Annotated in this window: 47 protein-coding genes (1 of these 47 cut by a window edge); 16 read left to right on the top strand and 31 right to left on the bottom strand. The window is 67.1% G+C overall.

What is annotated here, in order from left to right:
• Positions 1–361, bottom strand: a 361-nt coding sequence (secG, locus tag IQ458_RS01525) for a preprotein translocase subunit SecG (protein ID WP_203321688.1), incomplete at its 3' end; no start/stop codon positions are given.
• Positions 362–418: 57 nt separating this feature from the next.
• Positions 419–1177, bottom strand: a complete 759-nt coding sequence (gene tpiA, locus IQ458_RS01520) for a triose-phosphate isomerase (RefSeq protein ID WP_203321687.1) — start codon at positions 1175–1177, stop codon at positions 419–421.
• A gap of 119 nt (positions 1178–1296) precedes the next feature.
• Between tpiA and IQ458_RS01515 the strand changes: the two genes are divergently transcribed.
• On the top strand, positions 1297–2100 hold the full coding sequence (locus IQ458_RS01515; RefSeq protein WP_203321686.1) for an SDR family NAD(P)-dependent oxidoreductase: 804 nt from the start codon (positions 1297–1299) through the stop codon (positions 2098–2100).
• 169 nt (positions 2101–2269) lie between these two features.
• Here IQ458_RS01515 and IQ458_RS01510 read toward each other — a convergent pair whose 3' ends face one another.
• From IQ458_RS01510 to trpB, 6 genes are all read right to left on the bottom strand, one after another.
• Positions 2270–3208: an isopenicillin N synthase family dioxygenase gene (locus IQ458_RS01510; RefSeq protein WP_183642371.1), complete on the bottom strand. Its 939-nt coding sequence runs from the start codon at positions 3206–3208 to the stop codon at positions 2270–2272.
• 68 nt (positions 3209–3276) lie between these two features.
• Positions 3277–4620, bottom strand: coding sequence for a phosphoglucosamine mutase (gene glmM / locus IQ458_RS01505; RefSeq protein WP_203321685.1), 1344 nt, complete (start codon positions 4618–4620; stop codon positions 3277–3279).
• Positions 4621–4636: 16 nt separating this feature from the next.
• A complete protein-coding gene (accD, locus tag IQ458_RS01500; protein WP_141453307.1) occupies positions 4637–5527 on the bottom strand; it encodes an acetyl-CoA carboxylase, carboxyltransferase subunit beta in 891 nt (296 codons plus the stop codon).
• Between the two features lie 102 nt (positions 5528–5629).
• Complete coding sequence (gene trpA / locus IQ458_RS01495) at positions 5630–6436, bottom strand: tryptophan synthase subunit alpha (protein ID WP_203321684.1); 807 nt, start codon at positions 6434–6436, stop codon at positions 5630–5632.
• Positions 6433–6822, bottom strand: coding sequence for a DUF3144 domain-containing protein (locus IQ458_RS01490; RefSeq protein ID WP_183642379.1), 390 nt, complete (start codon positions 6820–6822; stop codon positions 6433–6435). Before IQ458_RS01490 ends, trpA begins: the two co-directional genes overlap by 4 nt.
• A gap of 9 nt (positions 6823–6831) precedes the next feature.
• Positions 6832–8049 (bottom strand): tryptophan synthase subunit beta, encoded by a 1218-nt coding sequence (gene trpB, locus IQ458_RS01485; protein WP_192197617.1) that lies wholly within the window; start codon positions 8047–8049, stop codon positions 6832–6834.
• 101 nt (positions 8050–8150) lie between these two features.
• Between trpB and IQ458_RS01480 the strand changes: the two genes are divergently transcribed.
• Positions 8151–9044, top strand: coding sequence for a LysR family transcriptional regulator (locus IQ458_RS01480; RefSeq protein WP_203321683.1), 894 nt, complete (start codon positions 8151–8153; stop codon positions 9042–9044).
• On the opposite strand, the gene IQ458_RS01475 is transcribed toward IQ458_RS01480, so the two are convergent.
• From IQ458_RS01475 to prmB, 8 genes are all read right to left on the bottom strand, one after another.
• On the bottom strand, positions 9041–9682 hold the full coding sequence (locus IQ458_RS01475; protein ID WP_203321696.1) for a phosphoribosylanthranilate isomerase: 642 nt from the start codon (positions 9680–9682) through the stop codon (positions 9041–9043). The two genes, IQ458_RS01480 and IQ458_RS01475, sit on opposite strands and share 4 nt — an antisense overlap.
• A complete protein-coding gene (locus IQ458_RS19510; protein ID WP_235996578.1) occupies positions 9652–10380 on the bottom strand; it encodes a hypothetical protein in 729 nt (242 codons plus the stop codon). The genes IQ458_RS01475 and IQ458_RS19510 overlap by 31 nt, the downstream gene beginning before the upstream one ends.
• Before the next feature lie 62 nt (positions 10381–10442).
• Positions 10443–11231: a tRNA pseudouridine(38-40) synthase TruA gene (gene truA / locus IQ458_RS01450; protein ID WP_203321682.1), complete on the bottom strand. Its 789-nt coding sequence runs from the start codon at positions 11229–11231 to the stop codon at positions 10443–10445.
• A 25-nt stretch (positions 11232–11256) separates the two neighbouring features.
• Positions 11257–12972 carry a type IV pilus assembly protein FimV gene (locus IQ458_RS01445; RefSeq protein ID WP_203321681.1) on the bottom strand — a complete coding sequence of 572 codons (1716 nt, stop codon included), beginning with the start codon at positions 12970–12972 and terminating at the stop codon, positions 11257–11259.
• A 41-nt stretch (positions 12973–13013) separates the two neighbouring features.
• Positions 13014–14039, bottom strand: coding sequence for an aspartate-semialdehyde dehydrogenase (locus IQ458_RS01440; protein WP_203321680.1), 1026 nt, complete (start codon positions 14037–14039; stop codon positions 13014–13016).
• Positions 14040–14139: 100 nt separating this feature from the next.
• Positions 14140–15174, bottom strand: a complete 1035-nt coding sequence (locus IQ458_RS01435; RefSeq protein WP_203321679.1) for a 2-hydroxyacid dehydrogenase — start codon at positions 15172–15174, stop codon at positions 14140–14142.
• A complete protein-coding gene (gene aroC, locus IQ458_RS01430) occupies positions 15167–16270 on the bottom strand; it encodes a chorismate synthase (RefSeq protein WP_203321678.1) in 1104 nt (367 codons plus the stop codon). Before aroC ends, IQ458_RS01435 begins: the two co-directional genes overlap by 8 nt.
• Positions 16271–16383: 113 nt before the next feature.
• A complete protein-coding gene (gene prmB / locus IQ458_RS01425; RefSeq protein WP_203321677.1) occupies positions 16384–17313 on the bottom strand; it encodes a 50S ribosomal protein L3 N(5)-glutamine methyltransferase in 930 nt (309 codons plus the stop codon).
• 126 nt (positions 17314–17439) lie between these two features.
• Here prmB and IQ458_RS01420 point away from each other — a divergent pair, with 126 nt between their 5' ends.
• Complete coding sequence (locus IQ458_RS01420) at positions 17440–18093, top strand: SCO family protein (protein ID WP_183642411.1); 654 nt, start codon at positions 17440–17442, stop codon at positions 18091–18093.
• Positions 18090–18932 (top strand): archaetidylserine decarboxylase, encoded by an 843-nt coding sequence (gene asd, locus IQ458_RS01415; protein WP_203321676.1) that lies wholly within the window; start codon positions 18090–18092, stop codon positions 18930–18932. Before IQ458_RS01420 ends, asd begins: the two co-directional genes overlap by 4 nt.
• Positions 18933–18989: 57 nt before the next feature.
• Here asd and IQ458_RS01410 read toward each other — a convergent pair whose 3' ends face one another.
• From IQ458_RS01410 to IQ458_RS01400, 3 genes are all read right to left on the bottom strand, one after another.
• Complete coding sequence (locus IQ458_RS01410) at positions 18990–20060, bottom strand: M50 family metallopeptidase (RefSeq protein WP_203321675.1); 1071 nt, start codon at positions 20058–20060, stop codon at positions 18990–18992.
• 112 nt (positions 20061–20172) lie between these two features.
• On the bottom strand, positions 20173–20817 hold the full coding sequence (locus IQ458_RS01405) for a lysoplasmalogenase (RefSeq protein ID WP_235996560.1): 645 nt from the start codon (positions 20815–20817) through the stop codon (positions 20173–20175).
• A 47-nt stretch (positions 20818–20864) separates the two neighbouring features.
• A complete protein-coding gene (locus IQ458_RS01400) occupies positions 20865–22436 on the bottom strand; it encodes a lytic transglycosylase (RefSeq protein WP_203321695.1) in 1572 nt (523 codons plus the stop codon).
• 133 nt (positions 22437–22569) lie between these two features.
• On the opposite strand from IQ458_RS01400, the gene IQ458_RS01395 reads away from it, so the two are divergent.
• From IQ458_RS01395 to greB, 3 genes are all read left to right on the top strand, one after another.
• Positions 22570–24072 (top strand): helicase HerA-like domain-containing protein, encoded by a 1503-nt coding sequence (locus IQ458_RS01395; protein ID WP_203321673.1) that lies wholly within the window; start codon positions 22570–22572, stop codon positions 24070–24072.
• An 18-nt stretch (positions 24073–24090) separates the two neighbouring features.
• Positions 24091–24582: a GNAT family N-acetyltransferase gene (locus IQ458_RS01390; RefSeq protein ID WP_203321672.1), complete on the top strand. Its 492-nt coding sequence runs from the start codon at positions 24091–24093 to the stop codon at positions 24580–24582.
• Between the two features lie 64 nt (positions 24583–24646).
• Entirely contained in the window at positions 24647–25150 is a 504-nt protein-coding gene (gene greB, locus IQ458_RS01385) for a transcription elongation factor GreB (RefSeq protein WP_203321671.1), read from the top strand.
• Here greB and IQ458_RS01380 read toward each other — a convergent pair whose 3' ends face one another.
• Positions 25151–25981, bottom strand: coding sequence for a DUF3025 domain-containing protein (locus tag IQ458_RS01380; RefSeq protein ID WP_203321670.1), 831 nt, complete (start codon positions 25979–25981; stop codon positions 25151–25153).
• Entirely contained in the window at positions 25978–27339 is a 1362-nt protein-coding gene (rimO, locus tag IQ458_RS01375) for a 30S ribosomal protein S12 methylthiotransferase RimO (protein WP_183642436.1), read from the bottom strand. Before rimO ends, IQ458_RS01380 begins: the two co-directional genes overlap by 4 nt.
• Before the next feature lie 162 nt (positions 27340–27501).
• On the opposite strand from rimO, the gene IQ458_RS01370 reads away from it, so the two are divergent.
• Both IQ458_RS01370 and IQ458_RS01365 read left to right on the top strand, forming a co-directional pair.
• A complete protein-coding gene (locus tag IQ458_RS01370) occupies positions 27502–28179 on the top strand; it encodes a dienelactone hydrolase family protein (protein ID WP_183642441.1) in 678 nt (225 codons plus the stop codon).
• Complete coding sequence (locus IQ458_RS01365) at positions 28176–28586, top strand: HIT family protein (protein WP_203321669.1); 411 nt, start codon at positions 28176–28178, stop codon at positions 28584–28586. Before IQ458_RS01370 ends, IQ458_RS01365 begins: the two co-directional genes overlap by 4 nt.
• A gap of 9 nt (positions 28587–28595) precedes the next feature.
• On the opposite strand, the gene IQ458_RS01360 is transcribed toward IQ458_RS01365, so the two are convergent.
• The 3 genes from IQ458_RS01360 to apbC all read right to left on the bottom strand — a co-directional run bounded on the left by IQ458_RS01360 (position 28596) and on the right by apbC (position 30666).
• Positions 28596–29144: an RDD family protein gene (locus IQ458_RS01360; protein ID WP_203321668.1), complete on the bottom strand. Its 549-nt coding sequence runs from the start codon at positions 29142–29144 to the stop codon at positions 28596–28598.
• A 15-nt stretch (positions 29145–29159) separates the two neighbouring features.
• The gene (gene dcd, locus IQ458_RS01355; protein ID WP_141453330.1) at positions 29160–29726 is read right to left on the bottom strand and encodes a dCTP deaminase; all 567 of its coding nucleotides are present in this window, start codon (positions 29724–29726) and stop codon (positions 29160–29162) included.
• Between the two features lie 91 nt (positions 29727–29817).
• Positions 29818–30666 carry an iron-sulfur cluster carrier protein ApbC gene (gene apbC, locus IQ458_RS01350; RefSeq protein ID WP_183642447.1) on the bottom strand — a complete coding sequence of 283 codons (849 nt, stop codon included), beginning with the start codon at positions 30664–30666 and terminating at the stop codon, positions 29818–29820.
• A 448-nt stretch (positions 30667–31114) separates the two neighbouring features.
• Between apbC and IQ458_RS01345 the strand changes: the two genes are divergently transcribed.
• From IQ458_RS01345 to rnfB, 6 genes are all read left to right on the top strand, one after another.
• Positions 31115–33952: a TonB-dependent receptor plug domain-containing protein gene (locus IQ458_RS01345; RefSeq protein WP_203321667.1), complete on the top strand. Its 2838-nt coding sequence runs from the start codon at positions 31115–31117 to the stop codon at positions 33950–33952.
• Between the two features lie 285 nt (positions 33953–34237).
• Positions 34238–36997: a TonB-dependent receptor plug domain-containing protein gene (locus IQ458_RS01340; protein ID WP_203321666.1), complete on the top strand. Its 2760-nt coding sequence runs from the start codon at positions 34238–34240 to the stop codon at positions 36995–36997.
• Between the two features lie 237 nt (positions 36998–37234).
• Entirely contained in the window at positions 37235–40087 is a 2853-nt protein-coding gene (locus tag IQ458_RS01335; RefSeq protein ID WP_203321665.1) for a TonB-dependent receptor plug domain-containing protein, read from the top strand.
• A 210-nt stretch (positions 40088–40297) separates the two neighbouring features.
• Entirely contained in the window at positions 40298–40741 is a 444-nt protein-coding gene (locus tag IQ458_RS01330) for a DUF2147 domain-containing protein (protein ID WP_141453335.1), read from the top strand.
• A gap of 95 nt (positions 40742–40836) precedes the next feature.
• Positions 40837–42903, top strand: a complete 2067-nt coding sequence (metG, locus tag IQ458_RS01325; RefSeq protein WP_203321664.1) for a methionine--tRNA ligase — start codon at positions 40837–40839, stop codon at positions 42901–42903.
• A 67-nt stretch (positions 42904–42970) separates the two neighbouring features.
• Complete coding sequence (rnfB, locus tag IQ458_RS01320) at positions 42971–43390, top strand: Rnf electron transport complex subunit RnfB (protein WP_203321663.1); 420 nt, start codon at positions 42971–42973, stop codon at positions 43388–43390.
• A gap of 54 nt (positions 43391–43444) precedes the next feature.
• On the opposite strand, the gene IQ458_RS01315 is transcribed toward rnfB, so the two are convergent.
• From IQ458_RS01315 to IQ458_RS01290, 6 genes are all read right to left on the bottom strand, one after another.
• Positions 43445–44371, bottom strand: a complete 927-nt coding sequence (locus tag IQ458_RS01315; protein ID WP_235996559.1) for a TraB/GumN family protein — start codon at positions 44369–44371, stop codon at positions 43445–43447.
• A gap of 23 nt (positions 44372–44394) precedes the next feature.
• A complete protein-coding gene (locus IQ458_RS01310; RefSeq protein ID WP_203321661.1) occupies positions 44395–45363 on the bottom strand; it encodes a DUF1684 domain-containing protein in 969 nt (322 codons plus the stop codon).
• Entirely contained in the window at positions 45363–47102 is a 1740-nt protein-coding gene (gene mutL / locus IQ458_RS01305; protein ID WP_203321660.1) for a DNA mismatch repair endonuclease MutL, read from the bottom strand. Before mutL ends, IQ458_RS01310 begins: the two co-directional genes overlap by 1 nt.
• A gap of 73 nt (positions 47103–47175) precedes the next feature.
• Positions 47176–48780, bottom strand: a complete 1605-nt coding sequence (locus tag IQ458_RS01300; protein ID WP_203321659.1) for an N-acetylmuramoyl-L-alanine amidase — start codon at positions 48778–48780, stop codon at positions 47176–47178.
• A gap of 75 nt (positions 48781–48855) precedes the next feature.
• A complete protein-coding gene (gene tsaE / locus IQ458_RS01295) occupies positions 48856–49347 on the bottom strand; it encodes a tRNA (adenosine(37)-N6)-threonylcarbamoyltransferase complex ATPase subunit type 1 TsaE (protein WP_203321658.1) in 492 nt (163 codons plus the stop codon).
• A 29-nt stretch (positions 49348–49376) separates the two neighbouring features.
• Complete coding sequence (locus IQ458_RS01290; protein WP_203321657.1) at positions 49377–50852, bottom strand: NAD(P)H-hydrate dehydratase; 1476 nt, start codon at positions 50850–50852, stop codon at positions 49377–49379.
• Positions 50853–50875: 23 nt separating this feature from the next.
• Here IQ458_RS01290 and queG point away from each other — a divergent pair, with 23 nt between their 5' ends.
• On the top strand, positions 50876–51952 hold the full coding sequence (queG, locus tag IQ458_RS01285; RefSeq protein WP_203321656.1) for a tRNA epoxyqueuosine(34) reductase QueG: 1077 nt from the start codon (positions 50876–50878) through the stop codon (positions 51950–51952).
• 99 nt (positions 51953–52051) lie between these two features.
• On the opposite strand, the gene pgi is transcribed toward queG, so the two are convergent.
• Positions 52052–52815, bottom strand: partial view of a glucose-6-phosphate isomerase gene (pgi, locus tag IQ458_RS01280; RefSeq protein ID WP_203321655.1) — the 3' portion only. Its footprint extends 754 nt past the window's final position; only the last 764 of its 1518 coding nucleotides appear in the window; the start codon falls outside the window, past its right edge; it ends in the stop codon at positions 52052–52054.

The following is a 52815-nucleotide window of genomic DNA, read 5'->3' as shown; positions in this document are numbered from 1 at the left end:
GGGTCGCGGGCGCCGCGGGCACCGTGGTCGGCTGCGCGGGGACGGACAGCTCGCCGGCCGCGGGCGCGCCGGCCGCCGGAGCCTGCTGCTGGGTCATCACGCCCAGGTTCTGCTGGGTGGTCGGGCGCGCGCTGTGCGAGGCGTGCCAGGCCATGAACAGGGTGATGCCGAAGAAGGCGATCGCCAGCCACTTGGTGCTCTTGGACAGGAAGTTGGAGGCGCCGCGTGCGCCGAACACCGTGCCGGAGGCACCGGCGCCGAAGCCGGACCCGGCCTGCGCGCCCGAACCGCGCTGCATCAGCACCAGCGCGATGATCGCGATGGCGATCAGCACGTAGACCACATTGAGGATCAGCATCATTTCGAATTCGTCCCGAAACAGGTTGGAAGGCCCGGCCACGGCCGGACCCGCGGGGGATCAGCCCCGCTCCGCCGCCGCTTTCGCGATGGCGAGAAAATCGCGCGCCACCAACGACGCACCACCCACCAGCCCTCCATCGACATCGGGCTGCGCGAACAGTTCCGCGGCGTTGTCGGGCTTGACGCTGCCGCCATACAGGATGGGCAGCGAATCGGCGATTCTAGCATCGCGTCCGGCCACTTCGCCACGGATGAATGCATGAACGGCCTGGGCCTGGGCCGGGCTGGCATTGCGGCCGGTACCGATGGCCCAGACCGGTTCATAGGCCACGATGGCCCGTTCGAACGCCTCCACCCCGGCGGCGTCCAGGACCGTCCGCAACTGCGCGCCAACCACGGCCTCGGTCTGCCCCGCGTCGCGCTGCGCCAGGCTTTCGCCCAGGCAAAGTACCGGCACCAGGCCGGCGTTGCGCGCGGCGATGAACTTGCGCGCGACCAGTTCGTTGTCCTCGTGGTGGTACTGGCGGCGTTCGGAATGGCCGACCAGGCCATGGGTGGCACCGACATCGACCAGCATCGAGGCGGAAACCTCGCCGGTATACGCGCCCTTCTCGTTGCTGCTCACGTCCTGCGAACCCAGCGCGAAGCCCTGCGGCGCGTAGTCCTCGACCAGCTCGCCCAGATACGGCAGCGGCGGGAGGATCAGCACGTCCACCCCGGCCAGCGGCAGGCCCATGGCAATCTCGTCCATCAGGGCATAGGCGAACTGGCGGTCGCCGTGGAGCTTCCAGTTTCCGGCCACGATCTTGCGGCGCATAAGACCAATTCCTGTCCAGTGGGCGCGCAAGGATAGCCGATGTGGGATTTCCGGCAAGCGCGGCCGCACGCATTACCATGCGGCGGAACCCGAGTCTTGGCATCGACAGGAGTCCTCGCATGTCCCCTACGCCTCCCGGCTACGCCCTGATCACCGGCGCCTCCAGCGGCATCGGCGCGGAAATCGCGCGTGAATATGCGCGCCGTGGCGTACCGCTGATCCTCACCGCGCGCCGGCGGGAGCGCCTGGAAGCATTGGCGGCGGAACTGCGCCCGCAGGTGCCGGTGGAAGTGATTGCCGCCGATCTCGCCGCCGCCGATGGCGTGGCCGGCCTGTGCGAGGCCATCCAGGCGCGCGGCCTGGCCGTGCGCGTGCTGGTCAACAACGCGGGCTTCGGCGTGCCCGGCCGCTACCAGAACCGCGAATGGCCGGACCATGCCGCGTTCCTGCAGGTGATGATCCATGCGGTGTGCGAACTGACCTGGCGGCTGCTGCCCTCGCTGCGTGTTTTCCCGGACGGTCGCATCCTCAACGTCGCCTCTTTCGCGGGGCTGATGCCGGGCTCCAACGGCCAGACCCTGTACGCCGCCGCCAAGGCCTTCCTGATCAAGTTCAGCGAGTCGCTGGCGCAGGAAAACGCGGATCGCGGCGTGAAGGTCTGCGCGCTCTGTCCCGGTTTCACCTGGTCGGAATTCCACGACGTCACCGGTACCCGCGTAATGATGGACAAGCTGCCGAAGAAGCTGTGGCTGCAGGCCGACGCGGTGGCGCGCGCCGGCATCGACGGACTGGAGCGCGGACGCGTGATCGTGGTGCCGGGCTGGCGCTACCGCCTGCTGCACGGAGTCACCCGGCACCTGTCGGATCACGCGCGGTTCCGGTTGATGAGCCGGAATTCCTCGCGGATCCGCAAGGCGGATTGAGCTTCGGGAAAATCTTGCGGCGGGCGGAAAATCCGTGGCCGGATAGAAAAAGCTCGCGGCCGGAGGCCGCTCCTACCATCTGTCGCATTCCGCGCGGCAGGAGCGCCGTCCCGGCGCGAGCTTCTTGCCTGAGGGCACCGGATGCCACAGGCGTGGCATCGACGCGTGCTTACTTGAGCTTGATCTCGCGCAGGCGCTCTTCGAGGTAGCCCTGCGCGGTGATCGCCTCGGGATAGCGCTTGGGATTGTCGGTGCTGATCGTCGAGGGCAACACGTCGATCAGGAAATCCGGATTCGGATGCAGGAAGAACGGCACCGAATAGCGCGGCTTGCGCGCCTCCTCGCCCGGCGGGTTCACCACCCGATGGGTGGTGGATGGATACACGTGGTTGGTCAGGCGCTGCAGCATGTCGCCGATGTTGACCACGATGGTGTCCGCGTCGGAGGTGAACGGCACCCACTCGCCCTGCTGGGACTTCACTTCCAGGCCGGCGGCGCTGGCGCCGACCAGCAGCGTGATCAGGTTGATGTCCTCGTGCGCGCCGGCCCGTACGTTGGGAATGTCGTCGGCGGTGATCGGCGGATAGTGGATCGGCCGCAGGATCGAATTGCCGGAGTTGGTCTTGTCGGCGAAATAGTCCTCCGCCAGCCCGATGTGCAGCGCCAGCGCCGACAGCACCCGCGCGCCCAGCTTGTCCAGCGCGTCGTAGAGGCCATAGCCGTGCTCGCGGAATCCGGGCACTTCGTCCGGCCACAGGTTCGGCGGCATCACCTCGCGATACTTCGAGTCATCGGGAATCTCGCGGCCGATGTGCCAGAACTCCTTCAGATCGAAATGCTTGGAGTCCTTCGCGGTCTCCACGCCGAACGGCGTGTAGCCACGCGCGCCGCCGCTGCCCGGCACGTGGTACTTGCGCTTGGTCTCTTCCGGCAGTGCGAAGAAGCGCTTGAACACGTCATAGGCGGCGTCGATGTCGGCCTGCGGGATGCCGTGGTTGCGGATGCCGGCAAATCCCCATTCGCGGTAGGCGGCGCCCAGTTCGGCGACGAAGGCCTCGCGGTCGGTGTCGAAACGGGTGATGTCCAGGGTGGGAATACGGGAACTCATTCACTTGCTCCAGGAAGGCGCGGCGGCGTCATTCCAGCCGACCGGCGCCAGGATTGCATTGATCGGCCTCAAGCGGCCGCGGCGCGCACGGCCTCGGCCAGCTTCTCCAGCGTGGCCTGCATCAGCGCGTCGTCGTCGGCCTCGACGGTCACCCGCACCACCGGCTCGGTGCCGGAGGGGCGCAGGAAGGCGCGGCCGCGGCCGGACACCGCCGCCTGCGCCTCGGCCAGCGCGGCCTGCACGCTCGCGGCCTCGGCCGGACGCCCGCCGTTGGCCAGCTTCACGTTGATGGTCTTCTGCGGCACCTTGGACAGGCCGGCCAGCGCCTGGCGCAGCGACTGCCCACCGCTCTTGAGCACTTCCAGCACCTGCAGCGCGCTGACGATGGCGTCGCCGGTGGTCGCGCGATCCAGGCACAGCAAGTGGCCCGAGGTTTCGCCGCCCAGCACGCCGCCCCCCTCGACCAGGCCCTGGTGGACATAGCGATCGCCGACCTTGACCCGCAGGAACGGCACCTGGCGCTCGGCCAGCGCGCGCTCCAAGCCGTAGTTGGTCATCAGCGTGCCGACCACCGCGCCCTTCAGCCGCCCGCTCCGCTGCCAGGCCGTGGCCAGGACGTACAGCAGATCATCGCCGTCGACCGGATTGCCCTGGTCGTCGGCCATCAGCACGCGATCGCCGTCGCCGTCGAAGGCGATGCCCAGATCCGCGCCGGTCTCGCGCACCTTGCGGGCGAGATTGTCGATATGCATCGAGCCGACGCCGTCGTTGATGTTCACGCCGTTCGGCTCGGCGCCGATGGCGACAACCTCCGCTCCCAGCTCGCCGAACAGCAGCGGCGCGATGTGATAGGTCGCGCCATGCGCGCAGTCCAGCACGATCTTCAGGCCCCGCAGATCGAAGCCGCGCGGCACGCTGGCCTTGCAGAACTCGATGTAGCGGCCGACCACGTCACGGCTGCGGATCGCCTTGCCCAGCTTTTCCGACTCGACGGTGACGAAATCGCCATCCAGCGCGGCCTCGATCGCCGCCTCGGTGGCGTCGTCCAGCTTCTCGCCTTCGGCCGAGAAGAACTTGATGCCGTTGTCGTAGTGCGGGTTGTGCGAAGCGCTGATGACGATGCCCGCGTCGGCGCCGAGGGTGCGCGACAGGAACGCCACCGCCGGGGTCGGCATCGGTCCCATCAGCTGCACGTCGGCGCCGGCGGCGACCAGCCCGGCTTCCAGCGCGGCTTCGAACATGTAGCCGGAAATGCGGGTGTCCTTACCGATCACCACGGTCGGGCGTCGCCCGGTGTTCTCGGACAGTACGCGACCCAGCGCGTTGCCCAGGCGCAGGACGAAATCGGCCGAGATCGGGCCCTGCCCGACCCGTCCGCGGATGCCGTCGGTACCAAAATACTTGCGACTCATCGGAGTGCCTCCTTGCTCAGGCGATGACTTCGGTTTCTTGCGGCCGCGGCTGGTTCAGCAGCAGCGCCAGCAGATCGCCCAGGCGATCGCGCATTTCCCGGCGATCGCAGATCTGGTCGATGGCGCCGTGCTCCAGCAGGAATTCGGCGCGCTGGAAACCTTCCGGCAGCGTTTCGCGCACGGTCTGCTCGATCACGCGCGGACCGGCGAAGCCGATCAACGCTTCCGGCTCGGCGATGTTGATGTCGCCCAGCATCGCGAACGAGGCCGAGGCGCCACCGAAGGTGGGATGGGTGCTGACCGAGATGTACGGGATGCCCTGCTCGCGCAGCCGCGCCAGCGCGGCCGAGGTCTTGGCCATCTGCATCAGCGAGAACAGGCTTTCCTGCATGCGCATGCCGCCGCTGGCGGCGAACGACACCAGCGGCACGCGGTCGGCCAGGGCGCGTTCGGCGGCACGGGCGAACTTCTCGCCGCTGACCGAACCCATCGAACCGCCCATGAAGGCGAAGTCCATGGCGCAGGCCACCAGCGGACGCTGCTTCAGGGTGCCTTTCATCGCCACCAGCGAGTCATGCTCGCCGGTCGCCTTCTGCGCCGCCTTGAAGCGGTCGGAATACTTCTTCTGGTCGCGGAACTTCAGCACGTCGACCGGCGCCAGCCCGGTGCTGATTTCCTCGATGCTGCCCGGGTCGAACAGCGCCTGCAGGCGCGCGCGGGCGCGGATGGACATGTGGAAGCCGCACTTGGGGCAGACCTCCAGGTTTTCTTCCAGTTCCGGGCGGTAGAGCACCGCGCCGCAGCGGTCGCACTTCTCCCACAGCCCTTCGGGCACACTGCGTTTGCTTTTGGCGCCACCGCCCTCGGTGCGGATGCCCGACGGCATCAGTTTGCTGAGCCAGCTCATGCGTTATCGACAATCCCGTTCAGGGGCCCATCCCGCGGATGGGCAGACGGGTCAGTTTAGCAGGCCGTCCAAGGCCGCCCCTCACCCCGGAGGGGTACGGGCTCAGGGCTGGTCCAGGGCGTGCCGGAGCGGCGCCAGGAAGGCGGCGGCGCGGGCCGGAGCGGTTTCGGCGGCATCGGTACGGGCCAGTTCGGTGACCAGCGCGCTGCCCACCACCACTCCGTCGGCGTCCACCGCCATGGCACGGGCGCTGGCGGCGTCCCGGATGCCGAAGCCGGCGGCGACCGGCGCCTTGGCCAGGGAACGGATGCGGCGCAGCCGGTCGCCCGCGGCGCGCGTATCCAGCCGCTCGGACGCCCCGGTGACGCCGGCGAAGCTGACGTAGTACAGGTAGCCCTGGGCTTCGTCGCAGAGCATGGCCATGCGCTCGTCGGAGGTTGTCGGCGAAGCGAGCATGATCAGGGCCAGACCGTGCCGGTTGAAGGCGGCGCGGGTTTCGTCGGCCTCTTCCGGCGGCAGGTCCACCAGCAGCACGCCGTCCACCCCGGCCTGCACGGCCGCTTCCGCGAACCGCGCCGTGCCGTGGATCTCGACCGGGTTCAGGTACCCCATCAGCACGATGGGAGTGGCCGTGTCCTGCTTGCGGAACGCCGCCACGGCATCGAGCACGTAGCGCAGGCCGGCGCCACGCGCGAGCGCGCGCTCGGAGCTGCGCTGGATGGTCGGGCCATCGGCCATGGGGTCGGAGAACGGGACGCCGAGTTCGATCACGTCGGCGCCCGCCTCCACCAGCGCGTGCATCACCGGCACGGTGTCCTCCAGCGAAGGATCCCCGGCGGTGATGAACGGAATGAGCGCCTTGCGGCCGGCGGCGCGCAATTCCGAAAAGCGCTGGTCGAATCGGCTCATTCCGGCTTGGTTTCCTGGTTGTCCGTCGAGCCGGCCTGTGCTTCGTTGAAGGCGGCGTATTCGGCGGCCAGTTCCGATTCGCCGACGTTCAGGCCGCGCTCGGCACCCAGCGCGTCCAGGTGCTCGTTGAGCATCCGCCGGTACATGTTGGTCATGTAGTCGAGGAAATCCTTGCGCGAAGCCGCGGCGTCACCTTCGAAGGACAGGTAGACGTGCGAGTTGAAACGCGCGGCGGCATACAGCGAGGCGACGCTGATGCGCTTGAGGCCCTGCTGCTTGGCCTGGCGGTTGGTCAGTTCCAGGTATTCGTTGACGCAGGTGAAGAAGGCCGGATCGAGCTGGTTCGGATTCTGGCTGGCCTGCGGATCGTTCTGCTGTTCGGTCATTGCACTGCCTTAGAAATGGAGGTTCTCGCGCGCGGCGATGGTATGCACATCCTTGTCGCCCCGTCCGGACAGGTTGCACAGGACCAGGGCGTCGCGCGGCAGATCCCGGGCGAGCTTGATGGCCTGGGCCACGGCGTGGCTGGACTCGAGCGCCGCAAGGATACCCTCGGTGCGGGCCAGTTGGTGGAAGGCGGCCAGCGCCTCTTCGTCGGTCACGCCGACATACTGCGCACGGCCGGTGTCGGCCAGGAAAGCGTGTTCCGGGCCGACGCCCGGGTAGTCGAGCCCGGCGGAAACCGAATGGGTCTCGATGATTTGGCCGTCGTCGTCGCACAGCACGTAGGTGCGGTTGCCGTGCAGCACGCCGGGCCGGCCAGCGGCAATCGAAGCGGCGTGACGGCCGCTGTCGATGCCGTCGCCGGCCGCCTCGGCACCGACGATCTTCACGTCCGCATCGTTGAGGAAGGCGTGGAACAGGCCGATGGCGTTGCTGCCGCCACCGACGCAGGCGGTGATCACGTCGGGCAGCCGGCCGTAGTCCTCCAGCATCTGCGCGCGTGCCTCGCGCCCGACCACGGCGTTGAAGTCGCGGACCATGCGCGGATACGGATCCGGGCCGGCCACGGTACCGATGATGTAGAAGGTGTCGTGCACGTTGGTCACCCAGTCGCGCATCGCTTCGTTCAAGGCATCCTTCAGGGTTGCCGAGCCGGACGTCACCGGCACCACGGTCGCGCCCAGCAGCTTCATCCGGTAGACGTTGATCTTCTGGCGTTCGATATCGGTGGCGCCCATGTAGACCACGCATTCCAGGCCCAGCCGGGCGGCCACGGTGGCACTGGCCACGCCGTGCTGGCCGGCGCCGGTCTCGGCGATGATGCGCGGCTTGCCCATCCGGCTGGCCAGCAGGGCCTGGCCGATGGTGTTGTTGATCTTGTGCGCGCCGGTGTGGTTCAGGTCCTCGCGCTTGAGCAGGATGCGCGCGCCGCCGACTTCGCGCGACAGCCGGGTGGCTTCATAGATCGGGCTGGGACGGCCGACGTAGTGCTTCAGGTCGTGATCGAAGGCGGCCAGGAACGCCGGATCCTGGCGGGCCTGGTCGTACGCCGCCGCCAGTTCCTGCAACGGGCCGATCAGGGTCTCGGCGACGAAGCGGCCGCCGAACCGGCCGAAATGGCCGCGGGCGTCGGGGAAGGCGTGGAAGTCGGCGGGGCGGGATTCGGACATGGACAGCGGCGGCGCGAATGGGCGGATGCCGAGCATAACGCACACATCCCCCAGCAAGAATCGATGATTTCTGCATGATTCGTGAGATAAACTCACATGTCATGACCGCCCGCCTGCCTTCGCTCAACGCCCTGCGCGCCTTCGAGGCCGCGGCCCGGCTGGGCGGCGTCAGCCAGGCCGCGCGGGAACTGCATGTCACCCATGGCGCTGTCAGCCGCCAGATCCGGTTGCTGGAAGCGGAGCTGGGACTGGTGCTGTTCTCCCGCGAAGGACGTGGGCTGCGGCTCACCCCGGCGGGCCGGCAGTTGCAGGAAGCCGCCGCGGCCGCCTTCGCCCGGTTGCAGGACGCCACCGCCCGGCTGCGCCGCGATACGCCGTCGGCGCTCGTGCTGGGCTGTCCTGGCAGCCTGCTAGCGCGCTGGATGATTCCGCGCATGGAACGGCTCGGCCGGGACCTGCCCGGCCTGACCCTGCACCTGGCCGCGCAGGAAGACGGCTTCGACACGGAACTGACCGGACTGGACGCCGCCCTGCTGCTGGCCGAGCCGCCATGGCCGTCCGGCTGGCAGGTCCGCGAGCTGGCGCCGGAGCGGATCGGCCCGGTGGTGAGCCCGCGTCATCCCGCCAGTCACGATCCCCGCCGCCTGCTGGAAGAGCCGCTGCTGCACACCACATCGCGCCCGCAGGCCTGGCCGGTCTGGGCCGCCCAGCACGGCATCGATCCCGACCGCCTGCGTTACGGCAGCGGATTCGAGCACCTCTACTACCTGCTGGAAGCCGCGCTTGCCGGGATGGGCGTGGCGATCGCCCCCGAGCCGCTGGTGGCCGCGGATCTGGCGGCCGGCCGCCTGCTCGCTCCCTGGGGATTCAGCGCGACCGGCGGTGCCTGGATTCTCGCCACCCGGCGTGGCCCGTTGGATCCGCGGGTGGAGCGGCTGGGCGACTGGCTCGAACGGGAACTCGGCGCCGACGCAATGGCTCCGGTCCCGAACTAGATCGGCTGCGCGCGCTGATCGGCGTAGCGGACCGCATCGACGAACTGGCGCATCTTCTCCGCATCCTTCACCCCGGGCGCGGATTCGATGCCGCTGGATACATCCACCCCCCAAGGGTGCGCGGTGCGGACCGCGACGGCCACGTTGTCCACGGACAGGCCGCCGGCCAGCAGATACGGCCGTTCGGTCGCCTGCGGCATTTGCTTCCAGTCGAAACGCTTGCCGCTGCCGCCCTGCTCGCCCGCGGCGTGGCCGTCGAACAGGAAGCCATGCGCGGAGGGATAACGCGCGATCGCGGTGAAGGCGCTCTCGCTGGCGCCGCCCATCGCGATGGCTTTCAGGAACGGCACGGCGAAGCCGGCGCAGAACGCATCCTCTTCGCCACCATGGAACTGCAGCAGATCCGGACGCACGTGCTCAATCACGCCTTCCACGTCATCGGCGCTGTTGTCCATCATCAACGCCACCACCGCGATTTCCTCGGGCACCAGTTCGCGCAGCATGCGCCCCTGCCCGATCAGCAATCGGCGCGGGCTGCGCGGCGCGAACACCAGGCCGACGTAGTCCACGCCCAGTTCCACCGCGGCGCGCACGTCCTCGGCTCGGGTCAGTCCACAGAATTTGATGCGGGTGGGCATGGGGAATCGGGAATCGGGAATCGGGAATCGGGAATCGGGAATCGGGAATCGGGAATCGGGAATCGGGAATCGGGAATCGGGAATCGGGAATCGGGAATCGGGAATCGGGAATCGGGAATCGGGAATCGGGAATCGGGAATCGGGAATCGGGAATCGGGAATCGGGAATCGGGAATCGGGAATCGGGAATCGGGAATCGGGAATCGGGAATCGGGAATCGGGAATCGGGAATCGGGAATCGGGAATCGGGAATCGGGAATCGGGAATCGGGAATCGGGAATCGGGAATCGGGAATCGGGAATCGGGAATCGGGAATCGGGAATCGGGAATCGGGAATCGGGAATCGGGAATCGGGAATCGGGAATCGGGAATCGGGAATCGGGAATCGGGAATCGGGAATCGGGAATCGGGAATCGGGAATCGGGAATCGGGAATCGGGAATCGGGAATCGGGAATCGGGAATCGGGAATCGGGAATCGGGAATCGGGAATCGGGAATCGGGAATCGGGAATCGGGAATCGGGAATCGGGAATCGGGAATCGGGAATCGGGAATCGGGAATCGGGAATCGGGAATCGGGAATCGGGAATCGGGAATCGGGAATCGGGAATCGGGAATCGGGAATCGGGAATCGGGAATCGGGAATCGGGAATCGGGAATCGGGAATCGGGAATCGGGAATCGGGAATCGGGAAGAGCATCCGCGCCACCCTACCCTCCACGCAAGCGCCGGCGCGTGACGGCCAGGTGCGTGGGCCGCGGGTCAATCCGGCAGGGTCACTTCGGGCGGCAATCGCCAATGCGACGGATACAGCGGACTGACGAACACCAGACCGTCGGGCGGCGCGGTCGGCCCGGCCACGGTGCGGTCGCGACCGGCGAGCAGCTCCGCGATCCAGCTTTCCGGTTTCTCGCCGCGCCCGACCACCAGCAGCGAACCGACGATGTTGCGCACCATGTGGTGCAGGAACGCGTTGGCCTGCACGTCGACCCGGACCTGTTCGCCTTCGCGCCGCACCGAAATCGCCTGCAGGTCGCGGAATGCGTGCGGCGACTGGCAATGCACGGTCCGGAACGCGTTGAAATCGTTCTCGCCGAGCAGCGCCTGCGCGGCGCGGTGCATCGCGTCCGCATCCAGCGGCATCCGCTCCCAGCTCAGCATGTGCCGTTCCAGCGCGGGGCGGACCATGCGGTTGACCAGGCGATAACGGTAGCGGCGCGCCCGCGCGGAAAAGCGCGCATTGAAGTCGTCCGGCATCGGCTGGCACCAGCGCACGCACACCGCGGGCGGAAGATTGGCGGTGGCACCCAGCACCCAGCTGCGGGGATCGCGCGGCGCATCGCTGTCGAAGTGGACGACCTGGCACTGCGCATGCACGCCCGCGTCGGTACGCCCCGCGCAGATCGTGTCGACCTGCGCGTTGGCCACCCGCGAGAGTGCGTTTTCCAGCACCGACTGCACGCTGGTCTCGTCCGGCGTACCGGACTTGCTCAGGCGCTGCCAGCCCTGGAAACCGCTGCCGTCGTATTCGACGCCCAGCGCGTACCGCATCAGCGACTCCTTGCCCGTGCCCGCATCAACCCAGATCGCGCAGCAGTTGCAGGGCTTCCTGACGCGCCGTTTCGTCGTTGCCTGCGGCCACTTCGTTCAGCAGATCGCGCGCGGTGACGGTGTCGCCCAGATCCAGGTACGCGACTGCCAGTTCCAGTCGTTCGCGGCCGGCCGGAGCCGGATTCAACGGCGCCACGCGGGCGACCGGATCCGCCGCCGGTTCGCCGCCGGAGTGCCAGGTCGGCGAATTCGGTTTGACCGGCGCGGCCGGCGTGACCGGGATCGCCGGTGCCACGGCCGGTGCGGGTTCGCGCGGCGCCTCGGGTGCCGGTGCTTCTTCCGCCTGCTCCGGGACCGCCGGCGCTGCCGTCGCCACCGGTGCTTCGAACAACGGTTTGCGCGAGGCGGGCTTCGGCGGCGAGGTGCGCTGGCGACGGCTGCTGATCAACCAGGCCAACGCGCCGACGACCAGCAGCGCCCAGCCAATCCACGCCCACAGAGGTGTTCCCTGCGATGCGCCCTGCGACGGGTCGTTGGACTGCGCCAGCCGTTGCTGGGCGGCGGCCAGATCGCTGTCCTTCATCGCGATCAGCTTGTCCTGCTGCTGCTTGAGCTTTTCCAGCTCGGCGACCTGCGCGCGCAGTTCCTGCACTTCGGATTCGCGGGCGGCCAGATCTTCCTTGCTCTGTTGCAGTTGTTCGTTCGCCAGCATGTCGCCCTCGCCACCGGCTTCAACGCCGGATTGTGTTCCCGCCCGTGCCGCCGCGCCCGCCAGCGGCGGCGCGATTTCCAGGCGGGCTTCCGCCGTGCGCGACGGCGCTTCGGCCGCCGGTGATGCCGTGTTCGCCGCGATCGCCGCCGGTTGCGGAATCGGCCGGCGCGCCTGCCGCCATTCGTCGATCTGGTTGCGCACCAGCGCCGCGGCCTCGATCTGCCCCAGCCTGGCGACTTCCTCCGAGGCCGGAATGCGCAACACCGCGCCCTGTTTCAGACGGTTGATGTTGCCGCCGATGAACGCCTCGGGATTCGCCCGCAGCAGGGCGATCATGGTCTGGTCCAGGCTGCTTCCGCCGCCGATGTCGCGCGCGATCGCCGACAGGGTCTGGCCGCGTGCGACGGTCAGTTGATCGCCCGCCTGTGCGGCCGGTGCCGGTGCCGGCGGCACCGCCGTGGTTGCCCCGGCGGGAGCCGCGGTAGTCGGTGCCGGCGCCGGCGGCGCGTCGGCGGGCGGTGCGGGCTCGACCGCCGCGACCGGCGGTTCGGCCGGACGCACGATGGCATCCTCCGGCGCGGCCTGCGGGGCATCGATGACCGGCTGGGCGGCGGCCGCGACCGCGCCCGGCGAGTCGACCATCGCCGAGTACTCGCGCACCAGCCGGCCCTGGCCCCAGTCCACTTCGACCAGGAAGTTGAGCACCGGCACGGTGACCGGCTCCTGCGTGGTGACCCGGATCACCGGGCGACCGGCCTCGTCCAGCGCCACCGCGAAATCGAGATTGCCGACCAGGCCGGTCGGCCTGGGCAGGCCGACCCGCTCGAAGGTGGTCGGGGAAGCGAGCTGGGCGCGCAATTGCTCCAGCTCGCCGGGTTCGGTGGAAATGATCGGGATCTCGGCCAGCAACGGCTGTCCGGGCGCTGATTTCACCCGGATCTCGCCCAGCCCCAGCGCCAGTGCCGAGCTGCTGATCAACAGCAGCGCCAGCGCGGCCAGGCCACGCCATCGGTATCCCGCCCTCGGCATCAAGCCGTCCCCTTTGCCACGATGGCGCCGACTATAACGGTTCAACCGTTTTTCGCCACCAGTTCCGCCAGCTGCACGGCGTTCAGGGCCGCGCCCTTGCGGATGTTGTCCGCGACGATCCACAGGTTCAGGCCGCGCGGATGCGACAGGTCCTCGCGGATGCGGCCGACATAGACCGGATCGGTGCCGGAGGCGTGCGTGACCGGGGTCGGATAGCCGCCGGGCGAGCGGTCGTCCACCACTTCCACGCCCGGGGCGTTCTCCAGCAGCGCACGGGCTTCCGCGGCGCTCAGCTTGACCCTGGTCTCGACGTTGACCGCCTCGGAGTGGCCGTAGAACACCGGCACCCGCACCGCGGTCGGATTCACCTGGATGCTGTCGTCGCCGAGGATCTTGCGGGTCTCCCAGACGAGCTTCATTTCCTCCTTGGTGAAGCCGTTGTCGAGGAATTCGTCGATGTGCGGAATCAGGTTGAAGGCGATCTGGACCGGGAAGCGCTGCGGATCCGGATCCTGGAAGTTCAGCAGCGCGCCGGTCTGGCGGCCCAGTTCCTCCAGCGCCGAACGGCCACCGCCGGACACCGATTGATAGGTCGCCACGTTGATGCGCTCGATGCCGGCCTTGCGGTGGATCGGCGCCAGCGCGACCAGCATCTGCATGGTCGAGCAGTTGGGATTGGCGATGATGCCGCGCGGACGGTTCTGCACCTGTTCCGGGTTGACCTCGCTGACCACCAGCGGCACGTCGTCGTCGTAGCGGAAGGCCGAGGAGTTGTCGATCACCACCGCGCCCGCGGCGGCGAACTTCGGCGCGTATTCCTTGGACACGCCGCCACCGGCGGAGAACAGGGCGATGTCGATGCCGGCCGGATCGAACGTGGCCAGATCCTGGATGGTGATCTTCTGGCCGTTGAACTCGACCTCGCCGCCGGCCGAACGCTCGGAGGCCAGCGCCACCAGCTTGCCGACGGGGAAATCGCGCTCGGCGAGGATGGACAGCATGGTTTCGCCGACGGCACCGGTGGCGCCCACGACGGCGACGTTGAAACTGCGGTTCTGATTGCTCATGGAATGGGATTCGCGAAAGTGATGAAGATAGGGATGCGGAAGACAGCGGACAGCAATGGGGGGCTGTGTTCGGGGAACCTCCGGGAAGGCCAGAGGCTCCCTATCGTTTAATCGCGGTGGTTTTGCGGTTGCCGCCGGCGATTGCCAGCACGCCCGGATTGACCGGGGTGGCGGGACGACCGGCGTCCGGGCCTTCGCCCAGCGCGGCGATGAGATTGTCCACCGCCAGGCCGACCATCGCACGCCGCGTCGCCAGGCTCGCGCTGGCGATGTGGGGCGTCAGCACCACGTTGCGCAGCGCGAGCAGTTCCGGGCGAACCTCCGGCTCGCCCTCGTAGACATCCAGCCCGGCCGCGGCCAGGCGGCCCTGCGACAACGCCTGCGCCAGCGCCAACTCGTCGACCAGGCCACCACGGGCGATGTTCACCAGCGTCGCGGTCGGCTTCATCTTCGCCAGCGCGGCCGCGTCGATCAGATGGTGGACGGCCGGCGAATACGGCAGCACCAGCACGAGATGATCGGAGCCGGTCAGCAGTGTGTCGAAATCGACGTACTCGGCGCGGCACTCGCGCTCGATCGCGGCATCGACGCGATGGCGGTTGTGGTAGTGCACGCGCATGCCGAAACCCGCCGCGCGGCGGGCGATGCCCTGCCCGATCCGGCCCATGCCGAGGATGCCCAGCGTACTGCCGTGCAGATCCACGCCGAGCATGCTGCTGAACGACCATTGCCGCCATTGGCCCTCGCGCAGCCAGCGCTCGGCCTCGGTGATGCGGCGGGCGGTGGCCATCAGCAGGGCGAAACCGAAATCGGCGGTGGTCTCGGTCAATACGTCCGGTGTGTTGGTCGCCACGATGCCGGCCGCTTCCAGCGCGGGAATGTCGAGATTGTTGTAGCCGACGCCAACGTTGGCGACGGCCTTCAGCCGCGGCGCCTCCGCGATCTCGGCCGCGCCGATGCGTTCGTTGAGCGTGACCACGGCGCCGTCCGCCTCGCGCAGGTGCGCGGCGATCTGCGCGGCCGTGTACGCCTGAACCTCGGTGGTCCCGTGCACGTCGAAGTACTCGCCCAGCCGTCCGATGACGTCATCGAACAGCGGCTGCGAGACCCAGACGCGGCGGCGGGATTCAGCCATCTGCTTGTCCCGGTACCCGGGGCGGCACGTCGCCAACGTCGCCGCACTGGGCGCGGTGGCGCAAGGCGTGGTCCATCAGCACCAGCGCCATCATCGCCTCGGCGATCGGCGTGGCGCGGATGCCCACGCAGGGATCGTGGCGACCGGTGGTGATCACGTCCACCGGCTGGCCGTCCACATTCACCGTGCGGCCGGGCAGGCGCAGGCTGGAGGTGGGCTTGAGCACGATCGAGGCGGTGACCTGCTGGCCGGTCGAGATGCCGCCGAGGATGCCGCCGGCGTGGTTGGAGAGGAAGCCTTGCGGAGTCATCTCATCGCGGTGCTCGGTGCCCTTCTGGGTGACCGCCGCGAAGCCGTCGCCGATTTCCACGCCCTTGACCGCGTTGATGCTCATCAGCGCGGCGGCCAGATCCCCGTCGAGCTTGCCGTAGATGGGTTCGCCCCAGCCCGGCGGCACGCCGTCGGCGACCACATTCACGCGCGCACCGATCGAATCGCCGGACTTGCGCAGCGCGTCCATGTAGCTTTCCAGTTCGGGCACCTGCGCCGCATGCGGCCAGAAGAACGGGTTGTCCTCGACCACGCTCCAGTCGAAGCCTTCCGGCGTGATCGGTCCCAGTTGCGACAGATAGCCGCGCACCGTCACGCCATGGCGCTGCGCCAGCCACTTCTTGGCGATGACACCGGCAGCGACGCGCATGGTCGTTTCGCGCGCCGAGGAACGCCCGCCGCCGCGCGGATCCCGGATGCCGTACTTCTGCCAATAGGCATAGTCGGCATGGCCGGGACGGAACTGGCTGGCGATGTTGGCGTAGTCCTTGCTGCGCTGATCGGTATTGCGGATGAGCAGCGCGATCGGCGTGCCGGTGGTCAGGCCCTCGTAGACGCCGCTGAGGATTTCCACGTCGTCGGCCTCGCGCCGCGCCGAGGTGTGCCGGCTCTTGCCGGTCGCACGGCGCTCCAGGTCATGGCGGAATTCCTCCGGCGCGATCGCCAGCCCCGGCGGACAGCCGTCGAGCACGCAGCCGATCGCCGGTCCGTGCGATTCGCCGAACGTGGTGACGGTGAGGAGTTTTCCGAAACTGTTGCTACTCAAGGCGATGTCTCATGTAGAGCGGAGCTCGCTCCGCTGTTCCGGCAAACCGGACGTGCTCGCCGAGCAGGCCCGGCGTTACCTTCGGGATGGCGCGCGGCCATCGGAAAGGGTTTTCATTTTCGCGCGTCCGCCAGCGCACGGATGTGCTTGTTGTGCCGGATCAGTTCCGCGCATTCCACCGCGAAGATACCCATCTGCCCGACCTTGAATTCGATCCAGGCGAATTCGACGTCCGGCAGCAGCTTCACAAGCGCGTGCTCTGATTCGCCGACCTCGCAGATCAGCAGGCCTTCCTGGCTCAGGTGCAGTGGTGCGTCGCGCAGGATCTTCAACACCAGATCCAGGCCGTCGTCGCCGGCGCGCAGGCCGAGTTCCGGCTCGAAGGAATATTCCTTCGGCAGCGCGTCGGTCTCGTCGTTGGTGACATAGGGTGGATTGGTGACGATCAGGTCGTAGTGGCGACCACCGAGGCCGGCGAACAGATCCGACTTCACCAGTTGCACGTTGTCCGCATGCAGGCGCGCCTTGTTCTCGGCGGCCAGCGCCAGCGCGTCGTCGCTGATGTCGACGCCATCGACCTGCCAGTCGGGGTTGTAGTGGCCCATGGCGATGGCGATGCAGCCGGAACCGGTGCACAGGTCCAGCGCATGGTTGACCTCGCGTCCGCCCAGCCAGGGCTCGAAACCGGATTCGATCAATTCGGCGATCGGCGAGCGCGGCACCAGCGCGCGCGCGTCGCTCTTGAAGCTCAGGCCGGCGAACCAAGCCTCGCCGGTCAGGTAGGCCACCGGCACGCGTTCCTCCACGCGGCGCCTGAACAGCGCCAGGATTTCCGCCTTCTCGGCACTGGTGACCCGCGCCTGGCCATAGGCCGGGCCCAGATCCGGCGGCAGATGCAGCGTGTGCAGCACCAGGTGGGTCGCCTCATCGAGGGCGTTGTCGTAGCTGTGGCCGAAGGTCAGGCCGGCCTCGTTGAAACGGCTGGCGCCGTAACGGATCAGGTCGATGAGGGTGTGCAGTTCTGCGGCTGCGTCGGCAGTCATGGCGTTAAGGCGGGGAAATGGCCGGTGGGGTCCGGTTCCCGATTATAGGCGCTGCGCCGGTATCATGTCGGGTCCGCCGGCAAGCCCCGAAACCGCGGCCACGCCGGCCCTTCCGCGAGACCCGCCATGTTCAACAAGAAGTTCGGGATCATCCTGCTGCTGGCGCTGGCCGCCGGCCTGGGCCTGCTGGCCGCGCAGAAGTTCTTCGGTCCCGCCCGCCCCGCCCAGGCATGGCCGGCCACGCAGGCGGTGACGATGTTCCCGCAGGCGCGCCCGCTGCCCGAATTCTCGCTGCGCCAGTCCGATGGTACGCAATTGGCCTCCGGCGAACTGAAGGGCCATTGGACCCTGGTGTTCCTCGGCTTCACGTTCTGCCCCGACGTCTGCCCGACCACCCTGGCCGAATTGGCCCAGTCGCAGAACCAGTGGCGTGCCCTGCCCGATTCCACGCGCCCGCGGGTGCTGTTCGTGTCGGTGGATCCGGAGCGCGACACGCCCAACAAGGTCGGCGAGTACGCGCACGCCTTCCATCCGGACACGCTGGCGGCGACCGCCGACGCGCCGACCCTGGAGAACTTCGCCAAGTCGCTGGGCTTCGTCTTCATGAAGGTGCCGGGCAAGGGCTTCGAGCAGAATCCCAACGACTATTCGATGGATCATTCCTCGGCCATCGCGGTGCTGGATCCGCAGGGTCGCCTGGCCGGCCTGATCCGCCCGCCTTTCCGGCCGGACGCAATCGCCACCGACATGAAGGCGCTGACCGAGGCCGCCGCGCGATGAGTCCGGTCACCGCGCTCACCTACGTCCTGCCGCATCGCCTGCTGTCTTCGCTGGCGCGCAAGCTGGCCTACTCCACTTCGCCGGCCATCAAGCAATGGCTGATCGACGCGGTGGTGCGCCGCTTCGGCGTGGATCTGTCCGAAGCCGCCGAACCCGACGCGCGTGCCTATCCAAGCTTCAACGCCTTCTTCACCCGCGCCCTAAAGCCGGGCGCGCGCGTCGCAGCCCCGGATCCACGCGCATTGCTGATGCCGGCCGATGGCCACATCAGCCAGTGCGGGCCGATCCAGGATGGCCGCATCTTCCAGGCCAAGGGCCAGTCGTTCACCGCCTCGGAGCTGCTGGGCGACGCCACCGACGCCGAACCGTTCCGCGCCGGCCTGTACGCCACCGTGTACCTGTCGCCACGCGACTACCACCGGGTGCACATGCCCTGGCGCGGCACGTTGCGCGAAACCGTGCACGTGCCCGGCCGCCTTTTCAGCGTCGGTACCGACGCGGTCGCCAGCGTACCGGGCCTGTTCGCACGCAACGAGCGCCTGGTCTGCCACTTCGATACCGACTTCGGCCCGATGGTCTCGGTGATGGTCGGCGCGCTGCTGGTGTCGGGCGTGGAGACGGTCTGGAGCGGCGTGGAGATTCCCGCCTACGGGGATCGCGTCACCCGCAAGGACTATCGCGGCCAGGGCATCACCCTGGACCGCTTCGAGGAGATGGCCCGGTTCAACTACGGCTCGACCGTGATCGTCCTGCTGCCACCCGGCGTGGCGGAACTGTCACCGGAACTGCATGCCGAATCGCCGGTGCGATTGGGGCAGGCGCTGGCAAGACGGAGCTGATTTCCCCGCGCCTGGACGAGGCAATCAACCGGGGTGACGGGTGCCGCGCGCTGCCCGTTAGCCGCTCGGGAATGTGGGTCCGAGTGCGCGGATATGCCGGGAAATCCTGTTCTCGCTTTCGGCCAACGCACGATCCTGGGAGGCTTCGGCATGACGCCTCACGCGCAGCAGGGCAGCTTCCGCAGCTGACCACTCCCCCGCCAGCATGGATGCCAGCGCCGCATGACGATGGCGTAGATGCGGCACGAGCCAATCAACGCCCTTTCCGAATACCAGGTTTCCGAGCGGAGCGGCCCGCTGTTCATGCATGGCCCGGGAGAACGCCAGTTCCAGTCTGAGCAGTACGAGTAGCGGCTTGTTTTCCCGTTGCTCCTTTCCTGGCATGCCGGACAGAATCTGCTCCAGCTGGTCGTCCAGTGCTTCTACTGCCTTCCAGTTCCCCAGATTCTGGGACACCTTCATGCGTATCCACAAGGCGATGAGCGACGCCGTGCTTCCTTGCGCGTCCAGATCGTCGACCAGTTGCTCCGGCAACCGATCGGAAGTTGTCCCGAATACGGAAAGCGACATCAGCCTCAAATGGGCCAGCAACGAAGATTGTTCATCGGGGGAACGGCGTCCCCATAGATAGAGCAGCAGGCCGTCGCTTGCCCACCCCCGCGCCATCGGCATGAGATTGGTGATGCCCACCACGCCGTTGATCAAGGCGAAGGCATGGACCAATCCTTCCCGCTCCACTTCTACGCATCGGGTCAACAAGACAGCCAGGATCGCGGCGGCGAGATTTGCCAACGGCCCGCCCACGATCATGCACAGCATGGCTGGACGAATCGCCGCCGCGGGATCGGGATAGGCCTGGACATATCCGTGCAGGCCACCGGGCGGCCTGGCGATTCGCCAGCGGAACCCACGCCGCAGGAAGATGACGTCCAGAATGCCCGCCTGCATGCGCATGACGCGCATGCCCTTCAGATGCGCGGCCAGCGCATGTCCCGACTCGTGAATCAGGACCGCCAGGAACCAGCAAGTGACGACGGTACAGAGCGCAAGGCCTACTTCGGGCAGGAACCAGTTCCGGGTGGCGCTCTCCGCAATCGCCATGGCGCCGAGGAAGCCTGCGAGCGACAAGCACCATGCCAGGACGGTCCCGCCACGCAGCAACCACGCCGCAGCCGCAGGAATTTCCTGGCTTCTTTCCCCCGTATCCCCCGTATCCCCCTTCCCCATCCCATTCCCCGGTTCAGTTGCGTGACGTGTCGGTAACAGGCATCACGGACGCGCCAATCAGCCACTGCGCCGCCCAATAGCCCAGCAGCACCCATACGCTCGCCAGGGGAATCGCCATCGCGAAGCGGTCGATCGCCAGCAAGGCGTCGGAGAGCACGAAGCAGGCGCCGCCCGCCGTGGCCAGGAGCGCGGCCCCGTCCGGACGCTGCCGCCAGATGCATGCCGCCTGCGCCGCCATGCCCGCCAGCGCCACCACATAGACGACCACGGGAATCTTCAGTTCCACCGGCAGATGCGGCCACAGGTACGCCAGGACGGTCGCGGCGATCACGCCATACGCGAGCACGGGCCAAATAGGACGGAGCCACTCGCCGCGCAACCGGAACGCCCGCAGGTAGCACAGGTGCGCCAGCAGGAAACTGCCCAGTCCGAAGGCAAACCAATCTCCCGGCAGCATCAGGAACACATCGCCCAGCAGCGACAGCAGCAGTCCCGCCAGCACCGCGCGCCGATAACCGTGTTCGTTCGCGGCGGTCCGCCACACCATGGCCGCGACCAGCAGCGTGGTCAGTGGCTTGAACAGGTAGTGCAGGACGCGCAGGCCATCCGACTCGGCGCCGACGATGGCAAACGCCGCGCTGACGGCAATGGCGGACAACCAGATTGCATTCCTTTGCATCGTTCCCCGCCCCCCGGTACTTCAGATCATTTCCTGCAACTTTCCAGCTGGATCGACTGGCCTGGCCGCACGTTGTAGGCAGGCCCCTTCAGGCCATTGGCGCGCGCCAGCTTCTTCAGATCGCACTGGTAACGCTGCGAGATCCGGCCCAGCGTATCGCCCTTGGCGATCCGGTACTCGCGCGCCTGCTTCGCCTTGGGTTCGGCGGGCTTGGGTTCGCCTGAAGCGACCGTGGTCGGCACGCCGGCCACCGGGGTCACGTCGCCGACCGCGACCGTACCGGTCAGGGCGGTGCGCTTGATGGCGGCGTTGACGTCGGCGCGCACCAGCGTGCGGGCCAGGTCGGCGCGCGGGCCGCTGACACAATGGCGGTTGTACAGGCTGACGATGCGGGTGTTGGCCTTGAGCATCGTCCCGGCCGGAATCCATGCCTCGGCCTCGTAGCGCGGATTGAGGTTGCGCAGCGCGCGCATGAAGCCCTCGCGGGTGCCGCCGTTGCCCAGGCAGATGGTCAGTTCGTAGATCGAGCTGTCGCGCGCCAGCTTCAGCGACGCCGGGTGCACATCGACCTTGGGGAACTCCAGTCCGTACTGCTTGGGATGCAGGAACAGCCACGCCGCCGCGATCACCATCGGCACGTAGTCGCGGGTCTCGCCAGGGAACTGGCTGTAGACCACCTCATCCCAGAAGCTGCGGCCCGGGTACTGCCGGTAGACGCGCCCGGCACGGCCCTCGCCGCCGTTGTAGGCGGCCAGCGCGAACTCGATGTTGTTGTTGAGTTCGCGCATGCGCTCGTTCATGTAGGCGGCGCTGGCCTCGCCGGCGAACGCCGGGTCGTAGCGGGTGTCGAAGCCGGTCCCGTCCGGGCCCAGGCCGAAGCGCTTGCCGGTCGCGTACATGAACTGCAACGGGCCGGCCGCGCCGGCGCGCGAGGTCGCGTGCACGCGGCCGTTGGATTCCTTGGCCATGATGCCGAACAGCAGCGCCTCCGGCAGCTTGCTGCGTTCCCAGTCCGGGTACATCTCCGCGCGCATGTTCTGGTAGTTCTCGTAGCTGGTGATCAGCGCGCTGCGCATGTCGGTCAGCCAGCGGCGGATGCCCGCCTGCACCGCCGGGTTGTACTCGACCATCTTGTCGAAGGCGTGGCGCTGGTCGTTCAGCAGCGACGCGGCGCGCTGGGCTTCCGGGATGGCCTGTGCCACCGCGGAATGATCGCTGCCATCGTCGAGCGGATCGACGGTGGTTTCCTCTTCCTCCGCGCCACCGCCGTCGGACGCCTCCTTGAGCAGGCGCTTGTAGGTGGTCAGCAGGGTGTGGGTCTGGCAGCCGCGCTGCTTGATGCAGGCATCCAGCACGTCCTCCATGTCCTCCAGCGCGGCATCGGTTTCGGCGGTGCCCTTGGGGTCGTTGTTGGTCACCAGCACCAACCCGTCGCGGTAGCGCTTCTCGGCCGCGGCCATGCGCGCGTTCAGCACTTCGATGGCGGCCTTGTCCTTGGCCGAGACCCGCTGGGCATGCGCGGCCGGGGCCAGCGCCAGGAGGGGCAGGAAAACGGCCAGCAGGGGCCAGGGACGCAGCAAGGACTTCGGCAGGGACATCAGCACGCGCAATCGAAAACGGTCGCGGCAGGGTAGCGGCGCCCGGATCCGGGGGCAAGCCGAATACGTCACGACATTACGCCCGCAGACATGCCGGATCGCTAGAATCACCCGACCAGACCGCGAGGCACTCATGGATCCGATCCTGTTGGGCAAAGGCACCACCGACGACATCCCCGTCACCCTGCAGCCGAAGTTCGGCAACCGCCACGGCCTGGTGGCCGGGGCCACCGGCACCGGCAAGACCGTCACCCTGATGACCCTGGCCGAAGGTTTCTCGCGGCTGGGCGTGCCGGTGTTCCTGGCCGACGTGAAGGGCGATGTCGCCGGGCTCGCGGTGGCCGGCGACGGCAACGAGAAGGTGCTCCAGCGCGCCCGCGACATCGGCATCGCCGACTACGCCCCCGGCGCAAGCCCGGTGGTGTTCTGGGATCTGTACGGAAAGCTCGGCCATCCGGTGCGCACCACGGTCAGCGAAATGGGTCCCACCCTGCTCTCGCGCATCCTGGAGCTCAACGACACCCAATCCGGCGTGCTGGACATCGTGTTCAAGCTGGCCGACGACCGCGGCCTGCTGCTGCTGGACCTGGAAGACCTGCGTGCCCTGCTCGGCCTGGTCGCCGACGAGCGCAAGGACATCTCCACCAGCTATGGTTTGGTCAGCACGCAGTCGGTCGGCGCCATCCAGCGCGCCCTGCTGCGGCTGGAGCAGGAAGGCGGTGAGATGTTCTTCGGCGAGCCGGCGCTGGAACTGGCGGACCTGATGCGTACCCAGACCGATGGCCGCGGCGTGGTCAACATCCTGGCCGCGGATCAGCTGATCCTCAAGCCGCGCCTGTATTCCAGCTTCCTGCTGTGGCTGTTGTCGGAACTGTTCGAAACCCTGCCCGAAGTCGGTGATCTGGACAAACCCAAGCTGGTGTTCGTGTTCGACGAGGCGCACCTGCTGTTCGACGACGCCCCGCCCGCGCTGAAGCAGCGCATCGAGCAGGTCGTGCGCCTGATCCGCTCCAAGGGCGTCGGCGTGTATTTCTGCTCGCAGTTCCCCGACGACGTGCCGGACAACATCCTCGGCCAACTCGGCAACCGCGTGCAGCACGCGCTGCGCGCGTTCACCCCGCGCGACCAGAAGGCGGTCAAGACCGCGGCGCAGACCTTCGTGCCCAATCCCAAGCTGGACGTGGCCGAGGCGATATCGCGCCTGGGGACCGGCGAAGCGCTGGTCTCGACCCTGCAGGACAAGGGTGTGCCCTCGCCCGTGCAGCAGACCCTGATCTCGCCCCCGCGCTGCCGGATGGGCGCCATCAACGAAAGCGAGCGGGCGCAGGTACGCGCCGGCAGCCCGGTCGGCGCCAAGTACGACAATCGCATCGATCGCGAATCGGCGGCGGAGTTGTTGGCCAACCGCGCCGACGCGGCCATGCAGACCGCGAATGCACCGGCCGCCAAAGCCGAGAAGGACGACCCTGATGCCGGTGGCTTCGGCCAGGCGGTCAAGGACGCGGTGTTCGGCACCAAGCGTCGCCAGGGGATGATCGAGACCATGGCCAAGCAGACCACCCGCACCATCGGGACCAAGCTGGGCAACCAGATCGTGCGCGGCATCCTGGGCAGCATCTTCGGCGGCCGTCGCTGATCACGACACCGCGACGACATGTCCTTGGCCATGCAGGCGAGGCGGGCCGACGCCACCGAGATCGACGCGCTGGCGCGCCTGTGGCATGACGGCTGGCAGGACGCGCACGCCGCGATCCTGCCGCTGGAGCTGGCCCGCCATCGCACCCTTGCGAGCTTCGCCCGGCGCCTCGCGGACGGATTGCCGGCGGTGCGCACGCTCGGCGCCATCGGCCAGCCGCTGGGCTTCGCCATGATCCAGGGCGATGAGATGTACCAGTTGTACGTGGGCGCCGCCGCGCGCGGCACGGGCGCCGCGGCCATGTTGCTGGCGGACGCGGAAATCCGCCTCGCCGATACCGGGGTCACGCGGGCATGGCTGGCCTGCGCCATCGGCAACGAGCGCGCGGCGCGCTTCTACGCCCGCCAGGGCTGGGCGCGGATGGGCAACATGATCAACCGCCTGGACACGCCGGACGGCGTCTTCGATCTGGAAGTGTGGCGCTACGAGAAGAACGTGGCCCGCGCTTGATTCCGCCGTCCCCGCCCCGATCTACCCTGTTCCCCACGTTCCTCCGCAAGGCTTTCCCACCCGCATGTCCCGCTGGCGTCCCCCTGCCGAAAAGAGCACCGCCCTGATCACCCGCGAAGGCCACGACCGGCTGAAGGCGGAACTGGACGATCTGTGGCGCGCCCGGCGTCCGGAAGTGGTCAAGGCGCTGGCCGCCGCCGCCGCCGAAGGCGATCGCTCGGAGAACGCCGAGTACACCTACCGCAAGAAACAACTGGGCGAGATCGATCGCCGGGTGCGCTATCTCAGCAAGCGCCTGGAAGCCCTGCGGGTGGTCGAGGGCGCGCCCTCGGATCCGGAAGCGGTGTTCTTCGGCGCCTGGGTGGAGGTGGAGAACGTCGCCAGCGGAGAGACCTCGCGCTACCGCATCGTCGGTCCCGACGAAACCGACGCGCCGCGCGGCTGGATCAGCATCGACTCGCCGCTGGCGCGGGCCATGCTGAAGAAGCGCATTGACGACGAATTCCCGGTGGAGCTGCCCGGCGGCCTGGCCCGATTCGCGGTGGTGGACGTCAGTTATGGCGCCTGATCAGAACAGCGGCGGCGGATAAGCGCGACCTTCGCGCAACGGACGGAAATAGTCTGCGTCTGCGTAGAAGCCGGCATCCTGTTGCGGATGCCAGCCGGGGATGCCGGCCAGCGGCAATGGCCGCAGTTCCCTCGGATCTTCCAGGACTTCGCCGGTCCGGATCGCCGCCACGACACGCGCCACGTCCGTTTCCACCGCCGCGTCCCGCGCCACCACCACGCACTTGCCAACCAGTCGACGTCCCGGCAGCAGCGCCTGTTCCAGCAAGGCATGCCCGATCACCGCGATGACGGCGATGTCGCCCCGGCGCCAGCTGTCGGCATGCCCCCGGAACAACCCGGACCAGTCGTGGCGATCCCAGGCATCGAGCAGCGATGCCTCGCGCACCCGCACGATCACGCCGCTTTCATCGAACTGGGGCAGCGCCTGTTGCGCGCGGTTGCGCTGGCCGTCGTCGCGGTCCGCTACATGCAGGCACTGGCGCGCATTGAGCGCTGCCTTGAGCGCGGGATGACGCGCCCAGACCAGGGCATTGAACAGATCGTGCCAATTGTCCGGACGCGTGGCGATGCGTCCCTGCGCAACGCGTACCTCGTAATGCAGGCCATCGGCCAGCAGCGCCTCGTCCTGGGCGATGAAATGCCGTCCGGGCAGCGGCAAGCGCGTGTTGAGCAGGTCGATGCCGGGCCACTCGGCCGCAAGCAGCAGATCGCGACAAGCCGCCAGATCGTCGAACAGCGGATGCGTGAAGGTGGCGGCCAGCACGTCGCCACGCACCGGGGCCACGAAGCGGCGCCGCTCCGCAACCGCGGCAGGCGCCGCTGCGTTCACAGCACCTTGAGGTCGATCGGTCCGGCGGCCGGCTGGGCGATCGCATCGCCGAACAGATCGTGCTCGTCGCTGTCGGTGATTTCCACGTCGACGAACTGGCCCGGCTTGAGCCCGAACTCCTCGCCGTTCTGGATGTGCACCAGGCCGTCGATCTCCGGCGCGTCCGCCGAGGAACGCGCCACCGCGATACCGTCTTCCAGCAGGTCCACCAGGCAACGCTGCACGCTGCCGATCTTGGCTTCCAGGCGCGCGGCGGAAATCGCCGCCTGCCGTTCCATGAAGCGGGCCAGGCGCTCCTGCTTCACCTCCTCCGGCACCGGATCCGGCAACGCGTTGGCGGCCGCGCCTTCCACCGGCGAATAGGCGAACGCGCCCACCCGATCCAGTTGCGCCTCGTCGAGGAAATCCAGCAGCGCCTCGAATTCGGCCTCGGTCTCGCCGGGGAAGCCGACGATGAAGGTCGAACGCAGGGTCAGCTCCGGACACATCGCCCGCCAGCGCTGCACACGTTCCAGGGTCTTGTCGACCGCACCCGGGCGCTTCATCAGCTTGAGGATGCGCGGACTGGCGTGCTGGAACGGAATGTCCAGGTACGGCAGCACCTTGCCCTCGGCCATCAGCGGGATGACGTCGTCGACATGCGGATACGGATAGACGTAATGCAGGCGCGTCCACGCACCGAGTTCCGACAGTCCTTCGCACAACGCCTTCATGCGGGTGGCGTAGGTCTTGCCGCCCCATTCGCGCTCGGCGTACTTCAGATCGACACCGTAGGCGGAGGTGTCCTGCGACACCACCAGCAGTTCCTTCACCCCACCGCGAACCAGGCGTTCGGCCTCGCGCAGCACCTCGTCGACCGGCCGCGAGACCAGGTCGCCACGCATCGACGGGATGATGCAGAAGCTGCAGCGGTGATTGCAGCCCTCGGAAATCTTCAGATAGGCGTAGTGGCGCGGGGTCAGCTTCAGGCCGTAGTCCGGCACCAGGTCCAGGAACGGGTCGTGCCTGGGCGGCAGCGCCGCGTGCACCGCCTCCATCACGCTCTGGTAGTCCTGCGGGCCGCTGATCGCCAGCACGTCGGGATGCGCCTCGCGGATCTGCTCCGGGCGCTTGCCCAGGCAACCAGTGACGATGACCTTGCCGTTTTCCGCCAGCGCCTCGCCGATCGCGTCCAGCGATTCGGTCACCGCCGCGTCGATGAAGCCGCAGGTGTTGACCACCACCACGTCGGCCGCCTGGTAGGTGGGCACGATGTCGTAACCCTCCACGCGCAACTGGGTGAGGATGCGTTCGGAGTCGACCAGGGCTTTCGGACAGCCGAGGCTGACGAAGCCCACCTTGGGGTTCTGCAGGGACATGGAGACGGAAACGGAGAAAACGGCGGCACGCCGACGGGGCGCGGATTATAGCGCCTCGCCCCGGCCGCCCCTTCGCGGCGCCTGAATCCGGCGACCGTCACCCGCCGGTCCGGACGGATGGGCGACAATGCGCGCCTCGCTGGCAATGCAGGACTCTCCCCCATGGGCGAATGGATCACCCTCGAAACCGCGCGCGGCCCGGTGGCGGCCTGGCAGGCCAAACCGGCAGGTGCGCCCCGTGGCGGCCTGGTGATCATCCAGGAAATCTTCGGCGCCAACGCGCACATCCGCAGCGTCGCCGAACGCTACGCCGAGGCTGGCTACGCGACCCTGGCGCCGGCGTTCTTCGATCTGGTCGAGCCGGGTGTCGAACTGCCCTACGACCCGTCCGCCCACGATCGCGGCCGCGAACTCATCGGCAAGCTGGGATTCGACGCCGCGCTCGACGTGGTATCCGCCGCCGCCGCCGCGCTGGCCTGGGCTGGAAAAGTCGGCACCGTCGGCTACTGCTGGGGCGGCACGGTCGCCTTCCTGTCCGCGCTTCGGCTGGGGCTGCCGGGCGTGAGCTATTACGGCTCCCGCAACCGCCTGTTCCTGGAGGAAATGCCATCCGGTTCGACGTTGCCTGCGCCGGTGATGTTCCATTTCGGCGAACAGGACGCGTCGATTCCACCGGAAGCCGTGCAACTTCATCGCGACCGCTTGCCCGGCCTGCCCGTTTTCACCTATCCGGCCGGCCATGCCTTCAACCGCGACGCCAGTCCCGACATCCACGACGCGCCAAGCGCCGACCTGGCACTTTCACGCAGCCTGGCGTTCCTCGCGGAGCAGATCGGGTGAGCGGCTTCGAACCGGATTCCCGCCTGGCCCGCGACAGCCTGTTCATCGCCGATGGCCCGCTGTCGCAGGTGCGACTGATGAACGACCGTCGTTATCCCTGGCTGGTGCTGGTGCCGCGGGTGGACAACGTGAGCGAATGGCTGGATCTGGATGGCGGCCAGCAACGCCTGCTGCTCGCGGAGATCAACCAGGCGGGCGGATTGATCCGTGCGGTTCCAGGGGTGCAGAAGCTCAATATCGGCGCGCTCGGCAACATCGTGCGCCAGTTGCACATCCACCTGGTGGGACGCCACGAAGGCGATCCGGCCTGGCCGGGCCCCGTGTGGGGACATGGCCAAGCCGAGCGTTTTTCCGAAGCCGAACTGGCGACCGAGGTGGCGCGCTGGCGTCGGCGTCTGATCGCGTAGCGGCCGTGTTCAGCGCGCGGCAACCACGCGTGTTCCGGCCAACAGATCGTGCAGGCAACGCCGGTCGCGGCGGAAAATGAAGAGGGGCTCTAGCGCGACAAGGAGCGTGCCAAATGGCACCAACGCCAACAGCCACCATGGCAGCTCACGCGCCAGCAGGATGCGTCGCAGGCCGGCGGGCTGGCCCGATGCATCGGTGATGCGCACACCCAGCATCAGCTTGCCGATGGTCTGCTGCCTCCTGGCCAGCAACCACCCCTGCAACACCAGGAACGCCGCGAAACCAAGCAGGTAGTCGAGCGGGTGGCCGGCGATGATGAAAGGCTCCAGCCAATACTCCAGCGTTGTCGTCGGGACACGCGCAGGCTGTTCCGCGCTCAATTGCCAGCCTGTCAGCGATTGCAGGCCATGACCCGCCCCGATCCACAACGCCGCCTGCAGCAATGTATCGATAATGCAAGCCACCAATCGGCGCCAACGCGCGGCCAGGACCACTTCGTGGCCCTTGTCATTCTCGACGAGTGCCGTGGCGGGTGGCGTATACGGATTGGCGTCCATGTACCTGCGCCACGCTCAGGTCCGCGGCAGCGTCACCCCGGTCTGGCCCTGGTACTTGCCGCCGCGATCCTTGTACGAGGTTTCGCAGACTTCGTCGGACTGGAAGAACAGCATCTGCGCCACGCCCTCGTTGGCGTAGATGCGCGCCGGCAGCGGCGTGGTGTTGCTGAACTCCAGGGTGACGTGCCCTTCCCACTCCGGCTCCAGCGGGGTCACGTTGACGATGATGCCGCAGCGCGCGTACGTGCTCTTGCCCAGGCACACCACCAGGGTGTCGCGCGGGATGCGGAAGTACTCGACCGTGCGGGCCAGCGCGAACGAATTCGGCGGGATGATGCAGACGTCGGATTCGATGTCGACGAAGCTGCCGGGATCGAAGTGCTTCGGATCGACGATCGTCGAGTTGATGTTGGTGAACACCTTGAACTCGCGCGAGCAGCGCACGTCGTAGCCGTAGCTGGAGGTGCCGTAGCTGACGATGCGCTCGCCGTTGACCTGCTTCACCTGTCCCGGCTCGTACGGCTCGATCATGCCGTGCTGCTCGGACATGCGGCGGATCCAACGGTCACTCTTGATGCTCATGCAGGGTTCCTGTTGCGGAGACGGGTGCGGACGGGGCCGCCATTGTAGGGCAGCCCGGCCCCTCGCCCGAGCGGGCCGAGACGAGGCAGGGTCAGACCAGCGAGGAAAGGATCGAAGGCTTGGCCCGTGGCCGGGATTCCAGTTGCGCCACCAGCGCTCGCGCCGCCTGCCGGTAGGCCTGCGCGGCGGCCGAATCCGGCGCGGCCACGACCACCGGCCGCCCGGCATCGCCCTGCTCCCGGATCGCGATGTCCAGCGGCAGCGATCCCAACAGCGGCACGCCGTACTGCGCCGCCATCCGCTGGCCGCCCCCCTCCCCAAACAGGTGCTCGACGTGGCCGCAACTGGAACAGGTATGCACCGCCATGTTCTCGACGATGCCCAGCACCGCGACCTCGACCTTTTCAAACATCTTCAGTGCCTTGCGCGCATCCAGGGTGGCGATGTCCTGCGGGGTGGTGACCACCACCGCGCCCGCCACCGGAATCTTCTGGGCCAGGGTCAACTGGATGTCGCCCGTACCCGGCGGCAGATCGATCAGCAGGTAGTCCAGATCACCCCACAGGGTGTCGGTGAACAACTGCATCAGCGCCGAAGTCGCCATCGGGCCGCGCCAGATCATCGGCGTGTCCTGATCCACGAGCAGGCCAATCGACATCGCCTCCACGCCGAACGCCCGCATCGGTTCGATCGACTTGTTGTCCGGGCTGTCGGGCCGCCCCGACAAACCGAGCATGGCCGGGATGCTGGGGCCGTAGACGTCGGCATCCAGCAGCCCCACCCGGGCTCCGTCGGCATGAAGCGCCAACGCCAGGTTGACCGCGGTGGTGGACTTGCCCACCCCGCCCTTGCCGGAACCGACGGCGATGACGTTCTTGACGCGGGGGGAAGGGCTCAGGGTGCCCTGGACGGCATGGGGGACGACGGTTTGGGGGGTCATGTTCTGCGTTGGATGAGCGATGCCCGTCGCCCGGAAGGGCGCTGGCCGCCTGGGCGGGGCGCCGGGCAACAAGGAAGGTGCGGCGCACAGTTTAGGTGATCGGGGGAAAAGGTCCGGCTGCCCGCTCTGGTGCCTGCGACGGCGGCTCCACCTGCCCAGTTAACGGTGCCTCAGCACGGCCTTCGACCGGATCAAACGGGTCTTGGCGGGACTTCTGTAACGCATTGATTCAAAACAAATTACTCAAAAGGGCATTGTGCAGCGCTACAAATTCGCCAAGAATTTTGTGACATAAATCACATAATTAAAAGAATTCTGATTTCACTGGGACGCGAATCACACCATTCGTTAATGTCATGTTAGTTTCGTAACAAGGATTTCACTTTGATGCGGCAGGCCAATGGAATGGCCATGGGGCCCGCATCTATATCTCAAGGGGATTCACTACATGCCAGTTCGCAATACGCGCGCATTGAAGCGCAACCGCCTGTGCGCCGCCCTTTTTGCGGCGTTCGTGCTGCCCGCCACCGCCGCAGCCGCCCAGGAAACCCAGCAAGAACAGGAACAAGCCTCGGCTCCCGCCAAGGCCCAGAATCTGGACAAGGTCGTCGTCACTGGCTCACGCATCTCGCGCGTGGACGTGGAAGGTCCGTCGCCGGTGACCGTGATCACCGCGGCCGACATCGAGAAGGAAGGTTTCTCGACCGTCTATGACGCACTCAACACGTTGAGCCAATTCACCGGCTCCGTGCAGAACGAATTGAACCAGGACGGCTTCACCCCGAATGGCAGCTTCCTGAACCTGCGCGGCCTCGGCCCTGGCTACCAGTTGGTCCTGATCAACGGCCGTCGCACCTCCGACTATCCCATGCCGTACAACAGCCAGTCGAACGCGGTGAACCTGGCCGCCATCCCGTCGGCGGCGATCGACCGTATCGAAGTCCTGTCGGGTGGTGCTTCCGCGATCTACGGTTCGGACGCGGTGGCCGGCGTGGTCAATGTGATCCTGAAGACGAATTACGAAGGCGACCTGGTAACCGTGCGCGCAGGCACCACGACCCGTGGCGGCGGTGACACCGGTCGTTTCCAGTGGGTCGGCGGCAAGACCGGCGACAAGTGGAGCTTGACCTACGCCACCGAGTATCTGGAGCGCGAAGCCATCTACGGCTTCCAGCGTGAATTCATGGACTCGTTCCGCGACGACCCCAGCCTGTCGGATCCGGCCAATGCGACCACCGCCTATGAAGGTGTGCGTTTCACCGTACGTCGCGACGCCAATGGCAACCCGACCACCGGTCCGGGCAGCGCGGTGCGCGAGTACCCGGGCGGCGCCCAGACCGTCTGCGATCGCTTCAGCGAGTTTGAAGCCTTCAAGTCCAATCCTGCGCTCGCTACGCCCGATCGCTGCGGCTACTTCGGCTGGCCGGCCGGCCAGTCCATCCGCAACTCGGACAAGAACCTGTCCGCGTACCTCTATGGCACCTACGATTTCGACGGCAATACCCAGGCCTGGGCGCAGTTGAACATCGTCTCCTCGGAAGCGAAGGTAGCGAGTTCGTCCCGCTTCGTTCAGAGCGGCGGCGGGCTCGGCGTCGGCAACTTCTACGATCCGAACTACAACGCCGTGCTCGGCAACGTGCTGCGTTTCATCACCCCGAGCGAAATCGGTTCCGGCGGCGGCCAGCCCAGCACGTTCAAGGAAACCTCCATCGACATCGCGGCCGGTCTGCGCGGCACCCTCTTCGACAACAAGTTCGACTGGGACGCCACCATCTCGCATGCCCGTTACGATATGAAGGAGGAATTCTCCTATCTCGTCGCCGGCAAGGTGCGCGACTACTTCTTCGGACCGAACCTGGGCACGCATGCCGCAACCGGCCTGCCGATCTACGCGCTCAACGTCGGCCGCCTGATGAACCCGCTCAGCCCGGGCCAAGTCGCGGAGATGACGTCGCGCTACAAGAACGAAGCCGATTCGCAAGTCACCCAGGGCTCCTTCGTGATCAGCGGCGACCTGTTCGAACTGCCCGCCGGTCCGCTGGCCATGGCCGCGGTGCTGGAAGGTGCTACCCAGAAGTACGACGTCAGCCCCGATGATCGCCTGCTGCTCAACTACACGGGCAACGACGCGCCGATGGGCCTGACCGCCACTGCAGGCGGTGGCAAGCGTGATCGCTATTCGTTCGGCCTGGAGTTCAGCATTCCGATCTTCGAAACCCTGAAGGCCAGCCTGGCCGGCCGCTACGACAAGTTCAACGACGCCAGTGACATCAATGGTGCGTTCACCTGGTCCACCGGCCTGGAATGGCGTCCGATCGACAGCCTGCTGCTGCGCGGCTCCTACGCCACCAGCTTCAAGGCCCCGGACATGCACTACATCTACGCGGGTGAGTCGGGCTTCTATCTGTACATCATGGACGAGTATGCCTGCCGCGAGGCTGGCCTGAACCCGACCGTGACCACGGAGTGCGGCGGCGGCACCGACTACAACTACCAGGTGTTCGGCACCCGCAAGGGCGACCCGCGCCTGGACGCGGAGGAAGGCAAGTCCTACACCGCGGGCGTGGTGTGGGATGCACGTGACAACCTGTCGCTGTCGGTCGATTACTACAACATCGAGCTGGAAGGCGCGATCAGCGATCTGACCGGCCTGCTGTTCCGCGAGGAAGCCGCCTGCCTTCTGGGCACCAATCGTGATGGCAGCGCGGTGGATCAGAACTCGCCGCGTTGCGCGGACTTCACCAGCCGCGTGGTCCGCGACCCGACCACCGGCGAAGTGCTCGAGTTCCACACCTATCCGCAGAACCAGGTGCTCACCAGGACCTCCGGTATCGATGCCCGTGCCACCTACAATATCGATACCGATCGTTTCGGCGATTTCAATGCCGAGCTGTCCTGGACCCACGTGCTGAAGCTGGAAGCGCAACAGTTCCCCGGCGAGCGGATGGAAGATCGTCGCGATCATCCGCAGTTCTTCAACTTCCGCAGCCGCCTGAACTGGCAGATGGGTTGGACCAAGAACGACTGGAACGCCACGGTGTACGGCTATCGCTGGGGTTCGCTGCCAAACTGGGCCGAGACCTCGCGCATCGCGCCGTACATCATGTGGAACGCCAGCCTGCGCAAGAAGATCACGGACAAGGCCACCATCGGTGTCTACGTCAACAACGTGTTCAACAAGCTGCATCCGCGTGACGACACGTTCAACTCGTATCCCTACTTCTGGCGCGCGTTCAGCCCGGTCGGTCGCGAGGTGTTCGTCCAGTTCGACTACAAGTTCAACTAATCGACTGGTACCGCAACGGAAAAGCCCGGCTCACGCCGGGCTTTTTTGTTTTTTGACCGTGGGCCGTTCAAGGCTCATCCCGGCGCAGATAATTCAAATTACTCTTTAAGAATCAATCCCTTGAGATTGTAGAAATGTGAATTTCGTCGTGTTAACGTCGATTTAACGGAGGATTCGGGGGTGCCAGGGACTGGCCAGTCGTCACATTTCGACCAGAATTTGGGGGTGGTTTTTATGCGTAATGGCAATGCGCGCTCGTTCCAGCGCAATCGGCTCGCGACCGCGATGTTCGCGGTCCTCCTGACACCTGTCCTGGCTTACGGCCAGGAGACACAGCAACCGGAATCCTCCTCGCCTCCGGCGCAGGGCACGCAGACGCTGGACAAGGTCACCGTGACTGGATCGCGCATCAAGCGCGTGGATGTCGAAGGTCCCGCTCCTGTCGTCGTGGTGACTGCCGCGGACATCGAGAAGGAAGGTTTTTCCACTGTTTACGACGCGCTCAATACGCTGACCCAGTTCACCGGCAGCGTGCAGAACGAACTGGTCCAGAACGGTTTCACCCCGAATGCCAGCTTCCTCAATCTGCGTGGCCTGGGTCCCGGCTATCAGCTGATCCTGATCAACGGCCGGCGCGCCGCCGACTATCCGCTGCCGTACAACAGCCAGTCCAATGCCGTGAATCTGGCCAACATCCCGGCAGCGGCCATCGAGCGCATCGAGGTGCTGACGGGCGGCGCATCGGCGATCTACGGTTCAGATGCGGTCGCCGGCGTCGTCAACATCATCATGAAGACCAACTTCGAGGGTGACCAGCTCTCTGTGCGTGCCGGCGCCACCACCCGCGGTGGCGGCGATACCGGTCGGCTCCAATGGGTTGGCGGCAAGACCGGCGACAACTGGAGCCTCACCTACGCCTTCGAGGCACTCGAACGCGAAGAGATCTTCGCCTCCCAGCGCAGCTTCATGGATTCCTTCTACGACGAGCCTGGCCGCTCGCGTGACGATATCAATCCCACCGAAGGCCTGTTGCTGTTCGACGGCTTCAACAGCTCGCGCATTTTCCCGGATGGCGCGCAGGCCACCTGCGACCGCTTCAAGGATTTCGAGGTCTACTTCTTCGAGACCTCGTCGGTCTACACGGGCCCGCGCTGCGGTTACCCCGGTTACCCGGCCACACAGTCCATCCGCAACTCCGACAGCAACCAGTCCGCCTATCTGTACGGGACCTGGGACTTCGACGGCGGCATGCAGGGCTGGGCGCAGTTCAACTACACGCGGGCCAAGGCGCAGTTCACCTCCGGCACCCAGTTCTGGACCACGCCGGATTACATCTTCGCGCCCAACGTGACCTCCGAGGCGATTCCCTTCGGCGCCTTCGTGCAGCCCCAGCGCATCTTCACTCCCTCGGAAACGGGCGGCAACCTCGTGACCACCAGCGAGGAGAAGTCACTCGACTTCGCGGCCGGCCTGCGGGGCAGTTTCGCCAATGGCCGTTTCGACTGGGATGCCACGCTCTCGCGCTCCGAGTACAAGCTCAATACGTCCCAGCCGCGCTTCCTCGCCAATCCGCTGAATGATTACTTCCTCGGCGAATCCCTGGGCCCGGATCCTTATTTTGGCGCCTACGATTCCTTCGAGCTCAATCTCGACCGTTTCTTCAATCCAATCGATCCGGCGACCTTCGCTTCGCTGAACACCATGGTCCGGGATCGCGCGGAATCCAGCGTTACCCAGGCGAACTTCGTACTTTCGGGCGACCTGTTCGAGTTGCCGGCCGGCGCGGTCGGCATGGCGGCGGTCCTGGAAGGCGCCAAGCAGAAGTACGAAGTCAAGCCCGATGCGCGTACCTCGCCCACCTATACCGGCCCGGAGCCGATCTACAATCTGACCAGTTCCGGCGGGCATGGCGATCGCACGCGCTACGCGCTCGGCGTCGAGTTCAGCGTGCCCATCACCAGCAACTTCAAGGCCAACCTGGCGGGCCGTTACGACAAGTTCGATGACATCAGCGAGATCGATGGTGCCAGCACCTGGCAGGTCGGCCTCGAATGGCGGCCGATGGAAAGCCTGCTGCTGCGTGCCAGCCATGCCACCAGCTTCCGCGCTCCGGACATGCACTACATCTTCGCCGAGGAATCCGGATTCTTCACCCAGATCTTCGACGAGTACAAGTGCCGTCGCGATGGTTTCGATCCGCGCGTGAGTCCCAACCCCTGCGCAGGCGCGGACTACAACTACCAGGTGTTCGGCACCCGCCGTGGCGATCCGAACCTGGAGGCCGAAACCGGCAAATCGACCACTGTCGGTTTTGTCTGGGACGTCACCGAGCAGATGTCGTTCTCCGTGGATTACTACAACATCGAGCTGAAGGACGCGGTGGGCGACATCTCCGGCCTGCTGTTCCGCAACGAAGCCGACTGCCTGCTGGGGCAGACGCGCGACGGGCAGCCGGTGGACCCCAACTCCAGCACCTGCCAGTTCTACACCGCTCTGGTCGAGCGTGCCGGTTCCGGCGGATTGGCTGACGAGCAGGTCGAACAGTTCCGTTCGTTCCCCATCAACCAATCGCTCAACAAGACCAGCGGCATCGATGCGGCATGGCGTTACGATCTGGACACGGATCGCTGGGGTTCGTTCGGCTTCCAGCTGAACTGGACGCATGTGCTGAAGCTCGACTTCCAGGAGTTCGAAGGTGGCGACATGATCAATGTCCGCGACCATCCCCAGTACTTCAATTTCCGCAGCCGCATCAACGGCACGGTCAGCTGGGAGAAGAACGACTGGCGCGCCGCGGCCTACTACACCCGTTGGGGTTCATTGCCGAACTGGGCCGAAACCGGACGCATCGCGCCCTACATCCTGTGGAACCTCAACGTCGCGAAGAAGATCACGGACAAGGCAACGGTGGGTGTGTACGTCAACAACGTGTTCGACAAGCTGCATCCGCGCGACGACACCTTCAACACGTACCCCTACTTCTGGCGCGCGTACAGCCCGATCGGTCGCGAGGTGTTCCTGCAGTTCGACTACAAGTTCAATTGATCGGACCCGTAGTCCACGCAATATCGAAAGCCCGGCGCAAGCCGGGCTTTCTTTTTGGCGACTGCTTAACCAAGCCTGTCCACTCGCCTTCACAAAACGTAACAAACGTTACAGTGGCAGTTAAATGCGTGTTAAGTTCGCCGCCCCCCAGGAATGTCGGGGAACTCTGTGGTCTGGCTGAGGGAACAGCGCGAAGGGCCGCACCTTTTGCAATCCGTTCCAAGGAATAACAAGCAAATGCCAGTTCGCAACATCAAGCGGAGCCGCCTGACCGCGGCGATGGTCGCCGTCCTGTTGGCCCCGACCGCCGCTTTCGCTCAAGACGCCTCCCCCGCTCCCGCCGGCGACACCACCAACCTCGACAAGGTCACGGTCACCGGTTCGCTCATCCCCCAGACCCAGCTGGAAAACTTCACCCCGGTCACCACGATTTCCGCCGAGGACATCAAGACCCGTGGTTTCACCAGCATCGCCGATGCCCTGCAGCAGTCCGCGTTCTCCACCGGCGGCATCCAGGGCGGCCAGACCTCCGCCGCCTTCACCCAGGGCGCCGAGACGGTCAGCATGTTCGGCCTGGATCCGGGCTACACCAAGTACCTGATCGACGGCCGCCCGATGGCCAACTATCCGGCGCTGTACAACGGTAGCGATACCTTCAACAACATCAGCGGCATTCCGATCGATCTGGTCGAGCGCATCGAGATCCTGCCGGGCGGCCAGTCCTCCCTGTACGGTTCGGACGCGATCGCCGGCGTCATCAACATCATCCTGAAGAAGAACATGGACGGCGGCGCGCTCAGCGTGCGCGGCGGCGCCTATGGCGACGGCGGCGGCGACAGCTTCCGCTTCAGCCTGGCCAAGGGCTTCACCGGCTACGACGGCCGCCTGAACGTGCTGGCCGGCATCCAGGCCGAGACCAAGGATCCGATCTGGGGCTACCAGCGCGATCTGACCAAGCAGTACAACGTCAACGGCTACACCGCGCCGCTGGCCAGCCGCGACTACCTGGTCGCCGGCTACCGCGACTACGCGGCCAGCGGCGGCATCCGCCCGGCCAATAACGGCTACCTGTTCCTGGATCCGAACAACTGCGCCAACGTCAGCGGCCAGTTCGGCGGCACCGAAGGGCTGCAGAACCGTCCGGGCTTCGGCCAGTACTGCGGTTCGTTCAGCACGCCGGGCTACCGCACCATCACCAACGGCAAGGAATCCGCGCAGGCCTACGGCCACGCGACCTTCGACGTCAGCGACAGCCTGCAGTTGTACGGCGACGTGCTGTACAGCCATGAAGAAGTGAAGTACGCCACCGGTTCGGCCTACACCTGGTGGAGCACCAGCGCCAAGTACGGCTACTTCTACGATCCGGACCTCGATGCGCTGGTCAACCTGCAGCGCGCGTTCTCGCCCGAGGACATCGGCGGCGAAGGCTACCGCGACATCATGAACACCGATCGCAGCAGTTCCTACTCGGTGACCTTCGGCGCCAACGGCGTGCTGGGCAACTGGGACTGGGATCTGGGCCTGACCCGCACCGAGTACCGCCTGAAGCAGCGCCGCTTCGCCCGCTGGGCGGATCCGATCAACGACTACTTCGAGCAGAACGTGCTGGGCCCGCAGCTGGGCCTGGATCCGGTGCAGGGCCTGTATCCGGTGTTCCGTCCGGACTACGCGGCGTTCTATACCCCGATGTCGCCGGCCGACTTCGCCAGCTTCACCGGTTTCGCGACCTCGCGCAGCAAGACCTGGGACAACATGCTGCGCGCGCAGGTGACCAACAGCGCGCTGTTCTCGCTGCCGGGCGGCGACGCCGGCCTGGCCGTGGTGGTCGAAGGCGGCAACCAGGGTTGGGACTACACGCCCGACGCACGCCTGATCGCGGATCCGGAAACGCTGGAATCGCAGGTGTGGGGCACCACAGCCGTGAGCGGCGCCGGTCACCGCACCCGCTACGCGGTCACCAGCGAACTGCGCCTGCCGGTGCTGGAGCCGCTGACCGTGACCCTGTCCGGCCGCTATGACGCGTTCGACGCCTACGGCGAAACCGTCGACAAGCCGACCTACAGCATCGGCCTGGAGTACCGCCCGATCGAAAGCCTGCTGCTGCGCGGCAAGTACGGCACCGCGTTCCGCGCGCCGACCCTGTCCGACACCTTCCAGGGTGTCAGCGGCTACTACGACCAGGTGACCGACTACTATCGCTGCGCCCAGGAAGGCTACCTGCCGGGCAACACCGCCGACTGCGCCTATGACGACTCGCAGTTCTTCGGCCAGCAGGCGGGCAATCCGAAGCTGGAACCGATCACCGCGGACGTGTGGAGCGCCGGCGTGGTCTGGGCGCCGAGCAGCAATCTGTCGATGTCGGTGGACTACTTCGCGTGGGACATCGAGAACGAAGTCGACCTGCAGAGCACCGACCAGCTGTCGCTGATGGAGTACTACTGCCGCACCGGCCAGATGGACACCGGTTCGCAGGGTTGCGAGAACGCGCTGGCCTGGATCACGCGTGACGGCACCGGCGCGATCGAGACCGTGTTCACCCCGAAGGTCAACGTCGCCAAGCAGAAGCTGCGCGCGGTCAACGCCAGCGTCAACTACCTGCTGGACATCGGCCGCTTCGGCGCGCTGAAGTTCGCCGGCAACTACACCAACACGCTGAAGCACACGGTCACCCCGCTGCCGGGCGATCCCGCGATCGACCTGCTGCGCGACCCGTACTCGATGTGGGTGTATGACGCGTACGCCAAGACCCGCGCCGACCTGTCGGTGGCCTGGAACAAGGACAAGTGGACCACCACGGTCTATGCGAACCGCATCGGCAAGACGCCGAACTGGGTCGCGTACAACACCCGTGGCTTCACCGATCCGCGCGCCGGCTGGTGGGCGCCGTACATCACGTACAACATGAGCGTGAACTACGCGCCGATGGACAACCTGGAATTCTCGTTCATGGTCAACAACGTCCTGGACAAGACCCCGGAAGACCAGGCCCGCAGCTACCCCGGCAACGAGGCCACGCCGTACAACAACTACCTGTACAACGTGTACGGCCGTTCGTTCTTCGTGGAAGCGCGCTACAAGTTCGGCAAGTAACCGCCGGACACCCAGCAGTACCAAAGGCCCCGCCGCAAGGCGGGGCTTTTCTTTTTCGTGCCCGGCAGGCTTTCCGGGCCAGGCGTCGGGGCGACCGGCCGCGGCCTGAACCGCCCGGCCCCGCCGCTTCCATACGCCAGCGGATGCGGTATAAAGGAGGCCATTCCGGCGGGTTCCGCCGGTTCGTCCAAGACTCCCTGGGAGGGGAACATGCGCAAGATCCTGACCGCCACCCTGCTGGCCCTGCCGCTGCTGGCGGCATCCCTGGCCGCTTCCGCCGCCGACGGCGCGGTGGGCCGCTGGAAGACCATCGACGACAAGACCGGCAAGGTGAAGTCGATCGTGGAGATCTACACCACCACCAATGGCTCGCTGGCCGGCAAGGTGGTCGACGTGCTGCACTCGGATCGCGGCCCCAACCCGACCTGCGACAAGTGCACCGGCGATCGCAAGGACAAGCCGGTCAAGGGCATGGTGATCCTGTGGGGCCTGAAGGCCGACGGCGCCAACGAATGGAGCGGCGGCACCATCCTGGATCCGGCCAACGGCAAGACCTACAAGTCGAAGATGGAACTGCAGGCCGGCGGCCAGAAACTGGACGTCTCCGGCTGCATCGCATTCATCTGCCGCGCGCAGACCTGGCAGCGCGAGTAAGCGCCGTCACATCCAGCGTTCCCGACAGCCCGGCCCCGCCGGGCTGTCTTTTTTGGGCCATGCGATAATGACCGACTCCCCGCAAGCCGTCCGCCATGAGCCGCACCGCCCTCGTCACCACCGCCCTGCCCTACGCCAACGGTCCGCTGCACCTGGGCCACCTGGTGGGCTACATCCAGGCCGACATCTGGGTCCGTGCCCGCCGCCTGGCCGGGAACACCACCCATTTCGTCTGCGCCGACGACACCCACGGCACCCCGATCATGCTGGCGGCGGAGAAGGCGGGCACGACGCCGGAAGCTTTCGTGGCGGACGTACAGGCCGGCCACGAGCGTGATTTCGCCGCCTTCGGCGTGGCGTTCGATCACTACGATTCCACCAACTCGGCGATCAACCGCGAGCTGACCGAAGCGTTCTACGCCAGGCTGGATGCCGGCGGCCATATCGCGCGCCGCAATGTCGCCCAGTTCTACGATCCGGCCAAGGGCATGTTCCTGCCGGATCGCTACATCAAGGGCATCTGCCCCAACTGCGGTTCGCCGGATCAGTACGGCGACAACTGCGAGGTCTGTGGTGCGACCTATGCGCCGACCGATCTGAAGGAACCGAAGTCGGTGCTGTCGGGCGCGACGCCGGAAATCCGCGACTCCGAACATTTCTTCTTCGAGGTCGGTCGTTTCGAAGGCTTCCTGCGCGAATGGCTGGCGGGAGACGTGGCGCTGCCGGGCGTGAAGGCCAAGCTGATGGAGTGGCTGGACGCCGAGGGCGGCCTGCGCGCCTGGGACATTTCCCGCGATGCGCCCTACTTCGGCTTCGGCATTCCGGGTGCGCCGGGCAAGTATTTCTATGTCTGGCTGGACGCGCCGATCGGCTACCTGAGCAGCTTCAGGGTGTTGTGCGAAAAGAAGGGCCTGGATTTCGACGCGCATCTGCGCGCCGGGACCGAGGTGGAACTCCATCACTTCATCGGCAAGGACATCGTCAATTTCCATGGCCTGTTCTGGCCGGCGGTGCTGCACGGCACCGGCCATCGCGCGCCGACCCGCCTGCACGTCAACGGCTACCTGACCGTGGACGGCGCCAAGATGTCCAAGTCGCGCGGCACCTTCGTGAAGGCACGGACCTACCTGGATGTCGGTCTGGAAGCCGAAGCCTTGCGCTACTACTACGCCGCCAAATCCTCCGGCGGTGTCGACGATCTGGATCTGAACCTGGGCGACTTCACCGCGCGGGTGAACGCCGATCTGGTCGGCAAGTTCGTCAACCTGGCCAGTCGCTGCGCCGGTTTCATCGACAAGCGCTTCGGCGGCCGCCTCGCCGACTCCCTGCCGGATCCCGCGATGTACGACCGCTTCGTCGCCGTGCTGGCGCCGGTGCGCGAGGCGTACGAGCGCAACGATCCGGCCGCCGCGATCCGCGCCACCATGGCGCTGGCCGACGAAGCCAACCGCTACATCGACGATCGGAAGCCGTGGGTGATCGCCAAGCAGGAAGGCGCCGACGCCGAGTTGCAGGCGGTCTGCACCCAGGGCCTGAACCTGTTCCGCGTGCTGGCCGCCGCGCTCAAGCCGGTGCTGCCGCGCACCGCGGAACAGGCCGAGGCCTTCCTCGCCGCGCCCGTCACCGCCTGGCCGGATCTGGATGCGCCGCTCACCGGCCGGAACATCCAGCCGTACGCCGCACTGTTTACCCGCATTGACCCGAAGTTGATCGACGCCATGACTGAAGCCTCCAAGGAAACCCTCGCTCCCGCCACCACCGCCACGCCGGCACCGGCCAAGGCCGCCCCGTCCGCGCCCGCCAAGCCGGAGACGACCGGTGACGCGACCAGCCATATCGGCATCGACGACTTCGCCAAGCTCGATCTGCGCATCGGCAAGGTGCTGGCCTGCGAGTTCGTCGACGGTTCGGACAAGCTGCTGCGCTTCGAACTGGACGCGGGCGATCTGGGCAAGCGCCAGATCTTCTCGGGCATCCGCGCCAGTTACGGCGAGCCGGAGAAGCTGGTTGGCCGCAACGTGGTGTTCATCGCCAACCTGGCACCGCGCAAGATGCGTTTCGGCCTCAGCGAGGGAATGATCCTGTCGGCCGGTTTCGACGGCGGCGCGCTGGCCCTGCTGGACGCCGACGACGGCGCGCAGCCTGGCATGCCGGTCCGCTGATTCGTCCCCGCGATCAGGCGTCCGCGACAGAGATCGGCCACGCGTCCATGCCTCGCGCCGCCCTCGCATGAACCACGCCACGCCCGCATTGGTCGAACGCCTGGACAGGCTGCTGCCGCAGACCCAGTGCGGCCAGTGCGGTTTTGACGGCTGCCGGCCCTATGCCGAGGCGATGGCGCGCGGCGAGGCGGACGTGGATCGCTGTCCGCCCGGCGGCGACGCCGGCGCGCATGCGCTGGCGCGGCTGCTCGACCGTCCCGCGCTTCCCTATGACCGCGCGCGTGGCGAACACAAGCCGCCGGCGGTCGCGGTAGTCGTCGAAGCCGACTGCATCGGCTGCACCAAGTGCATCCAGGCCTGCCCGGTCGACGCCATCATCGGCGGCGCCAAGCACATGCACGTGGTCATCGATCCGCTGTGCACCGGCTGCGAACTCTGTGTGTCGGCCTGCCCGGTCGATTGCATCGTGATGACACCGGCTCCATAGCCGGCGTTTTCATCGTACGCAGATATCCGCACGTATCCAGATTACTTCTACCGGTTACTTCTGCGGCGCCTTGCACGCCGAGCAGATGCGCTCGACCTGGTAGCCGCGCGCGCGCAGCTTCTCGACCACACCATCGCTGCCCAGCAGATGCAGCGCTCCCACGATCACCAGCGTGTCCTCGCTGGTGGACTCGGTCAGCCGCTTTTCGATCTTCGGCACCCAGTTGTCATTGCGATCGACGTTGATGCGCTGGTACAGGCGCGGGTACTCGCGCTTCATCTCGGCGGCCATTTCCTCCCACAGCATCGCGGCATCACCACGCCGCCAGGCCGCATGCAGTTTCTCGGTCTGGCCGGGCCCCTTCTCCGCCTGGTCCAGGACTTCCTTGAGGAATTGCCGCTGCTCCACCGCGTCCATGCCATCCAGCAGGGTGATCTGATCCAGGGCCTGCTCCAGGCCGCTGGCCGGCTTGCCGGCGGATTTGGCCTGTTCCATGAAGTGCGCGTCCAGGCCGATCTTGGGATCCAGCCCCTGCCGCATCATCTCGGTCACGCTGATGGTCAAGCCGACGAACCAGGGCTTGAATGCGGCGAGATTGGCCACTGGCATCCCGTTCTTGGCGGCATAGGCCTCCAGCTTCGTCCAGGTGGCCTCGTCCAGATCATCGCGCAGGCTCTTGCCGTCGCTGCGCAGCGCGGCCTGCATCATCCGGGTCGACAGCGCCGGTCCCATTTCGTCCGGGGACAGTTCGAACATCACCGACTCGGCGTCCGCGAAAGCGCCGTCCACGTCCCGCGCCAGCGGATAGTCCGCGGGTTTCAGCATGTGGAAAGAACCGAGCAGATAGACGGCGTTGTCGCTGTCGGAAACCTTCCACAGCAGCGGTACCGGCGCTTCGCCCTGCGATTTTGGCGCATCGGCGAATGCCGGGGATGCAACCGCGGCGAGCACGGCCAGGCCAACGGCGCGCAGTCGGCGCATCTTCTTTCCGCGAGGTGTCTGATTCATTGCGTGGCCTTCTGTGAGGAGGGCGCCGTCGCCGCGGGCGCCGGCTTGTAGGTCTGTTCGCCGGCGCTGATCGCCAGATCCAGGCGGTTTTCCGGCGGTGGCAGCGGACAGGTCGCGAACGGCGTGAATGCGCAGGGCGGGTTGTAGGCCTGGTTGAAATCCAGCCAGACCTTGCCGTCGTCGACTGGCGGCGCGTCCAGGAAGCGGCCGGCCGGATAGCTGCCATGGCCGCTGGTGCGATCAGCCAGCACGAAGAACAGTTCCCCGCCGGGATCGCCCAGCGCTTCGAGCCGATAACGGTGCCCGTCGCGTTCGAACTCCACCGCACCGGGGTTCGGCGACGGCGTGGTGGTGCCGGTGATGTCGACGATCGGGATCGTCTTGCCCGGCGGATGCGGCACGAAGCGGGCCTGGATTTTCCAGTCCGCGGCCGCCGGCCAGTACTTCAGGCCCGCGAACCGCACCCGACTTTCGGCGTCGGCGTGCTTCACCCGCAGCGCGTGGCGGCCACCGCGTTCGATCACCGTCAACCATCCTTTGCCGTCGTCGAAGCCGATGACACCGGGCGACTCGTCGTGATCGCTCGGTATCTCCACCTTGCTCCGGACAGGTCGGCCGTTGAAGGTCACCGCCACGCCCGGTTCGGGAGTGAAATGGATGCGCCCTTTCTCGTCGGACAGCATGCCTAGCCTGGCCGGTCCGACCGCCAGGCGGATGCCGCTGTCCGGCCCGCTGCCGATGTAGTGCGCCTTCAACTGGATCCAGTGCAGCCCGACCAGGCTGGTCCAGCCATCCGGCTTCAGCAATTCCTCGCGCCGCTGCGCGCGCCACTGATCCTCGGCCGCCAGGAACGCGGGATCCTGCGCCTTGCGTGCGGCATTGCTCCCGTCATCCGCCGCGTCGCGCTGGCACGAGGCCAGCAACAGCAGTCCAGCCACGCAGGCAAATCGTCGCCAAGTCCCCATCACGTCCCCCGACTGAATCCCTGTTCGATTTCGGCAAGCCCGAATCGCCGCCACAGTACACCCGTATCGCCATGGCTCGCTTCGATCCGTTCGACCTCGCGCAGCAGGGCGTTCATTTCCGCCAGCGTCATGCCGCGTGGCGCGGGCACGCCGTGGCCGGCCATCACCGCGAGCAAGCGCTCCACGCGCGCGTCTTCCGGTTCCCGTGCATCATCGCCGCCAACAGCCGCCAGCACATCGCGCAGCAGCGCTTCCGGGTCGGCGTCCACCAGCAGCGCCGGAACCGCGCGCAGGCGCAGGCGTGTTTCGCCCGCCGGTTCGACGACCAGGCCCAGCGACGCCAGCCATGCCGCATTCCGCGCACCCCGTCGCGCCGCTTCCAGATCGACTTCCAGTTCCAGCGGCAACAACAACGGCTGTGCGTGCAATCCGATGCCCGCGCGCGCCGCGTGCAGGCGTGCCAGCATCAACCGGCGGTGGGTGGCCGGCAGATCGAGCAGGACCATCCCCTGCGTGTCCTGGGCCAGCAGATAACGACCGTGCAGCACCGCGACCGCGAATCCCAGCGGCGGCACCTCGCCGTCCAGCATTGGTGAAAGCGGTGGCATCGAGGGCTGCGACGGCAACGCGCCATGTTCGCCATACAGGGCTTCATAGAAGGCACGCGCCTCGCGCACCTGCGCCACCGCCGGCAAGGCGTGCGTGCCATCGGCGCCCTGCGGCATCGCCAGCGCGCGCGCCATCGTCGCGCGGGTTTCCGCCAGCGCTTCGTGCAGCGTCCCCAGGACGAAATCGTAGATCAGCCGCGCGTCGCGGAAACGCACCTCGTGCTTGGCCGGATGCACGTTGACGTCGACACGGGTCGGTTCCAGTTCCAGGAACAGCACGTACGCCGGCTGGCGGCCATGGAACAGCACGTCCTTGTAGGCGCTCTTGGCCGCATGGCCGATGTTGCGATCGCGCACCGCGCGACCGTTGACATACAGGTACTGCTGATCGCCGGTCGCGCGCGAATATTGCGGTTGCGCGATCCAGCCGTGCAGGCGCAGGCCGGCGGCGGCGTGCTCGATGCGCAGCGCTTGCTCCACGAAGGTGTCGCCGAGGGTCTCGCGCACCCGCGCCAGCGGATCCATGCCATCCGGCCGGTAGCGGCGCGCGGGCTTGCCGTCCACGCCGACCCGCAGTTCGATTTCCGGCCGGGCCAGCGCGAGCGAACGCAGCCACTCCTCGATATGTCCCAGTTCGGTGCGCCCGGCGCGCAGGAACTTGCGCCGCGCCGGCACGTTGTAGAACAGGTCCCGCACCTCCACGGTCGTGCCGGGCGGATGCGGCGCCGGCGCCACTTCACCCAGTTGGCCACCATCCACGCGCAACGCCGCGCCATGCGCGTCATCGAGGCGCCTCGACGTCAACAGGAAACGGCTCACCGACGCGATCGAAGGCAATGCCTCGCCGCGGAAACCCAGGGTGGCGACGGCTTCCAGATCATCCAGCGACGCAATCTTGCTGGTCGCGTGGCGCGAGATCGCCAGCGGCAGTTCCGCGGCCGGAATGCCGCCGCCATCGTCGCGAATCCGGATCAGGCGGATGCCGCCCTCCTCCAGATCGATGTCGACGCGGCGCGCGCCCGCGTCCAGGGCGTTCTCCACCAGTTCCTTGACCACCGACGCCGGGCGCTCCACCACCTCGCCCGCGGCGATCTGATTGATGAGGGTGTCGGGCAGTTGGCGGATCGGCACGTCGGGGCGGCGTGTTCGCCGTCGCGGGAAGTCAGTGCGGATGATAGCCGAGCGCTGGCCCGACGCGGTGCGCTCAGGGCGCGCCGGCGGCTCCGCCCGCGGCGGCGCTGCGCGCCTCGGCTTCGGCCTGCGCGCGCGCGGCGAACAGCGTGCCCGGCGGCGGCTGGCGGGTGAAATAGGTATTGACGCCATCCAGCACGGCGGCGGCGACCTTGCGCTGGTAGGCCGGATCCTTCAGCCGCTTCTCTTCGTCCGGATTGGAGATGAAGGCGGTTTCCACCAGCATCGACGGCATGTCCGAGGTGCGCAGCACCGCGAAGTTGGCGCGTTCGATGTTCGGCTTGTGGTTGTTGCCGACCCGTTTCAGGCCGTCGAGCACGTGGTTGGCCGCGTCTTCCGAGGCGCGCATGTGACCGCTCTGGGCCAGATCCAGCAGCACCGAACCCAACGTGTTGTCGACCTTCTGCAGGGCCACGCCGCCGATCAGGTCGGAGGCGTTTTCCTTGTCCGCCAGCCAGCGCGCGCGTTGCGAGGACGCGCCTTTCAGCGACAGCACGTACACGGAGGAACCCCGCGCCGAGCGGTTTTCCGCCGCGTCCGCGTGGATCGACACGAACATGTCGGCGCCCGCCGCACGGGCCTTGCGGGCGCGCATGTTGAGCGGGATGAAGACATCGCTGTCGCGGGTCATGTACGCCTTCATGCCCGGCGTGGCGTTGATCTGGCGCGCCAGTTCGCGGCCGATCGCCAGCACGACGTTCTTCTCGTAGGTGCCGCCCATGCCGACGGCGCCCGAATCCTGGCCGCCGTGGCCGGGATCGATGGCCACGATCAGCGGACGCATGCCAGCGCGCATGCCGACCCGCGGCGCCGGTTCCTGCGGCACGGACGCGACCGTGGAAGCCACCTCTCCCGGTGCCGGCGTGGCCGGCTTTCCGGTGGCGATGGTGTACGGAACGCCACCTGGCGTCACACCGGCGGCGTTCGGCTGGGCCGGCGCGACCTGCGTGGTCGCCTGCCCGTTGAGGATGGCCTGCGGCGATGGCGACGACGTCGGTTGCGACGGCGCGTTCTGTTCGGCCGGACGCGTGGCCGGCGTGGTGGCCGGTGCGTTGGCCTGCTGCGCGACCTGCGCCGCCAGGGCGGCGGTGGCCTGGCCGGCCGAAGGCGTCGATGCGGCCGGTGGCGGCGCGGTCGTTGCCGGGGTCGTCGCGTTGTTCGATGCGGATGCAGGCGTGGTCGCGGCCGGCGCCTTGGCGACGGTGGGACCATCGCCGGGCCACTCGATGACCAGGCGCGCTCCGCCCTCCGCGGCCTCCACGCGTGGCTTGAGCGCGGTGACGGGGCCGGCCAGATCGAACACGACCCGCAGCGTGCCGGGATTGGGTTGGCCGGTGCGCACCGCCGTGACGATGCCCTGTCCGGCCGGCAGTTTCAGGCCACGCGTGGCGCTGGAAGCCGGCAGGTCGACCACCAGGCGCTCCGGCCCATGCAGCGCCAGGGTCTTGAACTCGCCCTTGCCCTGCAGGTGGATTTCAGCCCGGGTGCCGGTCGCGCCGTTGCTCAGCTGGACCGCCCTGACCTCGCCGGCGGAGGCCGTTCCAGCGCACGCCGAAGCCATCACCAACCCGAGGGCGGCGATGCGGATGCGTCGAAATGGAGGTTTCCCCAGGGACATGCGGCGGATTCAAGCACCAACCGCCCAGGAATGCAAGAAGTTTTCCCTTAATAATCCGTGACCTGCCGGATCTTCCTACACCGTCGGGACAGGTGATCGAGGCAACTGGCCACTTTTTTCCAGGCGCGCCAGCCACGCCTGCCCGGTTTCGCCCGCGGCTTCCAGCCTGACCGCACGACCGTCGCCCTCGACCGCCAGCCGCACCCGCAGGTCGCAGGCCGGCAAGCCGGCGCCGCCGCGCTCGGGCCATTCCACCAGCCAGAGCGTGGCGCTGCCCTCGTCCAGGCCCAGGAAATCCAGTTCCCCGGCGTCGCCGATGCGGTACAGATCCAGGTGCCAGGCTTCGCCGTCGGCGATCGGGTAGCGCTCGACCAGGGTATAGGTCGGGCTGCGGATCGCGCCCTGCACGCCCAAGGCCCGCAGCAATGCGCGCGCCAGGGTGGATTTGCCCGCGCCCAGATCGCCTTGCAGGTGGACCACGGCGCTGGCCGGCCGGGTGGCCGCGAGCGCGCGCCCGAGCGCGTCGGTCGCTTCGCTGTCGGAAAGGAACAGGGACAAGGATTCCATGCCGCGATTCTAGCCTTCGCCGCACACGCTCAGGGATTGGCAAGCCGCCGAACGATCGGCATCAGATCCGAAGGCAGCAGGCCGCGTTCGCCTTCCGCCGCGGCGACGTCGCCCGCCAGCGAATGCAGCAGCGCGCCTGCGCGCGCGGCGTCGAACGCGGGCAGTCCCTGCGCGCGCAACGCCGCGATGATGCCGGTCAGCACATCGCCCATGCCGCCTACGGCCATGCCCGGGTTGCCGGCATCCAGCACGCAGGGAATTTCGCCGCGCGCAGCGACGATCGTGCCGGCGCCCTTCAGCACAATCACCGCGCGATGGCGCTCCGCCAGCGCGCCCGCGGCGGCGAAGCGATCCTGCTGCACCTCGTGCGTCTCCACGCCCAGCAGGCGCGCCGCTTCACCGGGATGCGGGGTCAGGATCGCGTCGCGCAGTTCGTGCGGATACGCGGCCAGCAGGTTCAGGGCATCGGCGTCCAGCACGCAGGGCGGTTGCGCGCGCAGCACCAGTTCGAACAGCCCGCGTCCCCAGTCCTCCTGCCCCAGTCCGGGGCCAAGCGCGACGACATCGGCCTGCGGCAGCAGCGGCGCCAGTTCCTCGCCGGATTCGACCGCGCGCACCATCGCTTCCGGCCGTCGCGCCAGCAGGGGCGCGACGTGGCATTCACGGGTGGCGACGCGGAGCAGGCCGGCGCCGGCACGCAGCGCCGCTTCCGCGCACAACGCGATGGCGCCACCGCTGCCGTGATCACCGCCGATGCACAGCACCCGGCCGGACTCGCCCTTGTGGGTATTGCGCCGGCGCGGCAACAGCCAGCGCGCGAGCGCTTCCGCGCCCAGGTCGTTGGCGGCGGCGGGGACGCCGGCGAAGGTTTCGTCATCGACTTCGAGTTCGTCCAGCGCGCACGCGCCGGTGTATTCCAGCGCCTGGCCGGTGCGCAGTCCCACGTGCTCGGCAATGAACTGCAACGTGCGCGAGGCCACCACCGCCACGCCGGGCACGTGTCCGCGATCGGCATCCACGCCGCTGGGAACATCGAGCGCGAACACCGGCGCGCCCTGCGCGTTGATCGCCTCGATCAGGCGCGCGGAACCCGCATCCGGCGCACGCGACAGGCCGATGCCGAACAAGGCGTCGACCACCACGTCGGCGGGCGGCAGCGGTCCACCGCCATGAAGTGCGATGCGCCCGCCCGCGGCGATGTAGTCGGTGCAGGCGCGCTGGCTGGAGGGCGTGCGCGGCACGTGCTCGTCCAAGTGCACCACCGTGACCACGTGCCCGGAGCGCTGCGCCAGTTGCGCCAGCACGTAGCCGTCTCCGCCGTTGTTGCCGGGTCCGCACACCACCACCAGGCGCTGGGCCCGCGGCCAGTGATCCCGCAGGTGCCGCCAGGCCGCCTGCCCCGCCCGCAGCATCAGGACATGCGGGTCGCCGCCCAGGCGGACGGTGGCGCGCGCGTCCAGGTCGCGCGCGGCGGCGGTGTCGTACAGGGGAAAGCTGCCGGACATGCAGGCGATTCTATACTTGTCGCATGCCTGCCACCGCGCCCGTCACGCTTCCGGATCCCGCCGCGCTCGCCGCGCGGGTGCGCGGGCTGGCGCGCGAGTTCGGCTTCCAGCGCTGCGGCATCGCCGGTGTCGAACTGGGAGAGGACGAGGCCCATCTGCGCGACTGGCTGGCGCAGGGCCTGTACGGGTCGATGGACTGGATGGCGCGCCACGGCGACCTGCGCAGCCGGCCGCAGGAACTCCTGCCCGGCACCCTGCGGGTGATTTCGGTGGGACTGGATTACGGCCGCAACGACAGTGACGACGCCTGGCGCACGCTGGCCGACGGCGAACGCGCCTATGTGGCCCGCTACGCGCTGGGACGCGACTACCACAAGCTGATGCGCAATCGCCTGCAGCGGCTGGCCGAACGCCTGCAGCAGGAAGTCGGCGCGTTCGGCCATCGGGTGTTCGTGGATTCGGCGCCGGTGCTGGAACGCGCGCTAGCGCGCAACGCCGGGCTCGGCTGGATCGGCAAGCACACCTGTCTCATCGACAAGGATGGCGGCTCCTGGTTCTTCCTCGGTGAAATCTACGTCGACCTGCCGCTGCCGATTGACGCGCCCGCCAGCGCGCACTGCGGCACCTGCACGCGCTGCATCGACATCTGCCCGACCGACGCGATCACCGCGCCGTATCGTCTCGACGCGCGGCGCTGCATTTCCTACCTGACCATCGAGCACGACGGCGCGATTCCCGAGGATCTGCGCGTGCCGATGGGCAACCGCATCTTCGGTTGCGACGACTGCCAGCTGGTCTGTCCCTGGAACAAGTTCGCCAAGCGCCACGACGAACCGGATTTCCGCACCCGCAACGATCTGGATACCGCGACGCTGCCGCAGTTGTTCGCCTGGGACGAAGCCGAATTCCTGCGCCGCACGGAAGGTTCGGCGATCCGCCGCAGCGGCCATGAGCGCTGGCTGCGCAACATCGCCGTCGCGCTGGGCAATGCGCCGGCCACGCCGGGCGTGCTGGCGGCATTGGCTTCGCGCCGCGAGGATCCCTCGCCGCTGGTGCGCGAGCACGTGGCGTGGGCGCTGCGGCGGCATGGGGTGCAATGAGCCGGCATGCCCTGTGGAAGCGACGTCAGTCGCGAATCGGACATCCAGAATTTCGCGACTGACGTCGCTCCCACAAGACAGAAGGTCGCCGCGGAGAAATCAACCGCGCTTGCGCAACTCGTCCAGCAGTACGCGGGTGACCGGGTCGTTGGCCTGCGCTTCGCCCTTCAGTGCCGGCAGCAGGCCGTTGGCCAGTTGCTTGCCCAGTTCGACGCCGAACTGATCGAAGGCGTTGATGCCCCACAGCACCGACTGTGCGTAGACGCTGTGTTCGTACATGGCGATCAGGCCGCCCAGGGTCTGCGGGGTCAGCGCATCGAGCAGGATCAGCGTGCTCGGGCGGCTGCCCGGGTACGCGCGGTGCGGATCCTCGCTGCCCTGCCCGTTCGCCAGCGCCTCGGTCTGCGCCAGCAGGTTGGACATCAGCGCCAGGTGGTTCTCGGCATACGGATCGTCGTTGCGGATGGTGCCGACGAAATCCAGCGGCACGATGCCGGTGCCCTGGTGCAACGCCTGGAAGAAACTGTGCTGCACGTCGGTGCCTGCACCGCCCCACCACACCGGCACGGTATCCACGCCGACCGGGCTGCCGTCGAGTTTCACCGACTTGCCCAGGCTCTCCATCACCAGTTGCTGCAGGTAGGCCGGCAGCAGTGCCAGGCGCTGGTTGTAGGTCATCACGCCGTGCGCGGCGTGGCCGAGCGCATTGCGGTTCCAGATCGCGGTCAGCGCGTGGCGTACCGCGATGTTGTCGGCGGGCGCGGTGTTCAGTACATGCGCGTCGAAATCCGATGCGCCGGACAGCAGCGCCTCGAAGCGCTCGAAGCCGATGGCAAGCGCGATCGGCAGGCCCACCGCCGACC

It is taken from the genome of Pseudoxanthomonas beigongshangi (assembly GCF_016820515.1).
GTDB lineage: Bacteria > Pseudomonadota > Gammaproteobacteria > Xanthomonadales > Xanthomonadaceae > Pseudoxanthomonas_A > Pseudoxanthomonas_A beigongshangi.
This window is presented reverse-complemented; position numbering and strand designations above follow the sequence as displayed.

Bases quoted from the DNA above. Each gene is read 5' to 3' on its own strand.
- tpiA (WP_203321687.1), bottom strand. From the start codon at position 1,177: ATGCGCCGCAAGATCGTGGCCGGAAACTGGAAGCTCCACGGCGACCGC.
- IQ458_RS01515 (WP_203321686.1), top strand. From the start codon at position 1,297: ATGTCCCCTACGCCTCCCGGCTACGCCCTGATCACCGGCGCCTCCAGC.
- IQ458_RS01510 (WP_183642371.1), bottom strand. From the start codon at position 3,208: ATGAGTTCCCGTATTCCCACCCTGGACATCACCCGTTTCGACACCGAC.
- glmM (WP_203321685.1), bottom strand. From the start codon at position 4,620: ATGAGTCGCAAGTATTTTGGTACCGACGGCATCCGCGGACGGGTCGGG.
- accD (WP_141453307.1), bottom strand. From the start codon at position 5,527: ATGAGCTGGCTCAGCAAACTGATGCCGTCGGGCATCCGCACCGAGGGC.
- trpA (WP_203321684.1), bottom strand. From the start codon at position 6,436: ATGAGCCGATTCGACCAGCGCTTTTCGGAATTGCGCGCCGCCGGCCGC.
- IQ458_RS01490 (WP_183642379.1), bottom strand. From the start codon at position 6,822: ATGACCGAACAGCAGAACGATCCGCAGGCCAGCCAGAATCCGAACCAG.
- trpB (WP_192197617.1), bottom strand. From the start codon at position 8,049: ATGTCCGAATCCCGCCCCGCCGACTTCCACGCCTTCCCCGACGCCCGC.
- IQ458_RS01480 (WP_203321683.1), top strand. From the start codon at position 8,151: ATGACCGCCCGCCTGCCTTCGCTCAACGCCCTGCGCGCCTTCGAGGCC.
- IQ458_RS01475 (WP_203321696.1), bottom strand. From the start codon at position 9,682: ATGCCCACCCGCATCAAATTCTGTGGACTGACCCGAGCCGAGGACGTG.
- IQ458_RS19510 (WP_235996578.1), bottom strand. From the start codon at position 10,380: ATGCTCTTCCCGATTCCCGATTCCCGATTCCCGATTCCCGATTCCCGA.
- truA (WP_203321682.1), bottom strand. From the start codon at position 11,231: ATGCGGTACGCGCTGGGCGTCGAATACGACGGCAGCGGTTTCCAGGGC.
- IQ458_RS01445 (WP_203321681.1), bottom strand. From the start codon at position 12,972: ATGCCGAGGGCGGGATACCGATGGCGTGGCCTGGCCGCGCTGGCGCTG.
- IQ458_RS01440 (WP_203321680.1), bottom strand. From the start codon at position 14,039: ATGAGCAATCAGAACCGCAGTTTCAACGTCGCCGTCGTGGGCGCCACC.
- IQ458_RS01435 (WP_203321679.1), bottom strand. From the start codon at position 15,174: ATGGCTGAATCCCGCCGCCGCGTCTGGGTCTCGCAGCCGCTGTTCGAT.
- prmB (WP_203321677.1), bottom strand. From the start codon at position 17,313: ATGACTGCCGACGCAGCCGCAGAACTGCACACCCTCATCGACCTGATC.
- IQ458_RS01420 (WP_183642411.1), top strand. From the start codon at position 17,440: ATGTTCAACAAGAAGTTCGGGATCATCCTGCTGCTGGCGCTGGCCGCC.
- asd (WP_203321676.1), top strand. From the start codon at position 18,090: ATGAGTCCGGTCACCGCGCTCACCTACGTCCTGCCGCATCGCCTGCTG.
- IQ458_RS01400 (WP_203321695.1), bottom strand. From the start codon at position 22,436: ATGTCCCTGCCGAAGTCCTTGCTGCGTCCCTGGCCCCTGCTGGCCGTT.
- IQ458_RS01395 (WP_203321673.1), top strand. From the start codon at position 22,570: ATGGATCCGATCCTGTTGGGCAAAGGCACCACCGACGACATCCCCGTC.
- IQ458_RS01390 (WP_203321672.1), top strand. From the start codon at position 24,091: ATGTCCTTGGCCATGCAGGCGAGGCGGGCCGACGCCACCGAGATCGAC.
- greB (WP_203321671.1), top strand. From the start codon at position 24,647: ATGTCCCGCTGGCGTCCCCCTGCCGAAAAGAGCACCGCCCTGATCACC.
- rimO (WP_183642436.1), bottom strand. From the start codon at position 27,339: ATGTCCCTGCAGAACCCCAAGGTGGGCTTCGTCAGCCTCGGCTGTCCG.
- IQ458_RS01370 (WP_183642441.1), top strand. From the start codon at position 27,502: ATGGGCGAATGGATCACCCTCGAAACCGCGCGCGGCCCGGTGGCGGCC.
- IQ458_RS01360 (WP_203321668.1), bottom strand. From the start codon at position 29,144: ATGGACGCCAATCCGTATACGCCACCCGCCACGGCACTCGTCGAGAAT.
- dcd (WP_141453330.1), bottom strand. From the start codon at position 29,726: ATGAGCATCAAGAGTGACCGTTGGATCCGCCGCATGTCCGAGCAGCAC.
- apbC (WP_183642447.1), bottom strand. From the start codon at position 30,666: ATGACCCCCCAAACCGTCGTCCCCCATGCCGTCCAGGGCACCCTGAGC.
- IQ458_RS01345 (WP_203321667.1), top strand. From the start codon at position 31,115: ATGCCAGTTCGCAATACGCGCGCATTGAAGCGCAACCGCCTGTGCGCC.
- IQ458_RS01340 (WP_203321666.1), top strand. From the start codon at position 34,238: ATGTTCGCGGTCCTCCTGACACCTGTCCTGGCTTACGGCCAGGAGACA.
- IQ458_RS01335 (WP_203321665.1), top strand. From the start codon at position 37,235: ATGCCAGTTCGCAACATCAAGCGGAGCCGCCTGACCGCGGCGATGGTC.
- IQ458_RS01330 (WP_141453335.1), top strand. From the start codon at position 40,298: ATGCGCAAGATCCTGACCGCCACCCTGCTGGCCCTGCCGCTGCTGGCG.
- metG (WP_203321664.1), top strand. From the start codon at position 40,837: ATGAGCCGCACCGCCCTCGTCACCACCGCCCTGCCCTACGCCAACGGT.
- rnfB (WP_203321663.1), top strand. From the start codon at position 42,971: ATGAACCACGCCACGCCCGCATTGGTCGAACGCCTGGACAGGCTGCTG.
- IQ458_RS01315 (WP_235996559.1), bottom strand. From the start codon at position 44,371: ATGCGCCGACTGCGCGCCGTTGGCCTGGCCGTGCTCGCCGCGGTTGCA.
- IQ458_RS01310 (WP_203321661.1), bottom strand. From the start codon at position 45,363: ATGGGGACTTGGCGACGATTTGCCTGCGTGGCTGGACTGCTGTTGCTG.
- IQ458_RS01300 (WP_203321659.1), bottom strand. From the start codon at position 48,780: ATGTCCCTGGGGAAACCTCCATTTCGACGCATCCGCATCGCCGCCCTC.
- tsaE (WP_203321658.1), bottom strand. From the start codon at position 49,347: ATGGAATCCTTGTCCCTGTTCCTTTCCGACAGCGAAGCGACCGACGCG.
- IQ458_RS01290 (WP_203321657.1), bottom strand. From the start codon at position 50,852: ATGTCCGGCAGCTTTCCCCTGTACGACACCGCCGCCGCGCGCGACCTG.
- queG (WP_203321656.1), top strand. From the start codon at position 50,876: ATGCCTGCCACCGCGCCCGTCACGCTTCCGGATCCCGCCGCGCTCGCC.